Annotated in this window: 47 protein-coding genes (1 of these 47 running past the window's edge); 32 read left to right on the forward strand and 15 right to left on the reverse strand. The window is 48.5% G+C overall.

Annotated features, from left to right (window positions below; translation table 11 throughout):
• The first annotated feature begins 615 nt into the window (after positions 1–615).
• From DXA36_RS15820 to DXA36_RS15865, 9 genes are all read left to right on the forward strand, one after another.
• Positions 616–2,709, forward strand: a complete 2,094-nt coding sequence (locus DXA36_RS15820) for a beta-galactosidase (protein WP_118680496.1) — start codon at positions 616–618, stop codon at positions 2,707–2,709.
• A gap of 195 nt (positions 2,710–2,904) precedes the next feature.
• Positions 2,905–4,059 carry a glycoside hydrolase family 88 protein gene (locus DXA36_RS15825; RefSeq protein ID WP_118680497.1) on the forward strand — a complete coding sequence of 385 codons (1,155 nt, stop codon included), beginning with the start codon at positions 2,905–2,907 and terminating at the stop codon, positions 4,057–4,059.
• Positions 4,060–4,663: 604 nt separating this feature from the next.
• Positions 4,664–5,632 carry an ABC transporter permease gene (locus tag DXA36_RS15835; protein WP_182479100.1) on the forward strand — a complete coding sequence of 323 codons (969 nt, stop codon included), beginning with the start codon at positions 4,664–4,666 and terminating at the stop codon, positions 5,630–5,632.
• A gap of 12 nt (positions 5,633–5,644) precedes the next feature.
• The gene (locus tag DXA36_RS15840) at positions 5,645–6,547 is read left to right on the forward strand and encodes a carbohydrate ABC transporter permease (protein ID WP_118680500.1); all 903 of its coding nucleotides are present in this window, start codon (positions 5,645–5,647) and stop codon (positions 6,545–6,547) included.
• A gap of 93 nt (positions 6,548–6,640) precedes the next feature.
• Positions 6,641–8,287: an extracellular solute-binding protein gene (locus tag DXA36_RS15845; protein WP_118680501.1), complete on the forward strand. Its 1,647-nt coding sequence runs from the start codon at positions 6,641–6,643 to the stop codon at positions 8,285–8,287.
• Positions 8,288–8,398: 111 nt separating this feature from the next.
• Entirely contained in the window at positions 8,399–11,644 is a 3,246-nt protein-coding gene (locus tag DXA36_RS15850; protein ID WP_118680502.1) for a family 43 glycosylhydrolase, read from the forward strand.
• A gap of 59 nt (positions 11,645–11,703) precedes the next feature.
• Positions 11,704–13,455 (forward strand): glycoside hydrolase family 35 protein, encoded by a 1,752-nt coding sequence (locus DXA36_RS15855; RefSeq protein ID WP_118680503.1) that lies wholly within the window; start codon positions 11,704–11,706, stop codon positions 13,453–13,455.
• Between the two features lie 320 nt (positions 13,456–13,775).
• Positions 13,776–14,810 (forward strand): LacI family DNA-binding transcriptional regulator, encoded by a 1,035-nt coding sequence (locus DXA36_RS15860; protein ID WP_118680592.1) that lies wholly within the window; start codon positions 13,776–13,778, stop codon positions 14,808–14,810.
• Between the two features lie 14 nt (positions 14,811–14,824).
• Entirely contained in the window at positions 14,825–15,748 is a 924-nt protein-coding gene (locus tag DXA36_RS15865; RefSeq protein ID WP_118680504.1) for a helix-turn-helix domain-containing protein, read from the forward strand.
• Positions 15,749–15,803: 55 nt separating this feature from the next.
• On the opposite strand, the gene DXA36_RS15870 is transcribed toward DXA36_RS15865, so the two are convergent.
• From DXA36_RS15870 to DXA36_RS15895, 5 genes are all read right to left on the reverse strand, one after another.
• Positions 15,804–16,412 (reverse strand): hypothetical protein, encoded by a 609-nt coding sequence (locus tag DXA36_RS15870; RefSeq protein ID WP_118680505.1) that lies wholly within the window; start codon positions 16,410–16,412, stop codon positions 15,804–15,806.
• Between the two features lie 260 nt (positions 16,413–16,672).
• Positions 16,673–18,079 carry an MATE family efflux transporter gene (locus DXA36_RS15875; RefSeq protein ID WP_118680506.1) on the reverse strand — a complete coding sequence of 469 codons (1,407 nt, stop codon included), beginning with the start codon at positions 18,077–18,079 and terminating at the stop codon, positions 16,673–16,675.
• Positions 18,076–20,487, reverse strand: coding sequence for a glycoside hydrolase family 2 TIM barrel-domain containing protein (locus DXA36_RS15880; protein ID WP_118680507.1), 2,412 nt, complete (start codon positions 20,485–20,487; stop codon positions 18,076–18,078). The genes DXA36_RS15875 and DXA36_RS15880 overlap by 4 nt, the downstream gene beginning before the upstream one ends.
• Positions 20,488–20,685: 198 nt before the next feature.
• Positions 20,686–20,952, reverse strand: a complete 267-nt coding sequence (locus DXA36_RS15890; protein WP_118680509.1) for a hypothetical protein — start codon at positions 20,950–20,952, stop codon at positions 20,686–20,688.
• Positions 20,942–21,793 carry a helix-turn-helix domain-containing protein gene (locus DXA36_RS15895; protein WP_118680510.1) on the reverse strand — a complete coding sequence of 284 codons (852 nt, stop codon included), beginning with the start codon at positions 21,791–21,793 and terminating at the stop codon, positions 20,942–20,944. Before DXA36_RS15895 ends, DXA36_RS15890 begins: the two co-directional genes overlap by 11 nt.
• A gap of 137 nt (positions 21,794–21,930) precedes the next feature.
• On the opposite strand from DXA36_RS15895, the gene DXA36_RS15900 reads away from it, so the two are divergent.
• The 4 genes from DXA36_RS15900 to DXA36_RS15915 all read left to right on the forward strand — a co-directional run bounded on the left by DXA36_RS15900 (position 21,931) and on the right by DXA36_RS15915 (position 26,970).
• Positions 21,931–23,271 (forward strand): glycoside hydrolase family 27 protein, encoded by a 1,341-nt coding sequence (locus tag DXA36_RS15900; protein ID WP_118680511.1) that lies wholly within the window; start codon positions 21,931–21,933, stop codon positions 23,269–23,271.
• A gap of 118 nt (positions 23,272–23,389) precedes the next feature.
• Entirely contained in the window at positions 23,390–24,856 is a 1,467-nt protein-coding gene (locus tag DXA36_RS15905) for an alpha-glucosidase/alpha-galactosidase (protein WP_118680512.1), read from the forward strand.
• 262 nt (positions 24,857–25,118) lie between these two features.
• Positions 25,119–25,952 (forward strand): Rpn family recombination-promoting nuclease/putative transposase, encoded by an 834-nt coding sequence (locus DXA36_RS15910; protein WP_118680513.1) that lies wholly within the window; start codon positions 25,119–25,121, stop codon positions 25,950–25,952.
• A gap of 82 nt (positions 25,953–26,034) precedes the next feature.
• The gene (locus tag DXA36_RS15915; RefSeq protein ID WP_118680593.1) at positions 26,035–26,970 is read left to right on the forward strand and encodes a glycoside hydrolase family 43 protein; all 936 of its coding nucleotides are present in this window, start codon (positions 26,035–26,037) and stop codon (positions 26,968–26,970) included.
• Positions 26,971–27,064: 94 nt separating this feature from the next.
• On the opposite strand, the gene trxA is transcribed toward DXA36_RS15915, so the two are convergent.
• Positions 27,065–27,376 (reverse strand): thioredoxin, encoded by a 312-nt coding sequence (gene trxA / locus DXA36_RS15920; protein WP_118680514.1) that lies wholly within the window; start codon positions 27,374–27,376, stop codon positions 27,065–27,067.
• 87 nt (positions 27,377–27,463) lie between these two features.
• Positions 27,464–27,733 (reverse strand): DUF1905 domain-containing protein, encoded by a 270-nt coding sequence (locus DXA36_RS15925; protein WP_118680515.1) that lies wholly within the window; start codon positions 27,731–27,733, stop codon positions 27,464–27,466.
• A gap of 126 nt (positions 27,734–27,859) precedes the next feature.
• Here DXA36_RS15925 and DXA36_RS15930 point away from each other — a divergent pair, with 126 nt between their 5' ends.
• Positions 27,860–29,590 (forward strand): ABC transporter ATP-binding protein, encoded by a 1,731-nt coding sequence (locus DXA36_RS15930; RefSeq protein WP_118680516.1) that lies wholly within the window; start codon positions 27,860–27,862, stop codon positions 29,588–29,590.
• 286 nt (positions 29,591–29,876) lie between these two features.
• Positions 29,877–30,557, forward strand: a complete 681-nt coding sequence (locus DXA36_RS15935) for an HAD family hydrolase (RefSeq protein WP_182479101.1) — start codon at positions 29,877–29,879, stop codon at positions 30,555–30,557.
• Between the two features lie 13 nt (positions 30,558–30,570).
• Here the strand turns inward: DXA36_RS15935 and DXA36_RS15940 are convergent, their stop codons facing one another.
• Positions 30,571–31,434, reverse strand: coding sequence for a helix-turn-helix domain-containing protein (locus DXA36_RS15940; RefSeq protein WP_118680518.1), 864 nt, complete (start codon positions 31,432–31,434; stop codon positions 30,571–30,573).
• Between the two features lie 326 nt (positions 31,435–31,760).
• On the opposite strand from DXA36_RS15940, the gene kduI reads away from it, so the two are divergent.
• The 5 genes from kduI to rhaM all read left to right on the forward strand — a co-directional run bounded on the left by kduI (position 31,761) and on the right by rhaM (position 36,562).
• Positions 31,761–32,624: a 5-dehydro-4-deoxy-D-glucuronate isomerase gene (gene kduI / locus DXA36_RS15945; RefSeq protein ID WP_118680594.1), complete on the forward strand. Its 864-nt coding sequence runs from the start codon at positions 31,761–31,763 to the stop codon at positions 32,622–32,624.
• Between the two features lie 27 nt (positions 32,625–32,651).
• Complete coding sequence (locus tag DXA36_RS15950; protein ID WP_118680519.1) at positions 32,652–33,455, forward strand: gluconate 5-dehydrogenase; 804 nt, start codon at positions 32,652–32,654, stop codon at positions 33,453–33,455.
• Positions 33,456–33,634: 179 nt separating this feature from the next.
• Positions 33,635–34,417, forward strand: coding sequence for a DUF7402 domain-containing protein (locus DXA36_RS15955; protein WP_118680520.1), 783 nt, complete (start codon positions 33,635–33,637; stop codon positions 34,415–34,417).
• Between the two features lie 52 nt (positions 34,418–34,469).
• Positions 34,470–36,254 carry a heparinase II/III domain-containing protein gene (locus DXA36_RS15960; protein WP_182479102.1) on the forward strand — a complete coding sequence of 595 codons (1,785 nt, stop codon included), beginning with the start codon at positions 34,470–34,472 and terminating at the stop codon, positions 36,252–36,254.
• Positions 36,251–36,562: an L-rhamnose mutarotase gene (gene rhaM / locus DXA36_RS15965; protein WP_118680522.1), complete on the forward strand. Its 312-nt coding sequence runs from the start codon at positions 36,251–36,253 to the stop codon at positions 36,560–36,562. The genes DXA36_RS15960 and rhaM overlap by 4 nt, the downstream gene beginning before the upstream one ends.
• A 203-nt stretch (positions 36,563–36,765) precedes the next feature.
• Here the strand turns inward: rhaM and DXA36_RS15970 are convergent, their stop codons facing one another.
• Both DXA36_RS15970 and DXA36_RS15975 read right to left on the reverse strand, forming a co-directional pair.
• Positions 36,766–38,175 (reverse strand): transglutaminase-like domain-containing protein, encoded by a 1,410-nt coding sequence (locus DXA36_RS15970; RefSeq protein WP_118680523.1) that lies wholly within the window; start codon positions 38,173–38,175, stop codon positions 36,766–36,768.
• A 213-nt stretch (positions 38,176–38,388) separates the two neighbouring features.
• Complete coding sequence (locus tag DXA36_RS15975; protein ID WP_118680524.1) at positions 38,389–39,318, reverse strand: hypothetical protein; 930 nt, start codon at positions 39,316–39,318, stop codon at positions 38,389–38,391.
• A 141-nt stretch (positions 39,319–39,459) separates the two neighbouring features.
• On the opposite strand from DXA36_RS15975, the gene DXA36_RS15980 reads away from it, so the two are divergent.
• Positions 39,460–40,446, forward strand: a complete 987-nt coding sequence (locus DXA36_RS15980) for a hypothetical protein (RefSeq protein WP_118680525.1) — start codon at positions 39,460–39,462, stop codon at positions 40,444–40,446.
• A gap of 128 nt (positions 40,447–40,574) precedes the next feature.
• On the opposite strand, the gene DXA36_RS15985 is transcribed toward DXA36_RS15980, so the two are convergent.
• Complete coding sequence (locus DXA36_RS15985) at positions 40,575–41,474, reverse strand: Rpn family recombination-promoting nuclease/putative transposase (protein WP_118680526.1); 900 nt, start codon at positions 41,472–41,474, stop codon at positions 40,575–40,577.
• 401 nt (positions 41,475–41,875) lie between these two features.
• On the opposite strand from DXA36_RS15985, the gene DXA36_RS15990 reads away from it, so the two are divergent.
• The 4 genes from DXA36_RS15990 (at position 41,876) to DXA36_RS16005 (ending at position 45,752) form a co-directional block, all read left to right on the forward strand.
• A complete protein-coding gene (locus DXA36_RS15990; RefSeq protein ID WP_118680527.1) occupies positions 41,876–42,838 on the forward strand; it encodes a bifunctional 4-hydroxy-2-oxoglutarate aldolase/2-dehydro-3-deoxy-phosphogluconate aldolase in 963 nt (320 codons plus the stop codon).
• A 42-nt stretch (positions 42,839–42,880) separates the two neighbouring features.
• Positions 42,881–43,906: a PfkB family carbohydrate kinase gene (locus DXA36_RS15995; protein ID WP_182479114.1), complete on the forward strand. Its 1,026-nt coding sequence runs from the start codon at positions 42,881–42,883 to the stop codon at positions 43,904–43,906.
• Positions 43,907–44,009: 103 nt separating this feature from the next.
• Positions 44,010–44,930 (forward strand): helix-turn-helix transcriptional regulator, encoded by a 921-nt coding sequence (locus DXA36_RS16000; protein ID WP_118680595.1) that lies wholly within the window; start codon positions 44,010–44,012, stop codon positions 44,928–44,930.
• A 78-nt stretch (positions 44,931–45,008) separates the two neighbouring features.
• Positions 45,009–45,752: a 4Fe-4S binding protein gene (locus tag DXA36_RS16005; RefSeq protein ID WP_118680529.1), complete on the forward strand. Its 744-nt coding sequence runs from the start codon at positions 45,009–45,011 to the stop codon at positions 45,750–45,752.
• 58 nt (positions 45,753–45,810) lie between these two features.
• Here the strand turns inward: DXA36_RS16005 and DXA36_RS16010 are convergent, their stop codons facing one another.
• Entirely contained in the window at positions 45,811–46,353 is a 543-nt protein-coding gene (locus DXA36_RS16010; RefSeq protein WP_118680530.1) for a GNAT family N-acetyltransferase, read from the reverse strand.
• A gap of 247 nt (positions 46,354–46,600) precedes the next feature.
• Here DXA36_RS16010 and DXA36_RS16015 point away from each other — a divergent pair, with 247 nt between their 5' ends.
• The 3 genes from DXA36_RS16015 to DXA36_RS16025 are packed head-to-tail and all read left to right on the forward strand — an operon-like array spanning position 46,601 to position 49,772.
• Positions 46,601–47,035 (forward strand): RrF2 family transcriptional regulator, encoded by a 435-nt coding sequence (locus DXA36_RS16015; protein WP_118680531.1) that lies wholly within the window; start codon positions 46,601–46,603, stop codon positions 47,033–47,035.
• Positions 47,032–48,402, forward strand: coding sequence for an FAD-dependent oxidoreductase (locus DXA36_RS16020; protein ID WP_118680532.1), 1,371 nt, complete (start codon positions 47,032–47,034; stop codon positions 48,400–48,402). The genes DXA36_RS16015 and DXA36_RS16020 overlap by 4 nt, the downstream gene beginning before the upstream one ends.
• A gap of 23 nt (positions 48,403–48,425) precedes the next feature.
• Positions 48,426–49,772, forward strand: coding sequence for a cytochrome c biogenesis protein/redoxin (locus DXA36_RS16025; protein ID WP_118680533.1), 1,347 nt, complete (start codon positions 48,426–48,428; stop codon positions 49,770–49,772).
• A 77-nt stretch (positions 49,773–49,849) separates the two neighbouring features.
• Here the strand turns inward: DXA36_RS16025 and DXA36_RS16030 are convergent, their stop codons facing one another.
• The 3 genes from DXA36_RS16030 to DXA36_RS32965 all read right to left on the reverse strand — a co-directional run bounded on the left by DXA36_RS16030 (position 49,850) and on the right by DXA36_RS32965 (position 52,172).
• Positions 49,850–50,335, reverse strand: a complete 486-nt coding sequence (locus DXA36_RS16030) for a GNAT family N-acetyltransferase (protein ID WP_118680534.1) — start codon at positions 50,333–50,335, stop codon at positions 49,850–49,852.
• A 27-nt stretch (positions 50,336–50,362) separates the two neighbouring features.
• On the reverse strand, positions 50,363–50,815 hold the full coding sequence (locus DXA36_RS16035; protein WP_118680535.1) for a GNAT family N-acetyltransferase: 453 nt from the start codon (positions 50,813–50,815) through the stop codon (positions 50,363–50,365).
• Between the two features lie 154 nt (positions 50,816–50,969).
• Entirely contained in the window at positions 50,970–52,172 is a 1,203-nt protein-coding gene (locus tag DXA36_RS32965; protein ID WP_182479103.1) for a helix-turn-helix domain-containing protein, read from the reverse strand.
• A 1,229-nt stretch (positions 52,173–53,401) separates the two neighbouring features.
• Between DXA36_RS32965 and DXA36_RS16045 the strand changes: the two genes are divergently transcribed.
• The 4 genes in view from DXA36_RS16045 to DXA36_RS16060 are tightly spaced (at most 30 nt apart) and all read left to right on the forward strand, a layout consistent with a single transcriptional unit that may run on beyond the window.
• A complete protein-coding gene (locus tag DXA36_RS16045) occupies positions 53,402–54,313 on the forward strand; it encodes an ABC transporter permease (protein ID WP_207666362.1) in 912 nt (303 codons plus the stop codon).
• A gap of 10 nt (positions 54,314–54,323) precedes the next feature.
• Positions 54,324–55,220, forward strand: coding sequence for a carbohydrate ABC transporter permease (locus DXA36_RS16050; RefSeq protein WP_118680538.1), 897 nt, complete (start codon positions 54,324–54,326; stop codon positions 55,218–55,220).
• Positions 55,221–55,240: 20 nt separating this feature from the next.
• Positions 55,241–56,878 carry an extracellular solute-binding protein gene (locus DXA36_RS16055; RefSeq protein ID WP_118680539.1) on the forward strand — a complete coding sequence of 546 codons (1,638 nt, stop codon included), beginning with the start codon at positions 55,241–55,243 and terminating at the stop codon, positions 56,876–56,878.
• A 30-nt stretch (positions 56,879–56,908) separates the two neighbouring features.
• On the forward strand, positions 56,909–57,671 hold the 5' portion of the coding sequence (locus DXA36_RS16060; RefSeq protein WP_118680540.1) for a sulfatase family protein. 722 nt of this gene lie beyond the right edge of the window; the window shows 763 of its 1,485 coding nt (coding positions 1–763); it begins with the start codon at positions 56,909–56,911; its stop codon lies beyond the right edge, outside the window.

Below are 57,671 nucleotides of genomic sequence, written 5' to 3' on the forward strand. Positions count from 1 at the left end.
TCCGTTCAGTGCGTTGTATAGTTCCAACAGTTTTTCCCTGTTTTGATACAGCAGACGGAATACCGTATCCTTGTGGTTCCTCACCACATGCAGTTCCTTTTCTTCCCTGGAATAGTTTTCTTCCATGGAGCGCTTTTCTTCCATAGAGTTCTTTTTTTCCATAGACAACTCCTTTCTGCAATTGCGGCAGGAAGCTGTCTGAAAGAATATGCGTAAACCGCTTCTGTCCAGCAACTCTTGCCTGTTTCGTTTGGGTGGTAAGCATAGAGTTTCTGAATAGAGAATAGAAATAAGACGGCTTACGCCAGGATTCATAGAAAATTATGCTTACGTTTACTTTACCATGTTATTATCAATCCTGCAATATTAAATTTACCTTTGATTGTTTATAAATGCGATTCAAAGTAACAGTTCAGACAGGTCTGATTTGGTTACTGTTCCTATTTAAGTGCGGGCCAGCTCCTTGACTTAACGGAGGGGGTCTTTTATAATCAAAGTGAAACCGATTTCAGTAAGACGGGGAAACAAAAGAATACCTGTTGTGCGGATCTGTGCATTTACAGCACAGACGGTTTTGAAGAATTTTTCCGAAAACAACCATAAGGGGGTAAGAAAATGATTGGGACTCACGAAAAAGAAAATACGGCAGAGGCGGAACATAGAATCCTGCTGGAATGGAAGCAGTCCAGGCTGTACCGGGGAACCATGGAGAGGCAGGAAGACAACAGAATGCGTTTTACCTGCCCGGTGGAGGGCCTGGATTATCAGCTTTATTCCAGAGAGGAGGACAAGGCCGTCCGCCTGGAGGATTTTGCCTATCTGTGCCTGAAACCGGAGGTACTGGAGGCGCATTCCATGTGTTTTCAGCTTTCTTTTTATGAAAAAGCGGCCGTGACGGGAGAAGAAGAGCAGGAACCGGAAATGCGGATAATTTTCGGCCTTCTGCCGGGGATCCCCACCATGGTTCCTTTTGATTTCCATATTCTGGACAGCCAGGTGATATTCCCGGAACGGACGCCGGGCCGTTTAAAAATGAGTATTTTCGGCAAGCCCATACGTCTTTGCGATATCAGGGAAATCCGGCTGCAGACAGCGCCGGGGTTTGCGCCCTTTCAATTTACGCTGCCGGAATGCTTTTTTACCGATACCTTTCCGGACTGTTCCCTGCCGCAGAGGCAATTGATTGACGATTTGGGACAATGGACGCAAAAGAGCTGGAACAAAAAGGTGGAAAACCGGGAATCGTGCAGCCGGATCCTGCATAAGCTGCTGGAGCATGCGGAGAAGAGCAGCGGCGGCTATCCGTTTCCGGACTGGGACGAATACGGCGGTTATAGGAAAAAGCCCTTTACGAAAACGGGTTGGTTCCATCTGGAACGGGAAAACGGCAGATTCTGGCTGGTGGATCCGGCGGGAAATGCCTTCCTTTCCTCCGGTGTGGACTGTATCAATCCCGGAGTGGAGACACGGATTGGGCCGGTGGAAAATTTTGTGGGGGAGACTGTGCGTAACCGCTGTTCCGGAACGGTTATGGACAGGCCCGGTTCCCTTGCCATGTCTCATAACAAAGAAGATTTCTTTAATTTCGGGGTGGAAAATCTGAAGGCCGCTTTCGGGGAAAACTGGAAGGAGAGCTGGATGAAACTTGTCAGGCATTATCTTGTATCCTGGGGTATCAATACGATAGGAAACTGGTCCGACAGGGAATTTATCCGGTTTGCGCGTATGCCCTATGTGATACCGATGGACTCTTTTTCCAGGGAGGGCTTTCCCCATACACAAACCGCGGTTTTCCGGGATTTTCCTGATGTTTTTTCACCTGAATATGAGGCTTCGGCGCAGCGGTATGCCCAGAGCCTTGCCGAATATGCAGGGGATCCCTTCCTGATAGGATATTTCATGCGCAATGAGCCGGCCTGGGCCTTCGTATATGATTTGAATATTGCGGAAGAAATGCTTGCCAATCCGGCAGGAATGGTAAGTAAGGATGTGTTTGCAGAACGTATGAACAAGAAATATGGGGACATCGCCCGTTTTAACCAGGCCTGGGGAACGGATCTGGCGGATTTTGAAGGATTGAAAAAAGGTATCTACAAGGCCGCTTCCCGTTCTGTGCAGGCAGCGGCGGATTTACGGCAGTTTTCGGAAGAAATGATAGCCAGATATGTGGAAATCCCTGCAAAAGCACTGCGTAAAGTGGATCCCAACCACCTCAATCTGGGAATGCGTTATGCTTACATAACGGATAAAAGCCTGTTATGCGGTTCCGGATGCTTTGATGTATTCTCCATTAACAGTTACCAGCTGACCCCTCTGGAGCCTGTGGAGCAGGTTGCCGGATGGCTGGACAAGCCTGTCATGGTGGGGGAATTCCATCAGGGCGCGCTGGATGCGGGGCTGACAGCGCATGGAATCCGCGGCGTGACCACACAGGAGCAGCGCGGATGTGCCTACCGCTATTATGTGGAGCAGGGACTCACCAATCCCTATTTCCTGGGGGCACACTATTTCCAGCTCAATGATCAGAGCTGCCTGGGCCGGTTTGACGGAGAAAATTATCAGATTGGCCTGGTGGATGTATGCATGCAGGAATATGAGGCGATGACGGCGGCAATGAAGGAATGTCACAGCCATATGTATCAGGTGGCGGCGGGGGAAACACCCGCATGGGACACAGAACCGGAAGATATTGAGCCTATTCATTATTAATCCATCCGGCAGAACAGGGCGCCGTGAACATTACCACTTTTTATCCGCACCCTAACAGGATATGTCAGGTAGACACAAGGTGCCGGAAGGTGATATGATAAAAGCAACATAACCATGAAGGCACAGGAAAACTGCAGAGCGGCATATCATTAACAGCCGATCGGCAGAATGGGAAAAGAAAAGAGGGAAACGCCTATGGATTATCAGAAAATCAGCCCGGAGGAGATCAAACAGGCGCTGGATTTTTCCGCCGCGCAGATCAAAAGGTATCTGCCGCAGTTTACGGATAAATTCCAGAATGCCTATAGCGTGAATCATTTTTATGAGCCGATTGAGAATGTGGACTGGACCAATGGATTCTGGACAGGGGAAATATGGCTTGCCTATGAACACACGAAGGAGGAAGTGTTCCGGGAAGCCGCAGAGGTTCAGGTAACGGATTACCTGCACCGGATTGACAATAAGATTATGGTGGATCACCATGATATGGGATTTCTGTATACTCCTTCCTGCGTGGCGGCCTGGAAGCTTACGGGGAACCGGACAGGAAGGGAGGCCGCTATCAAGGCGGCGGATCAGCTTATCAGCAGGTTCCATGAAAAAGGGGAGTTCATTCAGGCCTGGGGAGCCATGAATGCACCGGAAAATTACCGCCTTATTATTGACTGCCTTTTAAATCTGCCTCTTTTATATTGGGCTTCTGAAGAAACCGGGGACAGCAGATACAGAAAAATCGCAGAAAAGCATATCCATACCGCATTAGCCAATGTAATCCGGGAGGACGGTTCTACCTGGCATACTTTTTTCTTTGATATGGAAACGGGAGAACCGGATCACGGCGCTACCTGCCAGGGGTATCGGGACGGATCCGCCTGGGCCAGAGGACAGGCCTGGGGGGTTTACGGAACGGCGCTGGGCTACCGTTATACCAAGGAGGAGAAATATATAGATGCATTCCGCACCGTAACCGGCTATTTCCTGGATCACCTGCCGGAGGATCTGGTGCCTTACTGGGATTTTGAATTCACGGACGGCTCCGATCAGCCGAGGGATTCCTCCGCAGCGGTGATTGCCGCATGCGGCATGCTGGAAATGGCCAAATATCTGCCTGGGGAGGACGCCGCCTATTACAGCGGGATCGCATCTGAAATCATGAAATCCATATATGATAATTATGCCGTAAAGGATCATGAAAGCTCCAACGGCCTGGTGCTTCACAGTACCTATTCCAACCACTCCCCTTACAATACCTGCAATCACTGCGGTGTGGATGAATGCAATTCCTGGGGGGATTATTTTTATATGGAAGCGCTGACCAGACTGTCGGGTGACTGGGAACAGTACTGGTAATAAGAATTTTTGGAGAGAAGTAACAGCCCAGACGGCCCTTTGTGCCCTGCGGTATCCCCCTCCCCTGCTTTTCCCCGGGGCGGCGGCGCTGCAAGGTTCCTTCCAGGGTTCGCTCCGGGAAAAAGCAGAAGACGCCATTCCTGTATATAGGGAATGGCGTTTTTAAAATGGACTTGAAAACGGTTTCTGATAATCTGTTTCAAAAAACGGGTATTGTAAAGAAAAATCGCTTATTTACAAAGGGTTTCCCACTTTTTCCGTTTCGAAAAAGAAGATATACTAAGAGGAATATATGCGACTTGTACAATGAAAAGAAAAAGAGATTAAAAAAATATACATTTTTACATGAAAGGGGTTGACATTGGTAAAAGAGTGATCTAAAATACAATCAAGAAACGGGTTTCAGATGCTAAATAAAACCAACAGGAAGAACTTTACGTATTTCATAAGCCGAATAATTAGACAGCAGGTATATTCTTGTAACTATTCAATTTGCACAATCGAAAAGAATAATTTACTAGTGCCTGCCAATTTTTTGGCTACAATTTGAAACCGATTTCAAATTGTGATGTCAGCAAGTAATTGCGGAAATGGAGGAGATAGTGTGAAAAAGTCATCAAAGACTACTGCACCAGCGACTGTCTATAAGGTTCCCAAAAAGTCCTTTATGAAAAAGGTTATAGACAGTAAAACCTTATTGCTTATGTGTCTGCCGGCTATTGTGTTTTTTATTATATTTAGTTATTGTCCGTTGCCTGGTGTGTACATAGCATTTACAAATTATAATTTCAGGGATGGTATATTCGGAAGCCCCTTTGTGGGATTTAAGAATTTTGAGTTTCTGGCAAAATCCGGCCAGCTTTGGATGCTGACAAGAAATACTATCCTTTATAATCTGGTATTTATTGTTTTGGGAAATGTACTTCAGATAACCATGGCAATCCTGCTTAACGAGGTTCGTTGCAAATGGTTCAAGAAGGTATCCCAGACCATTATGTTCCTTCCTTACTTTATATCGGCCGTATTAATCGGTGTTATCGCATTCAACATTCTGAATTATGATACAGGAGCCCTGAACACCTTCCTGAAAGCCATTGGAAGTGACCCGGTTAAAGTGTATAGTATGCCGAAGGCCTGGCCCATCATTATCGTAATCTGCCAGTTATGGCAGCAGACAGGTTATGGTTCCATTGTTTATTTCGCATCCATCTGCGGTATTGATTCCAGCATCATGGAAGCTGCGGAGGTAGACGGTGCCACGAGCTGGCAGAGAATCCGCTACATTATTCTGCCGAGCCTGAAACCGACTTTTATCATCCTGCTTCTGTTTGCTTTAGGCGGCATTATGAAAGGTAATTTCGGCCTGTTCTACAATCTGGTGGGCGGTTCCAACTCGCAGCTGTTCCCCACTACCGATATTATTGAAACTTTTGTATACCGGATGATGATGAACCAGAACAATTTTTCCACGTCTTCCGCAGTAGGGCTTTATCAGTCGATTTTCGGTTTCGCGCTGATTATGTTCTGTAACTGGCTGGTTCGCAGGATTGACCCTGATTATGCATTATTTTAGGAGGTGAAAGTGATGGGTGACAGAAGAAAGATTAAAATGGACGGCAGTACGATGGTGGTACGCGTTATTTCCTATATAGTTGTTACATTGTTCGCTTTGGTGTGTATCCTTCCCTTTCTCCTGATGATTTCGGCTTCCTTCAGTACGGAAACTATCATTAACAAAGAAGGATTCGGCCTGCTTCCGAAAGGACTTACAGTAGCGGCATATTCCTGGGTATTCCGGTTCCCGAAAATGATACTTGGTTCTTATTTCGTCACTATCGTGATGACCGTAGGCGGAACCATAGTGGGACTGTTCATCATTGCCATGACTGGCTATGCCCTCCAGAGACAGGACTTCCCGTTCAGAAATGCCATTTCGTTCTTCATTTATTTTACAACCCTGTTTTCCGCAGGTATGGCCCCCACGTTTATCTGGGTTTCCAGATATCTGCACCTGAAAGGGAATTATATGGCGGTGTTCCTGCAGCTGCTGATGACTCCCTGGCTGATTATCCTGATGAAAAACTTTGCCAAATCCGTTCCCCATGAAATTACGGAATCCGGTAAGATTGACGGGGCGGGGGATTTTAAGATTTTCCTTTCTCTTGTACTGCCTATGCTGAAGCCTGCACTTGCTACCATTGGCCTGTTCCTGGCGCTGGGTTACTGGAACGAATGGTATAACTCCATGCTGTATTTAGGCTCCGCAGTTACATATAAACCTCTTCAGTATTATCTGTATGGAATTATTAATCAGGCAAGCGCACTGAAAAGTTCCGTGGCAGGCGCGAATGTTTCTGTCACCTCACTGCCCACTAATACCTTGAAAATGGCGACGGCAGTGGTTGCAACAGGCCCCATTATTTTCCTGTATCCATTTGTCCAGAAATACTTTATTTCCGGTATTACCATTGGTGCGGTAAAGGGCTGATCACGGATTCAAGATGTTAATTCCCTGTGTGGGATTTGCATAAACAACACAACCAATTCATTTGTGTAATAATAAGAAAAGGGAGGATTTACCATGAGTAAACTCGGCAAAAAACTTTTGGCGTTACTGTTGGCAGGAACGATGACCTTCAGCCTGGCTGCTTGCGGAAATAAAGACGCAGGCACAACAACAGCAACTACAGACAACAATGCAGCTGCAACCACAGAAGGAAGCAGCGCAGCAGCCGGTACGGACGAAGCGGCTGCATCCAATATTGATACTTCCAAGCATGAAGTTATCAATCTGCTTGTTCTTGGAAACAAGCCCAGCAATGGCAGACTGGAAGCTATGCTGGAAAAACTGAATGTGATTTTAAATGAAAAGGTGAACGCAGAACTGACCATGACCTATGTGGAATGGGCGGACTGGCAGACCCAGTACAATGTACAGCTCCTGAGCGGTGACAGCAGCATGGATCTGATTACCACGGCTACCGACTGGCTGTATGCATGGGAAAATATTCAGAAGGGTGCATTCATGCCTCTTTCCGAGGATATGTTAAAGACCTATGCTCCTAAGACATGGGAAACGATTCCGGAAGAACATTGGGCGGACTGCTCTTATAACGATGAAATCTATATGATTCCGGAAGATAACTATATCCAGTACACCAACCATGGTATGTATTACCGCGGCGATTGGGCTAAAGAAGCCGGCGTAGAGACTATCAATAACTTTGAAGATTTGGGAACCTATTTCCAGTGGGTTAAGGATAACCAGCCCGACTGTATTCCCTGGGATGTAGGCGGAAAGAACAATGTCGGCGGACTGCTTGGCGGTTACATTAATTCCAATACCGGCAATATTGTAATCAACGGTGTTAACGCAGGTAACTTTGAATTCTGGTTTGGTGAATCCAAAGATGATGTTTACACGGTAACCTCTCCTTACATGGACAGCGACGTAATCTATGACGCAGTGGAACTGTTTAAAAAATGGAACGATGCAGGCTTCTGGAGAGAAGACGTTCTGAACTATGACGGTGACTCCCGTGAAGAAATGTATGCCGGGCTTTCCGGTGCTGACCAGCATCACAGCCAGACCTACTATAGCCAGGTAAGACCTAACATGGACAAGAAACAGCCTGGTTCCGAAGTGAAGATGTTCCCCTTCTCCATGCCCAGCAAGAACCTGACAAAGCCCCTGATCACACATCAGGCAGCAGCAATCAGCGCAAATTCCCAGCATCCGGAAAGAGCGCTTATGGTATATGACCTGTTGAGAAATGACGAAGAATGCTACAGACTGATGAATTATGGTATCGAAGGCGAAGATTACCTGGTAACAGATGACGGCAAGCTGGCAAGACCCGATGGTTTTGATGCAAGTACCGATGCTTTGGATTCCAATTTCTGGCTTGGACGTAACGATACGCTGGAACTTCAGGATTCCACATGGTGGGAAGGCACACAGGATATGATCGAAGAGTACAACTCTTATGCAATCGACTATCCTTATGCAAGCTTTATCGTTGACAAAACAAATATTGAAGTAGCGCAGGCTGCTATTGCAAACGTACTTTCCGAGTACATCCCTCAGCTGGCATATGGTAAATATGACGATCCGAAGGCTGCTGTTGATGAAATGAGACAGAAACTTCTGGATGCAGGCTATGAAGAGGTAAAAGCAGATCTGCAGGCACAGATGGATGCTTATAAGGCACAGAAGGAAGCTCAGTAAAATTTACGGATTTCTTCAATCACGGTTTTAACAAATAAGCCGGCTGCATACTCCGGTATGCAGCCGGCAATTTACATAATAAACCCATTCCCCCACAGACAGGAAGAAAAAATGGAAAACAGACTGCTAATCGACACCACCCGTAAACAGAATGACCTGGATGACCTGTACGGCATTTTTTTTGAAGATCTGAACCATGCGGCAGACGGCGGTTTATATGCGGAATTAATTCAGAACCGCTCTTTTGAATTTGACAAAATTGATAATGCGGATTACCATGCCCTCACGGCCTGGGAATGCGTGGAAGATGACGGAACCGCTGATTTCCATATAGAAACGGCGGATCCGGTTTCCGGTAAAAATCCCCATTATCTTGTAATAGATATCAGACAGCCGGGAAAGAATGTGGGCATCTGCAATACCGGCTACAATACCGGGATCCCCCTGAAAAAAGGGGAAACCTATTATTTTACCTGCTTTGCCAAAAGAGGAAACCCGGAGGAAGAACTGGAAGTTTCCTTAAGAAGCCGGGAGGGGAAAACCTATACGCACGCCGGCTTTACCGTAAAGACCGACTGGACAAAGACGGAGCTTTCCCTTGTCAGCCCGGTAACAGATACCTGTGCCCGCCTTGCCGTAACCATAAAAGGAAAGAGCCGCGCCGCCCTGGACTTTATCTCCCTGTTTCCCGCGGATACCTATAAAGGAAGAAGAAACGGACTGCGTAAGGATCTGGCACAGCTGCTGGAGGATATGCAGCCTAAATTCCTGCGGTTTCCAGGAGGCTGTCTTGTCCATGACGGCTCCCTGGATCCGGAGGACAGAAATTCCATGTACCGCTGGAAAAATACAATCGGCCCGTTATGGGAGCGGCCCGCCAGAAGAAATAACTGGGGCTATAACCAGACGCTGGGGCTTGGATTTTATGAATATTTCCAGCTGTGCGAGGATATCGGAGCCAGGCCCATACCCGTCCTGCCGGGAGGTTATGATCCCCATCACCAGAGGATAGTCCCTTTGGAGGAACTGGAACCCTGGGTTGCAGATGCCCTGGATCTGATAGAGTTTGCCAACGGGGACGCCCGGACTACCAAATGGGGATCGGTGCGTGCCGCTCTGGGGCATGAAGCTCCCTTTGGGATGGAATACCTGGCAATCGGAAATGAGGAGGTGGGAGCACCCTTCTTTGAAAGATATCCTTATTTCCATAAAGCGATCCGGGAAAAATACCCCGCTATCAGGATTATAAATACCGCAGGCCCGTTCGCGGCCGGCGGCGAGTATGAAAGAGGATGGAAATCCGCAAGGGAGAACAGGTCGGATCTGGTGGATGAGCACTATTACATGGCTCCGGAATGGTTCCTGAAAAACCACCGCCGTTATGATACCTTTTCCCCGGAGGAACCCGGGGTATTCCTGGGGGAATACGCGTCCCATGGAAACTCCTGGGGGAATGCCCTCTGCGAGGCATCCTATATGACCGGCCTTGAGAGGAACGCAGGGGTGGTAAAGCTCGCCTGCTATGCGCCGCTTTTCTGCAATATCGATTATACCAACTGGAAGCCGGATATGATCTGGTTTGACAACCACAGATCCTGCGCAACCCCTAATTATTACATACAAAAGCTGTTCATGAATTACCAGGGGGATTATACGCTGCCCCTGTTTGCCGACTTTGCGGATGAGAGCGAGGAACTCTGTCCCCGGCAGGATAATATAAGCGGTGAGCTTGTGTTTTCCGCCGGCCAGGAGGATGCCCGAATCCGGTATTCAGGGATAAAAATCCGGAATGACGATACCGGAGAAACCTTGCGTTTCCCGGATGTGGTTATTGATAAATCCCGCACGGAAAGCGTTATCGGCCATCTGGACTGGACGAATGTAACGATTACCTGCAGAGCCAGGGAATGGGAAGGCAGCCGGGGCTTCCGGATAATTTTCGGAAGGAACGCAGAGGGCGGACAGCTGGAATGGGAGCTGGGAGGATGGCAGAACCAGGATACCTGCCTGGTGGAATACACCAAAGGACAGCATTCCTGCCTCAGCCAGTATCTGTTCCGGGTGGAACAGAACCGGGACTATGAGCTCACCCTTCAGTTCCGGGGAAGGAATATCCGCACCTTTGCGGATGGAAAGGCTTATCATGACATAACCCTGCAGCCGGTCGTTATAGAACCGCTCTACCTCTCCGCCTCCATGCGTAAGGAAGACGGCAGTGTGATTCTGAAAATGGTGAATGTAAGCGATAAGGAACGGCTTATCTGCGTGCATCTGAACGGTATGGAAAAGGCATCCCTATATGGAACGGTTATCTCCATGGGCGGCTGTGCCCCCGGGGAGGAAAATTCCCTGGAGCAGCCGGATCGTGTGATACCCAAAGAACAGGAATTCCTGACGGAAGGTTCTCCGTTTACCGCAAAAATCCCTCCCCGGACGGTAATGGTTTTCTGTCTGAAGGAAAAAAAGAACCCGGTTTTAAAAGGGCTGTTTGCGGATCCGGATATGGCCTTCCATAACGGAACCTACTATCTCTATCCCACCACAGACGGCTTTCCCGGCTGGTCGGGCTGGCAGTTCCATGTGTTTTCCTCCCCGGATCTGCACAGCTGGACGGATAAGGGGGTCATTGTGGATCTGAAAACCGGGCAGGTCCCCTGGGCAACAGGCAGTGCCTGGGCGCCCGCCATTGCGGAGAAAAACGGAAACTGGTATTTTTATTTCTGCGGAAAAAGGCCGGATGGAAAATCCTGTATCGGGGTGGCGGCCGCCCCGCATCCGGAAGGGCCTTTTACCGTAAAAGCGATTCCCCTCCTCACGCCGGAAGCTGTGGAGGCGGAAGGGGTAAGCGTGAGCCAGGTGATCGATCCGTCGGTCTTTATCGAAGAGGACGGCACCCCCTATCTGTTATTCGGAAACGGAGCGCCGGCCCTTGTGAGACTGGAAGAAACCATGACGGATATCTGTCCGGGAACCATGCGGCCGCTGGAGGGGCTTACGGATTTCCGGGAGGCGGTAACGGTGTTGAAACGCGGCGGCCTGTACCATTTCACCTGGTCCTGTGACGATACGGGCAGTGAGGACTATCATGTGAACTACGGGACATCGGAAAGCCTGTCCGGGCCTGTAACCTGTCATTATCCGGTGCTGGAGAAGCGCCCTGCAGAGGGGATTCTGGGAACCGGGCATCACTGTATCCTGAAAGAGCCGGGAAAGGATGCTTATGTGGCGGCGTATCACCGCTTCGCCCTGCCTCTTTCCGACTATCCGGAGGGAAAGGGCTTCCATCGGGAAACCTGTATTGACAGCGTGGAATTTGAAGATAACGGAAGAATGAAAAAAATCATACCTACATTATAGATGATAAACCGTAAGCAAATAATTCGGGTTTAAAACAGAGGGAAAAGGAGAAGGAAAGCATGAAAGAAGGAGTTTTTGAAATCAGGGATGATTTCTATCTGAACGGCAGGCCTTTTAAAATAATATCCGGAGCGATTCATTATTTCAGGGTCGTTCCCGAGTACTGGCGTGACCGGCTGGAAAAGCTGAAGGCCATGGGGGCGAACACGGTGGAAACCTACGTACCCTGGAATATGCATGAGCCAAAACGGGGGAAGTTTGTTTTCGAGGGCATGCTGGATATACAAAAATTTATTCAGCTTGCCGGGGAGCTGGGGCTTTATGTCATTGTGCGCCCCTCCCCGTATATCTGCGCGGAATGGGAGTTCGGCGGGCTTCCCGCCTGGCTGTTAAAAGAAGACGGTATGCGTCTGCGCGGCTGCTATGAACCTTTTCTGGAGGCTATCCGGGCATATTATAAGGTGCTGTTTCCCGTGCTCGTCCCCCTGCAGATCACGCACGGCGGCCCCGTTATCATGATGCAGGTGGAGAACGAATACGGCTACTATGGGGATGATACCGCCTATATGGAAACCATGAAGCAGATCATGCTGGATAACGGCGTTCAGGTGCCGCTTGTCACCTCCGACGGCCCCATGGATGAATCTCTTTCCTGCGGCCGGCTTCCCGGCGTTCTGCCCACCGGAAATTTCGGATCCAAAACGGAAGAACGTTTTGACGTGCTCAGAAGATATACGGACGGCGGCCCCCTCATGTGTACGGAATTCTGGGTAGGTTGGTTTGATCACTGGGGAAACGGCGGCCACATGCGCGGCAACCTGGAAGAAAGCACAAAGGATCTGGATAAGATGCTGGAGCTGGGGCATGTGAACATCTATATGTTTGAAGGCGGAACCAACTTCGGCTTTATGAACGGCTCCAACTATTATGACGAACTGACCCCGGATGTCACCAGCTACGACTATGATGCGGTGCTCACGGAAGCAGGGGATTTTACCCCAAAATATGAAAAATACCGGGAGGTTATCGGAAAATATACGCTTCTTCCCCAGGTGAAATTCTCCACGGACATCCGGAAAAAGGACTACGGCACCCTGAAGGTACAGGAGAAGGTCAGCCTGTTCCGGGTGCTTGCGGATCTGTCGGTACCCGTCAGGAACCCCTTCCCCATGCCTATGGAAAAGCTGGATCAAAGCTACGGCTATATCCTGTACCGTACATCACTGCAAAGAGAGCAGAACCTGGAAAAAATCCGTCTGTGGGGAGCCAATGACAGGGCCAATATCTTTGTGGATGAAAAGCCGGTAGTCACTCTTTATGACAGACAGCTGCTGACAGAAGCCCAGGTAAAGGTGGATTTTGAACCCGGCGCGGTCATGGATATTCTCATGGAAAATATGGGCCGCGTCAATTTCGGCCCCCGCATGGAATCCCAGAGGAAAGGCATTGAAGGCTGCGTGCAGCTCAACGGGCATATGCACTATAACTGGGAAATGTATACACTTCCCCTGGATAACCTGGATGCTCTCGATTTCTCCAGGGGATACGTAGAAGGAACGCCCGGCTTTTATAAATTTACCTTTGAAGCGGAGGAAACCGGGGATACCTTCCTGGATTTCGCCGGCTGGGGGAAAGGCTGTGCCTTCCTTAACGGCTTTAACCTGGGGCGGTTCTGGGAAATCGGGCCGCAGAAGCGTTTGTATATTCCTGCGCCGCTTCTGAAGAAAGGGACCAATGAAATCATCCTGTTTGAAACAGACGGAAAAACCGTACCGGAAATCAGCCTCAGGGCCGAGCCGGATGTGGGATAAAGTCAAAACCCCGCCCGGTCAAAAACCCTGCAAAAATACAATTTGTCTGAAAGCGTGATGCAAACAGGCATCCGGCCGCGCGTGGCAGTTAAACTGGCCGGATTATGTAACCGTTCAGACGGCCCCTTGTGCCCTGCGGTGTCCCCTGCGCACAAAGGGCCGTCTAACGGTTGCCGGATTATTTGTATTTTACCGCTTTTTTCTCAAAAAGGCTTGGTTAATTCCCCGGTATGTATTATAATGAAATTATAAATGATACCGGTTTCAAGGGCACGGTTTCGGAAGATTCGAAAGACGGCCGGAAATGGGGGAGGCAGAACATGGAGAAAGAAACGATCAGTATCTATACAATAGCAAAGGAAGCAGGCGTATCCCCGGCCACGGTTTCCCGAGTCCTGACAGGCAATGCCAAGGTGAGCGAAGAAAAGAAAAGCCGGGTGGAAGCGCTGATCAGGAAGTATGATTTCAGACCCAATGCCCTGGCCAGGGGCCTGAGCAGCGTGGAAACGAAAATGATTGGCCTCATGGTCTCCGATATCCGGAACCCGTTTTATGCAACCATGGCGGTGGAATGTGAGAAGGCGGCCAATGAAAACGGCTATCTGCTGCTGCTGTGCAATTCCCTGGGAAGCAATGAGATGGAGGTTTCCTATCTGGAGAAGTTTTCCGGGCAGAGGGTGGATGCCATTATCCAAATCGGGGGAAAGGTGGATGAACTGATATCGGATACCAGCTATGTGGAGAATATCAATAAAGTAGCCAACACCACTCCGGTTTTAATCACCGGAAAGCTGGACGGGGCGGACTGCTACCAGGTGAATATCGATGAAGGCCAGTCCATGGAGCTGCTGATGCAGTTCCTTATCGAAAACGGCCATCAGGATATCGCCCTGATCGGCGGACGTGACAATGTGAAATCCACCCTGGACAAAAGGCTCCGATACCGCCAGATGCTGCGTAAATACGGAATCCCCGTCAGAGAAGAATACATTGTGGACGGCCACAGCTATGATATAGAGAGCGGCAGCGCGGCGATGCACCGGTTTATCAGGGAGGATCACCCCATGCCCAGCGCGATCATTGCCATCAATGACTTCACTGCGGTGGGAATAGTGCGGGCACTCAGAGAGCACGGCCTGCGTATCCCCGAGGACGTGTCCGTGGTGAGCTTTGACAATACGTATATTGCCGAAACCTGCATGCCCCGCCTTACCTGCGTGGGATATGATTACAAGCTTTTCGGCAAGCTCCTGATAGAGACGGCGATGCAGGCCATACATAACGGGGAGCCGCCCCGGGTGCAGATGGTAAAATCCAGGCTGGTCATCAGAGATTCCTGCAAACAACTGAAGTAAAGGAAATTGCTTATATGTTTTACCGGATAAACCTGCAGTGTCTTCCCGCGGTCAGGCTGGCGGATTCTGTGGTGATAGAGCCGCCGTATGTGCACAGGCGCAGGAAAGCGGACGAATATATCGTGTATCTGATTAAAAAAGGGGTCATGTATCTGGAGGAAAACGGAAGCGCCGTGACACTCCAGCCGGGGGATATGTATGTGCTGGATCCCCGGTATACCCATGTGGGGATGAAGGCCTCCTGGTGTGAATATTTTTATGTACATTTCCGGCATCCGGATATCATTCCTGTTGAGGAAGAAAAGGAAAAAGGGATCCGGAAGCTTTTGCTGGAAAACCGGCAATCCTCCATCCAGAGTGATATTTTCAGCTATGATAAATGTGAGGAGCCAAGCCTTTACCTTCCCAAAAGCTATCATATCCATGACTACAGCAGTCTGGTAAAGGTGACGGAGCTTCTGAACGAAGCGGTGGAACGCAATACAACCCAGCTGGAAAATTATAAAGTACTGCTGGCCTGCAAGGTGCTGGAAGCTTTTGTGGAAATCAGCAGGAGCTATGTGACGGCAGAAACGGTGGCGTATGTGGAAAAACAGCCCCGCTCCTACCGGAATGTGCAGGAGCTGCTGAATTATCTGAACCGGGAATATGCCGGGGAGATCACCGGGCAGTCTCTGGAAAAAGAGTTCGGCGGCAATTTTGATTATATGAACCGTACCTTTAAGAAAATGACAGGACAGACGATTTTCAAGTACCTGAACCGGGTCAGGATAAATCATGCAAAAGCCCTCATTTTGAATTCTCCCTGGAAGATGTCCAGAATCGGGGAAAGCGTCGGTTTCCCCGATGAATATTATTTCAGCCGGGTATTCAAGAAATATACGGGAAAATCCCCCACCGAATATGCCAGGGAGGGGTTGAACGGAAGAAAAATATAGCGGTTCAGGCTTGTCCGGACTGTGGCAGAAAAACGGGAAATGACCGGCAGAAAGGTCACTTCCCGTTTTTTTTCCCGTTGGCACAGCTCATGGCCAGCAGATGAAAATCCAGACAGCGGTTATCGCGGTAATACCGTTTCATAAGCTGGGAAAGCGGATGATTTTCCAGTCCCCCGCCGGGATCATGGTGTCGAAGATATCTTTGGAAAGATAAGGGATTATTCCGGGGCATGCGTAGGAAAAGATTCTCCGTATCCTGGAAAACAGCATCGATCAGAAAGCAGATCAGAAGCTGCTGCTCCCGTTTGCTGACAATGCGTTCGGATTGGTACATAACCTTTCCGGAGGACGAAAGAAAACGCATGGTATAGAATCCAAGTCCGCGCAGGGAGGGGCCTTCCTTCAGGGAAGGAAACCCTCCCGAGGAGGGAAAGCCTATGGATTCGTAGGCTTCCAGCCAAATTGATCGTCCCTTTTTCAGGTGACAGCGGAAAGAAATGTTCTGTGCAAAGTTTTCCGTTTCCGAACCATCGAATTCAATGCCCATTTCCGTCATAAAGCAAATGGGGTCATATTCCATCAATTCCCAATGAAGAGCGCCCTTCCGGGTCCGATCCGTAAGGGCTGCCAGAAGCCTGCGGATTTCCTCTGATTCAATTCCCATTCCCTGTCCTTTCGCCGGAAAAGTGTATCCGGAATATATTTTATGTAACCGGCGGAGGAGCTTTGCTTCCTGCCGCAGAGACGTACCTATATAAGCATTCCCGGAATGCGGCCATTTATTACTTTAAATCTTCGGAACTGTCCGGCATTTTATTGTTTTAGCCGTAAAAAAGGATCCGGAAGGATCACGGATGCCCTCCGGCCGGTCCTTGTCGGACAGACGGAGGGCATTGGGGTATCCGGAAAAAGGATCCCGGTATTTTATACCTTGCGAAGCGTCCATTTACGGGAGCGCCATCGGAAAAAGAAGGTGATTCCGCGGAAAAGTTCATCCATCATAAAAGCAATCCAGCATCCGGTAAGCCCAAGGCCCAGCCGGATCCCCAGAATATAAGCGAAAAGGATGCTCATCGTCCAGCAGGACAGAATGGATACCACCATGGAAAAAATCACATCTCCCGCGCCCCGGAGGGAATTATCCTCAATATGGTTAAACGCGCGGCCGATTTCCACAAAAATATCGATCACCAGGATAGGGCGTGCCAAAGTGAGGATTTCCGGATTATCTGTAAACAGCCTCAGCAAAGGGCTGCCAAACAAACAGATCAGTAGAGAGCCTGCCGCATTTAACAACACCGCGATCCGCAGGTTCTGCAGATTCAGCCGGTAGGCTTTCTCATACTCGCCGGCCCCCGTCATCCAGCCGATTATGAGGGAAGTAGCCATTCCCAGGGACATACCGATGACGTACACATAAAAAAATAGGGTGGACAAATATATTTTAGTGGAGATGGCTGTGGTTCCCAGAACCGCCAGGATGGAGGTGGATACCACCTGGGAGGTGGAATAGGAAAGGGAACTGATACCGCCGGGAATACCGATATGCAGGATATTACGGATACATTTCAGCGTTTTCAGGTTCTTTTTCCGGAAGTTAAGCTCCAGGGAGCTTTTCAGCAGGCAGATAACGATCAGGACAAACGCCGCGACATGGCTGATCACGTTAGTGACCGCGATTCCCCGGACTCCGTGCAGCGGCGTTTCAAAAGGCCGGAAAATAACAATAACATTCAGGACAGCATTCATAAAATTCATAAACAAAGAAATCCACACTGCTATTTTGGGCATTCCATAGCTTCTGAAAATTGCTGAAATTGCGGATATCAGAGCCTGGAAAAAGGAAAAAGAAATACAGATCCGGAAATAAGCAGCCGCATCCTCCAGCACTTGTCCGCTAAGCTGCATCATCTCCATCAGCCGGTGGGCGGACAGGGATAGAACGGTGCCCACCACCAGACTGAGGGCCAGGCTGCAGAAAATAGAAGTAAAAGCCGCGTCCGAAGCCGCATCCTTCTGCCAAGCTCCGCGTGATGACGAGCTTGCGCCCAGCCGGTGGCTGATAAAAATACTGGCTCCCGTGCTGATTACCGTATAAAAGGTAAAAATCATTCCCATCAGCTGGTTGGCGGCCCCCACAGAGGCCACCGCGTCATCCGAATAATGACTCAAAACCAGCGTATTAACCGTACCCATGGAATTGGTAAGCAGCATTTCCACCAGAAAAGGGAGAAAAACAGATACCAGAGTCAGCGTTCCCCGGGGCGTGTCAATATGGCTCAGGGATTTGTCATAAAGCTTCCATTTTTTCTGTGGCTTGGGATTACTCACCTGTTCTCCTCCAGTGTCAGCGGGGAGGCGGGAAGCCCTTCCGCTTTTGCAGTCACCGTGAGAACCCCCGGCCCTGTGCGGCGTATGTAGGCCAGCAGCCTTCCTTCCTTTGTCTTTCTGGAAGGGCTGCTGTAAGGCGTATTATCGGCCAGATCCCCGTTTTCCAGCCCCAGGAGGACACCGGGGCCTGTAACCTCTATAGTTACCGGTAAAGAGGCATCTGCCACATGCCGTCCTTCTGCATCCGCTGCAAGTATTTCTACCTGATGATAAGGCGGCACGTCCTTTTTATCCTCTCCGGCATTACCGCCGCAGGCTTTCCAGTCGGAAAGCAGCAGCATACAGGCTTCTCCGGTGGTTTCCAGAGAACAGGAAACACATCCCTTGCCCTGTCCGGAAGAAAGTTCCCCCGCCGAGGCGCTGAGGATTCCCGGTTCAAAGGTGGTGATCCAATCCATACAGCCCTCATCGGATAAGCCCTTTTTCCTGCCCAGTGACCTTCCGTTCAGGAAAAGCTCCGCCTCCGGCTGGTTGGTAAACAGCCGCACAAGGACGCGGTCCCCTTCCTTATAATTCCAGCTTTCCGTAACCGGAAGCCATTCCTCCCGGCTGCCTTCATACAGCACCGCGGCCAGATGAAGCACCGGCCGGTCCGCCCAATAGGACTGACGCTGGTAGTAACGTGCTTTCGGGAATCCGGCCAGCGTCAGAAGCCCTGCGGAAGAACCGTGGACAGGCCACCCGTGGGCCTCCCCCAGATAATCAATACCGGTCCATAAAAACTGTCCGCTGATATAATCGTGATCCGTTACCGCCTTCCAGGCCGCATAGCTGTGCCCGTTTTCGCTTCCCAGAAATGGAAGATCCGGAAAACGACGGTGATCCTCTTCATACAAATGCTCTTTATAATTATAACCCACCACGTCCAGCGCATCAAAATAATGCAGCCGGGAGGAAAGCTCCGGAAATGCCGCCGCAAGAGTAACCGGCCGTGTGGAGTCATAACGCTTTACAATGGCCGAAAGCTCCTGTGCTATGGGCGCCAGCCGTTCCATATTCGGCTTATCCGGATGATACATCCGCTCTGCGGACGGCTTATTGGCATCGTTATTTCCCGTCATCTCTCCAAACAGGGGATGACAGTACGGATCGTTGGGATAATCGATTTCATTACCGATGCTCCACATGATTACCGACGGATGATTCCGATCCCGCAGCACCATGGCGGCCAGATCCTTTTCATGCCATTCCGGGAAATCCTCAAAATATCCCTGATGCCGGGGCGGATACACATTATGTCCGGTGGACCACTTGTTTTTCGGGTTTTCCCATTCATCAAAGGCTTCGTCCATCATCAGGAAGCCCATTTCATCACAAAGCCCGTAAAGCTCCGGCATGTGGGGGTTATGACTGGTGCGGATGGCGTTGCATCCCATTTCCTTCAATGCCTCCAGACGCCGTTCCCAGACCTCACGCGTTACCGCGGCGCCCAAGCACCCTGCATCATGATGTACGCAAACCCCCTTTATTTTCCGGTTTTCCCCGTTCAGGAAAAAGCCCTTATCTGCGTCAAACCGGAAGGTACGGATTCCCACTTTTTCTGAAAATACCTCATACGCCGTTCCGCCGTTAACTGAAAGACATGTGGTCAGACTATAAAGCGCGGGATTTTCCGGGGACCACAGCCTGGGCCGGTTCACACATCCGTTCAGGGATATCGTTTTTCTTTCCCCCGGTGTGAACTGCGCGCCGGCCGTAACCTCCAGCACCTGTTTTCCCTTTTCGTCACACAGACGGCTCACAAGAGAAACCTCGGCCTTATCCGTCCCTTCATTCACCAGATCATGAGAGATCTCCACCTGGGCTGTTTTCCCGTCATCCCCGTAAAGCGTGGAAAAAAAGATACCGCAGGGGGCAGGATGTACAGCCTCCTCCACCAGAACCGTCACCTTCCTGGTCATTCCGGAACCGGTAAACCAACGGGAATCCGCGATATCCGTATGCGTCACTTTTACGCTTACCTCATTATCCATCTCCCCGAAACACACCTTTTCACTGATATCATAATCAAAAGGCACATACCCATTCGGACGCTTCCCCAGATAATAGCTGTTGCACCATACCTGGCTGTTCTTATAAACCCCGTCAAACAGCAGCCGGATCTTCTTACCCCGATATTCCTCCGGCAGGGAAAAACGCACCCGGTACCACCCGATCCCTCCGGCCAGATACCCCGTCCCGCTGGAATACGTTTCTGAAAAAGGCAGGCTTACCGACCAGTCATGCGGCAGGATTACCTCCTCCCATCCGCTGTCATCAAACCCTTTAAACCAGGCTTCCTCAATATCCCCTAAATGAAAACGCCAGTTATCCCTTAAATCAATCCCTACAGAATCCATATACTTCATAAATAAAATCCTCCTTTTTTAAAAAGCGGAAAATTCCCATACGCCCGGTTTGCCGGGCAGCCCCATGCATGAAAGCGGCCGGGCCGATCCGCCAACTCTTCCCCAGTATAATAAAATCCCAAAAGAAAACAATGGAAAAGAGAGTCCTGTATTTATCTCTTAGCGCCCCCCCGGCCCACGAGGCAGTTCCCCCCGCCATTACCGTCCTCTGCCCGCTGCACCTGCCCGGACTGCTGAATCCCCGCCTCCCCAGGGGCACGATGCTTTTCCGATCCTGCTATGCCGGGCATTCCGATGTGCCCAAGGCATCTGAAACGTCAGATGAGGCTGCCGCTTCAGATTGGTCACATCTCCATGGCATAGAAAGGATCGGAAAAGCATCGTGCCCCTGGGGAGGCGGGGATTCAGCAGTCCGGGCAGGTGCAGCGGGCAGAGGACGGTAATGGCGGGCGCTTTATCCCCCATACCTGCGCCGATACTCCGCCGGAGAGCATCCCGACGCTCTCCGGAAAACCTTGCAAAAATAATTTCCGCAGGAAAATCCGCATTCCCGCGCAATTGCCTCCACAGAAAGAGAAGTATTCAGAAGCAGGGAAAGAGCGTGGGAAAGCCGGAGATCCGTCAGGTAGCTCAAGGGTGCCTGCCCGGTTTCCCGGGTGAAAAGCCGGGTAAAATAGGCGGAAGAAAGCCCTTTCAGGCCGGCCAGCTCTTCAATGGAGAAATGCTCCGGAAAATGTTCCTTCATATATAGAATGCTGTCTTCCACACAGGAGGACAGCCCCGGCATGGCAGGAGACTCCAGGGTCCGCAGCAGGGAAGAGAGAAAACGATATACCAGCTCCCCTCCCTCATACCGCCGCAGCTGCCGGCCTTTTCCCATATCCTCATGCAGGTTGAGCCAAATCTGTACCGGAAAGCTGTCCGCGGGAAGAGACAGGACAGAACCGAAGCTGTCCCGGATTTTCCGGAAAAAAGGAAGTGCCGCTGTCCCCTGGAAATGAATATAAAAGTATTCCCAGCAATTTTCAGGCTCCCCTGCAGGCAGATAATATCTGCTGTTTTCCGGGATTAACGAAAAAAAAGCCATACCCGGCAGCAACGGACAGACTTCCCCCTCCGCTTCAAAGAGCCCTTTTCCCTGCAGGGTATATTGGAATAGATAGCCGTCATAATCACGATCAATATTCGTAAAATCATAGTGCTCCGCCTGCCTTTTTTCAATGCCGAAATCCAGCAGGAGAAGCGGTTCATCCGGCAGCTGTCCGGAATTCAGAAATCCATAGGTGCCATAACTTTGTATAGTCAAAAATTTACCCTCCCGTATCGTTTTTTTATTCTTGTAACCCTAATATGGGAATATTATAATCAAGTTAAATGGGAAATGCAAATATATCCCAGGAATATGTGCAAGTGTCAAAAAAATACTATTATGGAGGAACATGAATGGATAAAAACAAGTTTGCCCAAACCCCGCCCATGGGCTGGAACAGCTATGATTACTATGATACGATGGTAAATGAAGAGCAGGTGAAGGCCAATGCGGACTACATGGCTGCCCATCTGAAGCCGTTCGGCTGGGAATATGTGGTGGTGGATATCCAGTGGTATGCATACGGTGCGGGAAGCATGCGGGATAAGCACCAATACATCCCCTTCAGCAGACTGGAAATGGATGAATACGGGAGGCTGCTTCCCTGCCCGGAACGCTTTCCTTCGGCGGCGGACGGAGCCGGATTCCGGCCTCTTGCGGATTACATACACAGCCTTGGGCTGAAATTCGGAATCCATATTATGCGGGGAATTCCCCGGGCAGCGGCACAGGAACACCTGCCGGTGCGGGGGAGCAGCCAGACGGCGGATGAAATCGCCAATCCTTTTTCCATCTGCGGATGGAATCCGGATATGTACGGCCTCCGCAGGGAAACGGAGGGCAGCCAGGCCTATTATGACTCCCTCTTCGAACTCTACGCCGGCTGGGGTGTGGATTATGTGAAATGTGATGACATCTGTAATACCAATCTGTACAAGGACAATCCGTACTCCGCGGCCCATGAGATCGAAATGCTTCATAAGGCTATCGAAAAATGCGGACGGCCTGTCGTGCTGAGCCTGTCACCGGGACCGGCGCTCATCGAAAAGGCGTGGCATTATGAAAAGTATGCCAACATGTGGCGTATCACCGATGATTTCTGGGATAAATGGGAATTGCTCCTGAACATGTTTGAACGCTGTGAACTGTGGCAGAACCATGTAAAAGAGGGCTGTTTCCCGGATTGTGACATGCTTCCTCTGGGTTACCTTGGAAAAGGCTTCGGAGAGGAAAGGCAGACGAACTTTACCAGGGACGAGCAGGTAACCATGATGACGCTTTGGTGTATCTTCCGCTCCCCTCTGATGCTGGGAGCCGAGATGACAAAACTGGATGACTGGACGCTCTCCCTCCTTACCAACAAAAAGGTACTGGCCCTTTTGGGAGAAGGGCACCGCGGCGTGCAGGTGGAGCGGGATGACAGGCATGCGGTCTGGGCCGGCCTGGAGGAAAAGGAAGGTACGGTGTATGCCGCCCTGTTTAACTTCCGGGAGGAAGCGTGCGAGATTTCCCTGTCACTGGAGGACTTATTTGCGGCAGTATCCGTTCCGGCGGAAGCGGGAGTACGTGTAACTGCCGAGGAGCTTTGGACCGGTGAAAAAGGGGAATGTACGGACGGCAGGATTGCCGGCAAGGTAAATCCTCACGGGGCGAGGCTGTACCGGTTGAGTCAGATACCCCGCAGCAGGCAATAGGGGATCGGGTTTACGCTCCGCTTCGGCCTGGTTACTTTCATGCATGGTTCTGCCCGGCGGACCGGGCATGGGAATTTACTGAAATTACAGAAAAAGAGAATGGGAAAGGGAAAAAATTATGAGTTTTAAAATTGCAATTATAGGAGCAGGAAGTCTGGTTTTTGCCAGGACTTTATTTACGGATATCATGTCCGTGCCGGAATTTCATGACATGGAGGTGGCTTTTACGGATATCAATCCGGACAATCTGGAGAAGGTGACCCATCTGTGCCAGCGTGACCTGGACAGCAACGGCATCCCCATTACCATCCAGGCCACAACGGACAGAAGGGAGGCCTTCCGGAATGCCAGATATATTATAAACTGCGTACGGATCGGCGGTCTTCCCGCCTTTGAAATGGATGTGGATATTCCGTTAAAATACGGCGTGGATCAGTGCGTGGGGGATACCCTGTGTACAGGCGGTATTATGTATGGGCAGCGTGTGATCGCGGAAATGCTGAATTTCTGCAAGGATATCCGCGAGGTGGCGGAGCCGGGAGCGATTATGCTGAATTATTCCAATCCCAACGCCATGGCGACCTGGGCCTGCAATAAGTATGGCAAGGTAAAAACCATCGGCCTGTGCCACGGGGAAATCCATGGCGAGATGCAGATTGCCGAGGTGCTGGGAATCCCCCGGGATGAACTGGACATAACCTGTGCGGGAATCAACCACCAGACCTGGTATGTGAGTGTGAAGCATAACGGTGTGGAACTAAAGGATAAGCTTCTCGCCGGCTTTGAAGCCCATGAGAAATTCAGGGAAGAAGAAAAAGTCAGAATCGATATCCTGAAGCGTTTCGGCTATTATTCCACCGAATCCAACGGCCATCTGTCCGAATATGTGGCATGGTACCGGAAACGCCCGGATGAAATAAAGGACTGGATTAACACCGATTCCTGGATTAACGGGGAAACAGGCGGATATCTGCGTGTGACCAGAGAGGAACGCAACTGGTTTGAAACCGAATATCCCAAAATCGAAGCGGAGCCTCCCAAGAAATACGACGGCAGCCAGCGCGGAAAGGAGCATTGCTCCTATATCATGGAATCCCTGGAAACCGGCAGGAAATACAGAGGCCATTTCAACGTGATGAACGAAGGCTGTATTACCAATCTTCCCAGTGAATCCGTGGTGGAGGTGCCCTGTTATGTGGATGGAAACGGGATTTCCGTTCCCAAGCTGGGAGAGCTTCCTCTTGGCTGTGCCGCTGTCTGCTCCCAGTCCATCTGGGTACAGCGTCTGGCTGTGGAAGCAGCCGTTGCCGGTGATGTCAGCCTGCTTAAGCAGGCGGCCCTGATGGATCCGCTTACCGGCGCTGTGTGCAACCCTCCGGAAATCTGGCAGATGATAGACGAGATGCTCATCGCACAGGAGGAATGGCTTCCCCAGTACAGCGAAGCTATTGCCAAGGCAAAGAAACGCTTTGCCGAAGGAGCGCTCCTTCCTACCAGGGACGGCTACCAGGGCGCTGTGAGAATCCGGGAAAAAACGGTGGAAGAAATCGCAGCGGAGCGGGAAAACAGAACGATTACCGCATAAGAATCAAATATTGCTATTGCTGTAAATGGATGACAGGAGAAGGGGCAACCCGGCTCCTGTCACTATACTTGTAACAGTAACTTTACTTCTCTTTTTATTTTTATGAAACTCTTGTTTACCTGCAGGATTTCTGTTATAGTGATATCGTAAATGATATTTCTTCGTTTCATAAGAATTCTTTGAGGAATCCCTCATAAAAATCAAACAGGAATGATTTGCAGAACTAAATAATGATTGATTTTCTACGCAAGAGAGTATTATAATGATCAGGAGAGAAGGATGGGGAAAAAAGATCCGGGACACCAAAAAGCTGCTGTACCGCGGGGAACCGGCTGCGGTGCTGGCTGTGGAAAACCAGGAATATACGGATTACCGTATGGCAGTCAGGTGTATGCGCTATGATGCGGATGAATATGAGCGGCAGATAAAAGAAATCATGTCCAGACATAAAGCACAGGAGGGTATCTCTTATTTCGGGGAAGAGGACAGGATCCTGCCTGTGCTGACGATTGTGCTTTATTATGGAAAAGAGGAATGGAAGCGTCCGCGCACGATCCATGATATGCTGGACTTTAGCAGGGGTCGGGTGTTCCGCGTTAAAATACCGGATTATCCTCTGCAGGTGCTGTCTGTCAGGAATGATATTAATATAGAGCTATTCCGCACGGAACTGAGAGAAGTTATGGGAATTTTACAGCGTGTGGATGATAAAGCAGCCATGAGGCGGTTTTTTGCAGAAAACAGGGAGGCTTTTTCCAAGATGACGGAAAGAGGCTTCGAGGTGATTGTCTGCAGCACCAATTCCCGGAAGCTGCGGAGATATATTATGAAAAATACGGAAGGAGGGCATGTGAATATGTGTAAAGCCTTTGATGAATGGATGGAGGACTGCAGAATGGAAGGAAAAGCGCTTGGAATCCGGATTGGAGAAGAGCGGGGACAAAAACGTGGAGAAAAACGTGGAGTAAAAAAGGGAGAAGCCCGTCTTTCACAGCTTATTTTAAAGCTTGGAGCGGAGGGAAGGGCGGCGGATATCCTGCGTGTGGCGGAGGATGCCTCCCTCAGAAACCGTCTTTACAGAAAATATGGCCTGTAAGACGGTTTCTGAGGGAAGAATAGAGGAAGAGAAGCAACAGCCAGACAGGTATAAACTGTTATGTAAAGAAAGGAAAAGCAGGATGGGAGAATACACCGGATATTTATTTGTGCATTTTATCGGAGAAGAAAAGCTGGGAGAACAGATTTATTTTGCATTGAGCCGGGACGGGCTGCACTGGACCGATTTGAATCATGGGAAGCCGGTTCTGTGTTCGGAGATCGGAGAACAAGGCGTAAGGGATCCCTTTATCCTGCGAAACCCGCTGAATGGGAAATATGTGATAATTGCCACTGATTTGCGGATTGAAGCAGGAAAAGGCTGGACCGTGGCCCAGGAGGCCGGGAGCAGAAATCTCATGATATGGGAATCGGAGGATCTGCAAAGATGGGAAGGCCCTTTCGGCTGCGAGGTGGGAATTCCGGAAGCCGGCTGTGTATGGGCCCCCGAAGCCATCTTTGATGAAAACAGGCAGGATTTTCTTGTGTTCTGGGCATCCAAGGTTAAGGAAGAAGGCGATCCGGAATCCAAACAGCGTATATATGCCTCACACACAAAGGATTTCCATACCTTTACCAAGGCTGAAAAATACCAGGAAGGGGTGAACCATATCATTGACACCACGATTCTGAAGGCGGGAGAGTACTATTACCGTTTTTCCAAAGATGAAACGGAGAAAAATATCAGATTGGAAAAAAGCAAAAGCCTTGGCAAAGGAAGCTTTACCGAGGTGAAGGCTCCTGTACTGAATGCGCTGACAGGGGTGGAAGGCCCTGCTTCCTTCAAGTTTAATGACCGGGAGGAATGGTGTCTTATGGTGGATCGTTTTGCGGAGGGAAAAGGGTACTTGCCTCTGCTGAGCAGTGATTTTGGAAGCGGCTGTTTCTGTATACCCGGGGAAAGCGAATATGATCTGGGCATGACGAAAAAAAGACATGGCAGCATACTGAATCTGACCGAAGAAGAATTTCGTGCGCTTGAGGAAATGTGGGGAAAGAAGCAGAGGGGAGCAGAATAAATACAGGAAGCTGACGGGATAATTCTGTTTCGGCGGCGCACAAAACAGGTAACAGTTTCCCACTGTTTTGTGTGCCGCCGCTCTTTAAGACGTTTCAGGCATCCAGCATTTTGAGAACATCCTTTTTAGAGCGCAGACCGATGCTGGACGCTTTTTTTCTGCCGTCCTGTACCAGGACGAGTGTGGGGATGCTCGCTACTCCGAACTGATTGGCGAGATCGATATTTTCGTCGATATTTATTTTCCCCACCTTGATATCGTTTCTTTCCTCAGCCACGGAATCGACCGTAGGAGAAAACATACGGCAGGGGCCGCACCAAGGAGCCCAGAAATCAAGGAGAACGGGTTTTTCCGATTCCAATACCTCTTTATTAAAATTTTCCGATGTAATTGTTGTAACTGACATATGAATCACTCCTTCTTTGCATATTTTGTTTTTCTGTTCTTATTGTAACTGTTATATGCAAAGGCTTCCGTGACAATGTCACAAAACCTATTCTCTTTCTGTAATCACTACATGAACCGTGTCTCCGGGCTGCCTGCCTATACGGCTGCGGATATCCTTGCGAAGGCCGATGATGTGGCCGGGTGTCTGCATCCGTACCAGGCTTCCGTCATAGGGCACGCCGTCGAAAAGAGCGTGTACCTTGACACGGCCTTTTCCGAATTCTTCCCGGACATCATAGGGGAATTCCACATAGGCACCGTCGATATCGGGGACCTTTTTTATGACTGCATCAAATTCGTATTTCCTGGGATTCATGATTCTCTCCTTTTTAGCGACACCTTTCTTCAATTTCCGGCTTTTCCATAAACAGGAAAGGCTGTATACTGAATAGTATACTACAATTTTACAAAAGTATCATAAAACAAAGGAGTGCACAGGGCAATGAAAATGTTATGGAAGCTTACCAAGGAAGCGTCCCGGTATAAGGGGCTGTATGTATGGGCTATTGTAGCAACGCTCTGCCTGACGGCAGTAAATCTGGCAGCCCCCAAGGTGCTGTCAACCATGACTGGTATTGTGGAAAAAGGGATGGGCGAAACCTCTTTGGCAATTATTGTCAGACTTACGCTGCTTTTGCTGGCGCTGTATCTGTTCCGTGTGGTATTCCGGTTCCTGAGTAATTATCTGGCCCATAAGGCGGCCTGGTATCTGGTGGGTGATCTCAGAAGCCGGATGTATGACAAGCTGCAGAGTCTGGATCTGGGTTTCTTCCATGATAAACAGACCGGGGATTTAATGAGCCGGGTGGTGAACGATACCAGGGATTTTGAGTTGCTTTATGCCCACATGATTCCTGAAATGGTAACGAATCTGGTAACCTTTGCAGGGGTGCTCCTTATTTTGCTGGTCATTAACTGGCGGCTGGCATTGATTACCTGCTGTCCCATTCCGCTGATCCTGTTTTCCGGCGTAATATTCGCAAAAAAGGTGAGGCCGTTCTTTAAGGCATCCCAGCGATGTATGGGCGAACTGAATGCCAAACTGCAGGATAATCTGTCGGGGCTTCATGAAATCCAGTCCTTCGGACAGGAAGAATTCGAAAGCGGACTGGTAAAAAAGAAAAACTATGAGCAGGTAAGGGCTATGCTCCGTGCGCTGCGGGCCAGTGCCGTATTTCATCCCTGTGTGGAATTCCTGTCTTCCGTGGGAACGGTTCTGGTGGTGTTTTTCGGCGGACTGCTTGCGTATAAAGGGCAGCTGTCCGTTGAGGATATTGTGGCCTTTGTCCTGTATCTGTCCCTGTTCTACGCCCCGGTTTCCGGGCTGGCTAACCTGCTGGAAAACCTGCAGCAGTCTTTGGCGGGGGCAGAGCGTGTTACCCTGATTCTGGATACGCCCTCGGCAATCCGGGAGGAAGAGGATGCTGTGGAACTGGAGAATGTAAAAGGGAGCATTTCGTTCGATCAGGTCAGCTTCCACTATGGCAATAAAATACCGGTACTGAAAAAGATATCGTTTTCCTGTGAACCGGGAATGATGGTGGCTCTTGTGGGGCCTACCGGGGTGGGGAAAACGACGATGACCCAGCTGCTGTCCCGGTTTTATGATCCGGTGGAAGGGGAAATCCGGATTGACGGAACGGATATCCGGAAGGCGACCTTGCAAAGCCTTCGGCGGAATATATCGCCGGTGCTTCAGGACACCTTTCTGTTTAACGGGACAATTGCTGAGAACATCGGTTACGCAAAGCCGGATGCGTCCCGGGACGAAATAGAAGCGGCGGCGAAGGCGGCCAATATCCACGAGGATATTATGCATATGCCGGAACAGTATGAAACAAAGGTGGGCGAGAGGGGACTCCGGCTGTCCGGCGGGCAGAAGCAGCGAGTGGCTATCGCAAGAGCTATTTTGAGGCAGTCCCCCATTATCATTCTGGATGAAGCCACCGCGTCGGTAGATGTGGAAACGGAAAGGCAGATTCAGAAGGCTATCAACAGACTTACGGGCAAGCGGACTATTATTGCTATTGCCCACCGTCTTTCCACTATCCGGAATGCGGATTTGATACTGGTCATCCATGAAGGGGAAATCGTGGAGCAGGGGACTCATGATGAACTGATGAGGGGGAAAGGGTTTTATTACAGGCTTCAGAAGGCGCAGGTGTCGGAATAAGGGCGGCGCCCCCGGGAGAGAAAAATGTCCCTGCCGGCTCTGCCGGAAGCCCCCGGGAACGGACTTCTTCTTTCCGGCTCCCATTAGACCGGGCATTGCGATGAGCCAAGGGCAAAAATTATGTCAGGAAAGCCTTCCATAATTTTTTGTCTCATCTTCATGGTCTAAGAGGGAGCCGGAAAGAAGGAGTCCGTTCCCGGGGGCTTCCGGCAGGGCGGCAGGGACATTTTTCTCTCCCGGGGGCTGAGGTAGTGTTGGATGGGAAGGAATGGAAGGAGAGGGGATTTTGAAGAGAGTTTTGTTCTGGGATTTTGATGGTACCATTATTTATCCGAATGAGTCTTTTCTGGATGCTTTGGATAGGACGGTGAGAAGATTTGGCTTCGAAATAGAGAGAGGGGATATGAGGCGGTTTTTGCATAGGGCATGTAGTTGGTATTCGCCCGAGGTTTCTTATGAGAACGAAATTGGTGGTTGTTGGTGGCGGAGGTTATTTGGGAGGTTCGAGATTTTTTTTGAGGGATATGGTATACCTCGGGTATTTTATCCGGAGATGGAGGAGTTTTTCAGGGGGCTGATTCTGGATTTTCGGAATTACAGGTTGTATGAGGATGCGGAGGGAGTTTTGAGGGAGTGCCTGGAAAGGGGGTATCTAAATTATATTGTGTCCAATAATTTCCCGGAACTTCCCCGGGTTGTGGAGCGTTTGGGGCTGGGGAATTATTTTGCAGGGTATGTTGTTTCGTCAGCTGTGGGATATGAAAAGCCACGTGCGGAGATATTCCAACGGGCTTTGCGGGCCGCGGGTGATCCTGAGATTTGTTATATGATCGGAGATAATCCCATTGCGGATATCCGGGGAGGACATGAGGTGGGTATGAAAACGGTTTTAGTACATACGGCAGGCAGTTGTGAAGCTGACTGGAGCTGCGCAAGGCTCGCAGAAATACCTGCCATATTGGTATGACAGGTTTGAGGAATCAGCTGACGGAACACTGGGCGTATTTTTTGGGAGATATGCCCACGGCCTTGGTGAAGGCTTTGAGGAAGTTGCTGTAATCGTTGAAGCCGCATAATTCGCAGGTTTCGGTTACGGAGTAGCCGGTGGTCAGCAGGGACTTGGCTACGGTAATCCGTTTGGCGGTGATATATTTGTTGATGGTAGTGCCCGTGGCGGCTTTGAAGATACGGCACAGGTAGGAGCTGCTGAGGTAAAAATGGGCGGAAAGGTCGTCAATGCTCAGCTGGGAGTCGATATTCTGGTTGATGAAGGTGAGGATATCATCCACCTGGGTGTGGTATGCGGCCGTATCTGTCAGCAGGTTATCCGCTGTGCTTTTGTTGTAAAAGATACGGTTCAGGAAAACCATGAGTTCGGTGAAAACCGCCCTTTCTTCCAGATCTGCGCCGAAGCCCGTAAATCCCGTCAGTTTGTGGACAAAATAGCGGAAGCGGTTCTGATCCTCTTCGGTCAGGTGGAGCTTATGGGAGATTTCACTTCCTCTGTAGTGAAAGCAGGTATTGAGATCCGTGGCGGAGGAGGACAGGCTTTTTAAAAAATCGGGATAGATGGACAGGACGATCCGTTCATGTACGGCCTGGTCAATCTGGGAGAGATAATGGCTTTCGTATTGGTTGATAAAAAAAATATCCCCGGGCTGGATATCATAAAAACGGTTGTCGATGAGAAACTGTTTGCCGCCGGAAATGGAATAGTAAATTTCATAGCAGTCGTGGATATGCATATCCATGGGCTTCTCGTCATTATATAGATGAGCTACCGCAAAGCTTTTGTTTTCTATGCATGACTGGATTGCTGATTTGCAGGAGCTGTATTCTTTCATAATTTATATGCGTTGTCCTTTCTATGGATTAGTAATAGATTGTAACGGTTCCGATCTGTGTGAACTGTTACAAAAGATTCCCCTGTTATGCGGGCTTTTTGCAGGGAATTTGGCAGTTGTGCGGTTGGGGGAGACTGCAAAACCTCCCTTTTTGTACAGTATACGACATAAGTTCAGAATAAGCAAGATTTTAGAGAAAATAACACAAGAACCGGAATATAAAGAATGTTATGATTGTTACAACAGTGTAGAACACCCGGAAGGGTTATGTGTTTCCGGGTTATGTGTGGTAACAAGGATTACCAAAGTCAGGAGGTATGGAAGAAATGGAATTGAGGACGGCGTCATCACCGAAGGATGTGAAGTATTATACGACGGAAAGGCTGCGTGAGGAGTTCCTGATCCAGGGGCTTTTTGCAGCCGATGAGATCAAGCTGGTATACAGCCATATTGATCGCATTATTACAGGGACGGCAACTCCGGTTGGGAAAAAGCTGGTGCTTACGGCAGGAGACGAGCTTCGCGCGGAATATTTCCTGCTGAGAAGAGAGCTGGGGGTTATCAATATCGGCGGTGCGGGAAGCATAACCATTGACGGCAAGGTGTATGAGGTAGCGCCCAGGGAAGGCATGTATATCGGCATGGGGGCCAGGGATATCAGTTTTGAAAGTGCGGATGGGAGCAATCCCGCGAAGTTCTATCTGAACAGTGCGCCGGCACATACCGCGTATCCCACGGTACTGATTAAGAGGGAAGGAACGCCGGAGGATGGTGTGGTTATTATTAAGGAGGAAAACAAGGTGGAATTGGGAAGCCTGGAGGAATCCAACCACAGGGTGATCTGCAAATATATCCTTCCCGGTCAGGTGGAAAGCTGTCAGCTGGTTATGGGAATGACATCCCTGAAGCCGGGAAGCGTATGGAATACCATGCCCTGTCATACGCATGACAGAAGGATGGAGGTTTATCTGTATTTTGATCTTCCCGAGGATGCGTTCGTTATGCATTACATGGGAGAGCCGACGGAAACAAGACATATCGTTGTAAGAAATGAGGAAGCGGTGATATCTCCCAGCTGGTCCATCCATTCAGGCAGCGGTTCCAGAGCCTACACCTTTATATGGGGGATGGTCGGGGAAAACCAGGCTTTTGATGATATGGACGGCGTTAAAATGACGGAACTGATGTAACCATGCCAAAACAAGGAGGAATTGGAAATGGGAATTTTAAATGATTTTTCACTGGAAGGGAAAGTGGCTCTGGTAACAGGAGCATCCTATGGTATCGGCTTTGCTATCGCAACCGCCTATGCGCAGGCCGGAGCGACTATTGTGTTTAACGACATCAAGCAGGAACTGGTTGATAAGGGGATTGCCGCTTATAAGGAAGAAGGAATTGAGGCGCACGGCTATGTGTGCGACGTTACCGATGAAGATGCGGTAGCCGGCATGGTTAAGAAAATCGAAGAAGAGGTAGGTGTTATTGATATTCTGGTAAACAATGCCGGTATTATCAAGCGTATCCCTATGCTGGAGATGAGCGCGGATCAGTTCCGTCAGGTGATCGATGTGGATCTGAATGCACCGTTTATCGTATCCAAGGCTGTTATTCCCGGCATGATTAAGAAGGGACACGGCAAGATTATTAACATCTGTTCCATGATGAGCGAGCTGGGGCGTGAAACGGTATCCGCTTATGCGGCAGCCAAAGGCGGACTGAAGATGCTTACCAGGAATATTGCTTCGGAATACGGTGAGTTCAATATTCAGTGTAACGGTATCGGGCCAGGGTATATCGCAACACCTCAGACGGCGCCTCTGCGTGAAATCCAGCCTGACGGCAGCAGGCACCCGTTCGACCAGTTTATTATTGCCAAAACGCCTGCGGCGCGCTGGGGAGATACCGCAGACCTTCAGGGACCCGCTGTGTTCCTGGCATCCGATGCTTCTAATTTTGTCAACGGACATGTCCTTTATGTGGATGGCGGTATTCTGGCTTATATCGGAAAGCAGCCGCAGTAAGTTATGTCCGGCGGGGAATTTGACTGACAGCAAAGCAGGGTAAGATAAATGCCCTGTATATGGAATAAGCAGCTTAAAGGGCCTTCCTGTGCGCGCAGCGGGGAAGGCCCTTACTGCTATCGTAAAAAGTGCAATGGTGAAGGCAGGGAAGCGTAATAAAGATGACGGGAGGAATAAACATGCTTACTTTAAAAATAAAGGATAAAGATAATCAGGTTAAGGGTATGAGCAGCGGGGAAGCGGAAGTAAACCTGGCAGTGCCCTTTGCCTATGAGGAAGGGGATAAAATTGTGGTGGAAACCACGGAAACGCCTTGCCGGCTGTGGCTTCAGCTGGACGATGCGCTGGGGAAATCTCTGGTATACCTTACCGGTACTTATGAATATACCATTCCTTTCGGGGAAAAAAGAGTCTGCTATTCTCCGAAGGTTTTTTCCGGGGAGAAGCATCTTCTGTGCGCAAAAAAGGCAAAGGATTTTGAAATCCATCAATACCGCAATCAGGCGGTGAATGTAAATGATCAGCATGGGAACCAGGTGTGCTATCCAAAAGCATCCGCCAATGTGGAAACGAGAGGGGAATCCGTGTTTGCGGCGATGAATGCCATTGACGGAGTGACGGAAAACCGTTCCCACGGGGAATGGCCTTATGCTTCCTGGGGAATCAACCGGCAGGAGGATGCCAAAATCAGGCTGGATTTCGGCCGGCCTGTTGAGGTGGATACGATAGTGCTGTATACCCGGGCGGATTTCCCGCATGACAACTGGTGGGTGGACGGGAAAATCACGTTTTCCGACGGCAGCCATATGCAGCTTCCCATGGAGAAGTCGGTCCTTCCTCATACCTTTTCCTTTGAAAAGAAAACCATTACCTGGCTGGAAATGGGGGAACTGATCAAGGCGGACGATCCGTCGCCGTTCCCGGCGCTGACCCAGATAGAGGTATACGGAAAAGAAGTATAGGCAGGGTTATGGTTCGGAAATGTCCGCACTGCCACTGAGGAGGAAGAATAGAATGGGGGATCATACGATGAGGAATAACGGGATCAGCATCCGGGAACTGGAAATTTATCTGCAGGAATATACCGCCTGTCTGCAGGCCCATGGGGAAGCGCTTCTGGATAAGCCGATGCCCGAGGCGGATGAAGCCATGTTTTCACTGTATGAAACAACAGGCAACCGGCTTACCTACGAAGCGGTATATTTCGCACGGCGCAAAATGCTCGCCGTTTTCGGATGCCTTTCCCTGCTGGAGGGGAAGGAGGTATATCTGAAAAAGCTGGAGGAAGTCCTGGATGGTATCTGTGAAGAGGAATGCTGGGCGCTTCCCGCCCATATCAACCGGAAGGAGGATGCGGACTGGCGTAATTGTGTGGATCTGTTCGCTTCGGAGACAGCCCAGGCACTTTCGGAAATCATCAGCGGGCTTGGGGACCGTCTGCCGCCGGCTTTGTGTGTAAAGGTGCGGGAGAATGTATACCGAAGGGTGCTTAAGCCGTTTATGGAAGCTCCGGCGCCTTATGCATGGTGGGAAGGCGGGGACAATAACTGGAATGCGGTATGCTGCGGCAGTATCGGCTGTGCGGCGATCTATCTGCTGCAGGATAAGCCGGAGGTTCTGAGGCCTCTCCTGGATCGTATAGTCTGTTCCCTGGAATCCTATATTGCGGGATTTTCCGGGGACGGGGCATGTATGGAGGGACTGGGTTACTTTACTTATGGGATGACCTACTATACCGGCTTTGCCGATAAGCTTTACCGGTATACGGACGGCGGAACCGATTTGATGGAGGGAGCCGTATGCCGGCAGATTGCCTGCTTCCAGCAGAAGTGTTATTTCCCTTCGGGAAGGACGCTCAGTTTTTCAGATGGAGACAGCAGAGATACCTATAAAATGGGATTGACATGTTTTCTGGCAATGAGGTATGCTGAAGTGGAAATACCTCCCCTGTCCTGCGCGGGCGGTTTTGACAATGACAGCTGTTACCGGTTTATGGCGAATTACCGGGATGTGCTTTGGACCAGGGAATATCTGGACCGGGCTGAAAAAGGGATGCTTCCGGCAAAGAACGGGGATGCCGGGGATGCGGACTGTCTGGTCCTGCCCGGAGCGCAGTGGAGCATCTGCCGGGGATTATCCGGCGGGGGTATGGCTGTGAAGGGCGGAAATAACGGGGAGCCTCATAACCATAATGATGTGGGGAGTTTCCTGTATCTGGCCGGAGAGGAAATGCTTCTGACGGATCTGGGAGCGGGAGAATACACCCGGGATTATTTTGGTGATAAAAGGTATGAAATCCTGTGTAACCAGTCTCTTGGACACAGCGTTCCGATTCTTGACGGAGAGGGGCAGAAGGCCGGCCGGCAATATGCGTGCCGCTGGTTTGAGGCAGACGGCCGGGGCGGGACCGTACTTTCCTTCGGGGAAGCCTATGGAAAGGAACAGGTGAAGGAGCTTGTGCGAAGCCTGCGCTATGATCCGGTGAAGGAAACCCTTCTTGTGGAAGATGTGCTGGAAGGCAGGGAAAAGGGGGAAAGCCCGGTTTCCATGAAGGAAAACCTGGTCACGCAATATTATCCCGAAATTACCGGGAACATTATACATATTGCGGGCAGAAAATATGGCTGCCGGATAACGGTTGAGGATCTGGAAGGAAGCATTGGCCTTGAAGCCAAAAAACACGCAAACCATAAGGGTGTGGAGGAAGAGGTATATTGTATAACCTGGGAGGTGCCGGCGGACAACGGTAAGCCGTGGATGAGAAAATGCCGGTTCCGGGTGGAAATGGAGGAAATATGATTAAGGGATTTAAAATGAAGCTCTATGAAGGACAGGAAGCGGAATATGAAAAACGCCATAACCTGCTCTGGCCGGAGATGAAGGACATGATCCATGAGCACGGCGGTAAGAACTATACCATTTTTCTGGACAGAGAGACCCTGACTCTTTTCGGCTGTATAGAGATTGCGGACGAAGAACTCTGGGCCAGAGGGGCGGATACCGCAATCAACCGGAAATGGTGGGATTATATGGCGGATATTATGGAAACAAACCCGGATAACAGTCCGGTAAGTATCGATTTGCAGACCGTTTTCCATCTGGACTGAGAAGCGGCGGGAAGAATACGGAATGGAGAGACTGATATTCCGCCTGAATGCCGCCGTTCCTGCGGTAGCCGGACATGCATGTATATTTTATTCCGTTTTTTACTGATAAAAACAAGAGAAAACGCCTGTATCCCACCGAAAGAACCAGGACTTCACGGAGGAGGCAGGCGTTTGTTATGGAATAGCCGCGGACCGGGAACATATCAGGGAACCGGATGGATGTCGATCATTTTGTGGTAATAGTGAAACTGGGTGCCGTATAAGCCTGTGCCGTCAATTTCGCATTCCCCCACCTGATTGTCGTAAGGGTCTGCACGAAGGCCCTGTTTGACTGGTCTGAGAGGTGCCTGGAATGCGGTGTTCGCCACCATACGGAAGGGATCCAGATTGCAGAAATAAAAGGCACGGCGTTCCTCATCCCCGGCACGGAAGGCACTTCCTCCGAAGGAAAGGTCTGCATGAAGCCAGCCGAAAGGCTCCACATAGAACTGTGCCCAGTCATGAGGGCCGATGGATTCCGGCGTGGCAGACAGACCGGACTGCCAGCGTGCCGGAATGCCTGCAATGCGGCAGAGCGTAATAAAGAGAAGCGCCTGCACGCCGCAGTCCCCTTTCCGGTTCACCGCACAATATTCCGGAATACAGGGGAGCATAAAGTATTCCTTCATAAAGGAATATTTGATGTGAGTGGTTATGTAATCATATATGTTCCTGGCTTTTTCCAGCGGATTGGTTTCACCGCCGATGATATCTGCGGCAAGGGATCGCAGGAAAGGGGTAAAACAGATGTGCGGCGGCACCTCGCCCGTATCGGAATCCGACGGGACGGGGGAAACAACGGCTGCCGCGCTCTGCGGGCCGTCCTTATGTCCGGCAAGAGCGGGATCGGGCTGTTGGTAGCGTATGGTGCTGTCATATTCATATTCCACCCAGAACGCTTCATTTTTTATAAGCGTTTCCCGAAAAGCAACGGTCCTTGCAGGCGAATGGGCCGTATCCAGAGAAAACGGATTATGGCTTGTACGCAGGATCCGCACATTGGAAGAGGGATAATCTTCTTTGGGCACCGGGAGGTGTACCAGGATTTCTTTTCCCGGCACGAAGAAAGCATCTTGGATCTCAAGACCTGCCCGGATATGGATGTGATACCGGAGTGCCCCTTTTTCTTTGATCTGACGGATGGTTTTCAACCGGAACGCGGCCTTGCGGGCGGATTCTTCCGCCAGGGCCGGATTGGAACGGAGAGCGATATCCGGATGTGTTGCCGTTAGCGTTTCAAAGAAACGATGGAAATATCGTTTTTCCCCGTTAAGAAAAAGAAAATCGATCCGGCCCGCCGTTTCCAGTGCCTGGAATTCCTCCTCCGTGAAGGTGGGAATGGTATTCCGGATAAGGGCCAGTGCCTGGGGATAAGTGTAGGGAAAATCAGCAGGAAGGTGGATAAGTCTGACTTTTTCCAGTTCAAGCCTGCCCTGCAGCGCCTCCGGGCAGCCGGAGGATAGGCGGCTGTCGATGAGGGAAATTGCCCGGTCATAATAACCGCTGCTGATGTAGCTTTGGATATCTTCCGGAAGAGGGGCGGAAAGATATTTTATTTTATCATTTATCGTCATAGCATGTCCTTTCTTTTGCCGTGCGGCAGCATGCCGCAGGAAAAATCGGTATTTGTCAATCTTATTTTATCACATTTCCGGAAGCAGGGCGATATGAGCTGAAAATTTTGAAGTAACGTTTGGTGTTTCTCCAAAAAGGGAAGAGGGAACAACAGCATAAAAGGTGCTGCGGCAGGATTACCGGCCTGGCAGCACCTTTTTGGCTGCCGTAACTTAATCGTTTTCCGTGGGCTGTGCGGGCGGCGGGCTGCATTGGGAACCTGAGGAGGCGCAGCAGCAGGGGTCACAGGGAACGTCACAGGAATCCTTAAGAGTCTCTTCGTATTTCGGGGGCCCGAGTTCCAACGGCTTGATTGCCAGATCGAGCAGGTCTCCGCAGACAAAATCCAGACAGATAGTGTCGTCGGTAGGGCGGGTACATGCTTTGGGCACCACTGCTTTTCCGCTGTGGGGAATTTTGTACTGGGAGAAATAAACGGATTTGAGAATAACACTCAAACCTATGGTAGCCATACATTCCTCCGGATCAAAATTCAGGACTTTGGGAATAGCAATCAGGTTCAGACCCTGGGACAGGGCTGTATTATCACAGCCGAAACCGATAACATGAACGATAGCCGGAAGGCAGGGTTCATTGGCATGTGCAACCCCGTAGGGGGCGTAAATTTCCAGCTCCACGGAAGTGGGGTTGGTATCTTCATCCATATATTCGTATTCCGGGGAGGTCTCATTGGCAGGGAGGTAATTGGCAGTTACGACCTGTGTTGCGAGAACCCTTTTTGCGCAGTCGTAAAAGGTAACAAAAAAGACAACCTGAAGGTTAGTCAGTGTTACAAGATAACAGTTGGGGCGTCCGCTGATGGGTTCAGCAGTGACCGCTGTTTCCCCATAGGTTTCAAAACAAATATCCATAACCTGTACGGAAATGCTGTCCACATTGGTTACGGGTGCTTCCATGGGAATGTTCCGGCAGAGATTGATGCCAAGCTCATCATAAACAACAGGGGTGAGGACTGTCAGACAGTCGGGATCACCGCATATGGGGTCCGTGCAGACGTCCAGACATTTTCCTTTTTTGTCAATGCCGCAGCTCACATATCTTTTTGAGCAGCATTTACAGCTTTTGGATTTGCAGTTAGGCATATGGAATGCTCCTTATAAAAATACTTACTATATCCTATGCACTCTGCTTCTTTTTGTTCGGGAATGGAAATATATTTATGAGAGGGGATAAGGAACAGTCTGAATGGTTCCTATGAAAAGGAAAAAGGAGGAGGATGCAGAATGGCTTACCAGATATTGGAGATGTCGGACGGACAAAGAGTGGCGCTGTATGCACAGGGAAATTCCGTATTATATTGTTTTCTGCCTTTTGCAAGAGGCATGATACCTACAGAAGTGAGGAGAGATTATCTGGCCCATTTCGAAGCGGGGGTTTTCCGGGATACGGTATGCTATGTATATGAGGATTTGGATCATAATGTTATTCTGGATACCCTGGGAGCCGGTCCCGCGAGGATTATCCTTACAGCCGGCCCGCTGGGGTATGGCTTCTGTAACCTGCGTCTGGTGGTACGGGACGGGGAGCTGTATCTCTTCTATCAGGCGTATTCCGGAAGAGATAAGGGATACGGCCTTTATGTCTGTATGCCTTATCAGGAGAACCGGCGCGGTGTGATATTTGAGATGGAAAGCAGTGACAGCGAGGACGGAAAAAAGACAGGCCAGCCCGACAGCGCAGGAAATGGCGTAAACCTAAAAACCCCGCCTTCAGGGAAAGCGGCTTTTGTACCTGTGGATTACCGGATAATCACGACGGATCCAGGCACCATACTGACCTGCGCGGATAGGACCAGCGGTGAACTGCGGATATTTGAATGGAAGCAGGAGCTTATTTTCGAGGAACGAAAGGTACTGGGAGAAGAAGAGCACGGACGCAGGCTGAACCGCCTTCAGGCGGCCTGGCAGGAGGACCGGGAGGGCTGGGAACTGCAGAAGGAAGAGATACAGGCAGAAGCGCTGGCCAGACTGGGAGAGCTGCAGCAGGAGAGGGAGGAACGCCTAATCCAGTGCAGGAAAGAGTATGAAGGGAAGGTTACCCGTCTGCGGGGGGAATACGAAGAAAAGCTTTCCAAATGTAAGGAAGGATATGAAAAGCAGCTTCTTGCGGCTAAACGACAGTATGATGAACTGGCGCAGACTGCAATACGTCTTCAGCAGATCGGGAGAAAGTGGCGGGATAAATATTTTGAGAAGGATGACGGGGAGTAGGAATGAGAGCAGATCCTTTGGGAATATAGGCGGCAGGCGCCATTCCGAAATATTTTTAGGATACGCAGATAAAATGTCTGGATGCGGCGCCGCCTGGTATCTGACCCGGAAAGAACCTGGAAAACAGGTTACAGTCCATATTTTTTGTACAGCCTTTTTCGCAGGGCAGCATCTTCTGCTGCCCGCAGAATATCAGGGATCCTGTCCTCTTCGGCCAGTTTCTGGATTAGAAGGGCAAGCCTGGATTCCCCTTTTTTGGCACCCTCATCCCGACAGTCCTCCATCCATTCATCAAATGCTTTACACATATCAACCACACCTCCTTCCGATTGTTCCATCTTGTATTTCTTAAGTTTCCGGGAATTCGTACAGGTGACAATCACTTCAAAACCCCGTTCTGTCATTTTTGAAAAAGCATCTTTGTTTTCGGATATAAATGTTTTCATAGCTTTTGTATCATCAACCCGCTGCAGGATGCCCATAACCTCTCTTAACTCCGTATGGAATAAATCGACATCCATATCCTTTTTAACCGAATATACCCGAAGCGGATAGTCCGGGATTTCCTGGCGCAGAAGTGTGGGAACTCCGGAAAAATCCAGAATATCGTGAATGCATGCCGGATGCTGCCACTCTTCGCTTCCATAATAAACAACGATAGTGAAAACGGGAAGGAGCAAGTCTGCTTCATCAAAATAAGCAACGCCTTTTCTTTCCTTATGGTCGGCTATTATTGCTTTAATCTGCCGTCCGTATTCGTCCGCATCATACCGCATACACCGTACCGGCATCCGGAAATCCCTGTGCTCCTGGTTCTCTACGGCTAATACGGCAGCAGGGGCGTTGCGGTACAGCAGCTTCTTAATATCCCGAAACTGTTTGCTTTTGGTGGCTTGTGCACAATCCAGCGGATGAAGTTCTTCCGGCTGTATTACCCTGCTTCCATGAAAACAGCACCCGTTTATAAGATCTGCAAATATATGCGGATCCGCAATAAAATCATTCAGGATAATATCTTTTTTACCCATAGGTTTCTCCTGTTTATTATAATACTGCTGTACGTAAAAAATCAATCATAATTTGGTTCTTTTTAAAGGATTATTTGAGAGATCTCTCAATGATTCAACAAGAATTTTATAGGATTTCTATAATAATAAGAGAATAACAGATACCGTAAAAAAATACAAGCTGTATTTTCAGTTTCCCCATTCCCTGTGTAACAATTCGTTACCATTCAGGGCCCCTTGTGCCGCCGCCCCGGCAGCGGTTCATAAAAAACAATATTTTCGAAAAAAACCAACATGACCGGGAGAAAATAACATGATATAGTAAAGAATATAGTATGGTAAAGGTATTGAAAAATTACTATATATGTTATAATAGGGCAGGAGAAAATAGTTAATAACCTGAATAAAGGGGAGGAATCAGAATGAACGAAGTATTGGAGCAAATCAGAAAAATAGGTATTGTCCCTGTGGTAAAGCTTGACAGGGTGGAGGATGCGGTGCCGCTGGCAGAAAGCCTGATAAACGGCGGGCTTCCCTGTGCGGAGGTTACGTTCCGAACACCGGCGGCGGCGGGGGCTATTGCAGCTATCCGCAAGGCGTTTCCGGACATGCTCCTGGGAGCGGGTACGGTTCTTACCACCGGGCAGGTTGATGAAGCCATGGAAGCGGGAGCAACCTTTATCGTCAGCCCGGGGCTGAACCCGGAGGTGGTTAAATATTGTGTGGATAATAAAATCCCCGTAACCCCCGGCTGCTCGAATCCCAGCGATATTGAGACAGCCATTTCCCTGGGGCTGGATGTGGTAAAGTTTTTCCCGGCGGAAGCGGCAGGAGGACTTGCCATGATCAAGGCGATGTCCGCTCCTTATGTAAATATGAAATTTATGCCCACCGGCGGTATCAGTGCCAAGAACCTGAATGAATATCTCAGCTTCAATAAGATCATCGCCTGCGGCGGAAGCTGGATGGTAAAGGATGATTTGATTAAAGCCGGTGAGTTTGACAAGATAGAAGCGCTGACAAGGGAAGCGGTTGAACTGATGCTGGGCTTTGAGCTGGCCCATGTGGGAATCAACGAAACCGACGGGGAAGCGGCGGATCATACCGCCGGACGTTTTGAGTCCATATTCGGGTTTGGGAAGAAAACCGGATCCGCATCCGTATTTGCAGGAACGGCCGTGGAGGTAATGAAAGCTCCCGGACTTGGCGCAAAGGGACATATCGGCATCCGCACCAACTATATTGAAAGAGCCGTAAATTATCTGGAAAACCAGGGCGTGGAATTTAATCCCTCCAGCGCCAAGTATGATGAAAAGGGGAACCTGAAGGCTATTTATCTGAAGGAAGAAGTGGGCGGCTTTGCCGTACATCTGGTACAGAAATAACAATACTTACAGGAGCGAAGGCTGAAAAAGAAAGGTGAGGAAATCATGAGCAAAGTAGTAACATTTGGAGAGATTATGCTGAGGCTGGCACCGGAGGGCTACTACCGTTTTGTGCAGGCGGAAAATTATGTGGCGACTTATGGGGGCGGGGAAGCAAACGTGTCTGTATCCCTGGCCAATTACGGTCTGGAGTCCAAATTCGTAAGCAAGCTTCCCAAGCATGAAATCGGACAGGCAGGGGTGAATTCTTTACGGAAATTCGGTGTGGATACTTCCGATATCGTGAGGGGCGGAAACCGTGTCGGTATTTATTATCTGGAAAAAGGCGCCAGCCAGCGTCCTTCCAAAGTTATTTATGACCGTGCAGGCTCTTCTATTGCAGAGGCGGTTAAGGAGGATTTTGACTGGGATAAGATTTTTGAAGGGGTGGATTGGTTCCATTTTACCGGAATTACGCCTGCACTTGGGGAAAACGTTGCGGAGATCTGTATGGAAGCGGTAAAAAAGGCAAAAGAAAAGGGCATCACCGTAAGCTGTGATTTGAATTACAGAAATAAGCTCTGGAGCAAAGAAAAAGCGGGCCGGGTAATGGGTGAGCTTTGCAAGTACGTGGACGTCTGCATTGCCAATGAAGAAGATGCCGGCGACGTATTCGGCATCAAGGCCGCCGATACGGATATAACCAGCGGCCAGGTGAACCATGAGGGCTATAAGGATGTGGCGAAGCAGCTGGCCGACCGTTTTGGTTTCAGCAAGGTTGCCATTACCCTGAGAAGCTCTATCTCCGCCAACGATAATAAATGGGCGGCAATGCTGTATGACGGAACGGAATATTATTTCAGCAAAAATTACCTGATGCATATAGTGGACCGTGTCGGCGGCGGAGATTCCTTTGGGGCAGGCCTGATCTACAGCTGCCTGCAGAATATGGAACCCCAGCAGATTATCGAATTCGCGGTGGCGGCAAGCTGTCTGAAGCACAGCATTGAAGGCGACTTCAATATGGTTTCCGTGGATGAAGTATGCAAGCTTGCAGGCGGGGATGCGTCAGGAAGGGTACAGCGCTGATGCTGTCATAAGAATACAATACTATACCTATAAAAAGCCGCAGGATTATTTTTTCCCTGCGGCTTTTGCCGCGGGCTTTATAGGGGAAAGACAGGAGACGGCGATGAAAATCGACAGAATGCTGGAAATTATTATTTACATAGTCAATCATGATAATGTTTCGGCCAGTTATCTGGCGGAACGGTTCGGCGTATCCGTACGGACCATTCAAAGGGATATGGTCAGCATTTCCTCTATTGGGATACCGGTATATGCCGTGGGAGGAAAATATGGGGGATACTCCATTTTGCCGACTTATAAGATGAAAAACCTGAATATCCGGGAGGAGGAACAGCAGATGATACGCAAGGCCCTGGAGAGCCTTGCCACATCTTATACAAATACTACGCTGGACGGGCTTCTTGAAAAATACAACGCGATTGTGGAAAAAGAAGGAGGACAGAAGGTTTTCTGGGATTTCAGTGTTTCCAGGGAAAATAAAAAGGTTCAGGATACGAACCGGCTTCTCGAGAAAGCGATAGAGGACAGGAGACTTGTTACCTTTTCCTATCAGAAGGCGGACGGGGAATCATCGGATCAAAAGGTGGAGCCGCTGGCCATCCATTATAAATGGTATGCATGGTATCTGTTTGCCTATTCGGAGTACCGGCAGGCATACCGGACCTATAAGATTGCCAGAATGCGGGATATCCGAACAGAAGAGAGGAGAGGGACTAAAGAGCATGGAGATATCCGGGAACGGATGAAGGAGTCGGAAACCGCCTATTATCAGACCTGTATTGCCATTGAGGTACATTTTTCTGAAAAGGAAACCGGGCTTATGGAGGAATTTTTTCCGGACTGCCCAATAGAAAGGCTGGGGGATGAGCAGTGCAGGATTTTCATTCATGTCCCGCCCGGAGAACGGCTTTGGAAAGCACTGCTGCTCAGTTTTGGAGACAGGGTGCGGGTAGTGGGGCCGGAGGTATATAAAAAAGAATTGATCCAAACCTCGCAACAATTTTTATCCAATTACGACATATAGCTGTCGCAGATACCTGTTATGATAAGGGAAAGGCTTCCGGAGCGGAGCAGCCATAGGCATGACAGGGAGGATTAGCTGATGGGAAAAACGGAAAAGGAAATCAAAGAAAGATTATATGCATTGGGAGCGGATTTGTGCGGGATAGCAGGGATAGACCGGTTTGACGGCGCGCCGGAGGGATATCATCCGCGGGATGTCCTACCCTCCTGCCAATCGGTCATCGTATTCGCCTGCCGTTTCCCCGCGGGAACATTGGCCTGCGGATCCGGGGTGCCTTATACGGTAGTCAGGAATATTTTATCCGACAAAATGGATAAAATGGCGGTCCAATTCTGTGCGGATATGGAAAAGCTTCATATCCTTGCGGTACCCATAAGGACGAACGGTGCGGAGCGAGACAAAAAAACGGGGAGATGGAGAAGTATTGTTTCCGTAAAACATGCGGCCCAGGCGGCGGGGCTTGGTACAATCGGCAGAAATACCCTGCTGCTTACCCCGGAATATGGGAGTATGGTCTGGCTCAGTTTGCTATTGACGGAGCTTGTGCTGGAAGCGGATGATCAAAAGGAGAATATCTGCTCCAACTGCGGCAGGTGCGTGGATATCTGTCCGGTGAACGCATTGGAAAGCCCGGAAATGGATCAAAATGCCTGCTGGGCTTATGCTTTTGGTGAAGTAAAGGAAGACTGGCGCATCAGCTGTCATCGGTGCAGGGATATCTGCCCGTTCCTTTTAGGTTCTGAGAACAAAGCGATGGCCCGGGAAAACAGGAGCAACGGTGAAACCGCCGGAGAACGGATAGCCGGGCAGCCGGAAGGATGAGGAAGGGGATATTCGGGCCGGTATTCCGGCCCGGGGAGATTCCCTGTTCGTCCGTTGGTTACAGAAGCGCTTCAAAAATCTGTTTTTGTTTTCCCGGGCAGTTATTTTTTATGGAATAGTACAGACAATGCTGAAGGCTTCCGTGATATACGATATCTTCTGTCCTGTCAATGCGGGCCATGCCGCATTTTTCCATTACCCGGAAGCTTGCCGTATTCTTTTCAAAAGCGGCAGCAATAATTTCTGTAAATCCTTTTTGAAACAAATAGGTGATAACCCCCTTCATCGCTTCTGTTGCATATCCGCAATTACGGTATCCGGGATTTATTACATAACCCATTTCTATTCTGTCCCCATCAATATCCACGTCATTGACAAAGCCTATCAGCTGGTTTTTTAAATAGATTCCGGCTTCCTCATGTTCTCCGGATAAGGAGAGGGCTTTCAGTTTTTGGAACATACCTGCGGCTTCCTCTGCGGAGTGAAAATCGGGGATCATAAAGGTTTCCTTTATATTTTCATCCATGAGAAGGCGGATCATAGCATCCTTATCCGCATCGGTATAGGGTCTTATTTCCAGTCGTTTGGTTATGATATTCATATGTTTAGATTCTCCTGTTCGAGTATGGGTGGCCGGGAAATAGCGTTGTCTGATGTGATTTTAAAATACACAGGCAGTGCTGTCAAGTCAGATACCCTGCAGCAAGCTGCAGGCAGCGGTACCTGTAAATGAGGCTGCACAGAAAAAAAAGAAATAATAGTTGACAGCTCTATCTGTAAATGATATAGTTACAGTAACAAATGTAAAAAAAATAATTACAGTTAAAAGCCAGAAAGGAGATGCAGCATTGAACAGTGATTTTTGTGTGGCTGTGCATGGACTGGTATATTTGAAGCATAAAGGCTCTGTCATTCCCAGCGAAGAGCTGGCATCGAATATCTGCACCAATCCGGCCCGTGTGAGGAAAGTGATGGCCAGGCTGAAAAAGGCCGGTCTGGTAGAGACAAAGGAAGGGAAGGTAGGCGGTTATTCCCGTGTGGAAAAAGCCGGGGATATAACATTGTACACGATTGCGGAGGCGCTTTCCATCCGGTTCGTGGACGCTTCGTGGCGCAGCGGCGACAGTGACATGAGCTGTCTGATCGCCTCCGGTATGGCGGAGGTAATGAACGGAATTTACCTGGAGCTGGACGGATTATGTCTGGATAAGCTAAAACAGATTACCGTAGGAGAGATAGAAACCCAATTGTTTTCCGGAAAAAGAAAAGGAGAAGCACAATGAAGGAATTTGATAACATTATTATAGGATTTGGAAAGGGCGGAAAAACGCTGGCCGGCGCACTGGCCGGGAAAGGGGAGAGAACAGCTCTTATCGAGCGTTCCGATAAAATGTATGGCGGAACCTGTATCAATGTGGCCTGTATTCCCAGTAAATTCCTGGAAAACAGTGCAAGGCTGTCAGCTGCAATGGGCGGCAGCTTTCAGGAAAAAGCGGAGCGCTATCAAAAGACGATACTGGAAAAAAGAGAAGTGATAGGGGATCTGCGGCAGAAAAACCTGGCTAAGGCTGTGGGAGCCGGCGTGGAAGTGATAACAGGGACGGCTTCTTTTGTGGATGATCACAAAATCCGGGTGTCTTATCCGGATGGTTCCGGGGAAGAATTGTATGGAAAGAAAATTTTTATCAATACCGGCGCAAAACCTTTTATTCCCCCTATTGCAGGATTGAAGGAAAGCCGTTATGCTTATACAAGCGAAGGAATGATGGAACTGGAAGAACTGCCGGAGAAGCTTCTTATTATAGGAGGCGGCTATATCGGCCTGGAATTTGCCTCTTACTATTCCAATTTCGGATCGGATGTGACAGTAATTCAGGACGGGGAAGCTTTTATACCCCGGGAGGATGCGGAAGTGGCGGAATCCGTGCTTGCGCATATGACGGAGGTGGGGATCCATATTCTCCGCAGTTCGGCGGTTACGGAAGTGAAGGATGGCCCGGACGGAGCAAACGTGACGGTCAAATCCGGAGACAGGGAAGAAACGCTTCTGGTTCAGGCGATTCTGGTAGCTACCGGCAGAAGGCCGAATGTGGAAGAACTGCATCCCGAGCGTGCGGGCATCCAGCTGACAAAGCGGGGGGCGGTTTGGACCGATGAGGGCCTGCGTACATCCGTTCCTCACATCTGGGCAATGGGAGATGTGGCGGGAGGTCTTCAGTTTACTTATATTTCCCTGGATGACAGCCGTATCGTAAAATCACAGATACTTGGAGACGGAAGCAGGAGTACAAAAAACCGAGGGGCAGTGCCCTACACCGTATTTCTGGATCCCCCGTTGTCAAGAGTCGGCATGACAGAAGCACAAGCGCGTGAGGCAGGCTATGAGGTTAAGGTTGCACGGCTGCAGACCGCAGCGGCACCGAGAGCACGTGTACTGAAAGCTACCACAGGCATGCTGAAGGCAGTGATCGATGCGGGTACAGGGCAGATTCTGGGAGCACATTTTTACTGTGCCGAATCCCATGAGCTGATTAACCTGATTAAGCTCGCCATGGATGCAGGGATTCCTTATACGGTTTTGCGGGATAATATTTACAATCATCCCACTATGAGCGAAACCTTCAATGATTTCTTTGCTGCAGTTAACTAACACTTACGTAAAAGGAGATGATTATGGGTCTGTCAGTTGAAACCGGAATTCCGGTAATTACCGTATTTTTACAGGGGCTTCTCAGCTTTTTCTCCCCCTGTGTGCTGCCTCTTGTACCCTTGTATGTCAGCTATCTGGCAGGGGGCACCAAGACGGTGGATGAAAATGGGAATGTACATTACCCTCGTAAAAAGGTGATGGTGAATACACTGTTTTTTGTGCTGGGTGTCAGCTTCACCTTTTTCCTGTTGGGATTCGGCTTTACCGCTATGGGCCGTTTCTTTACCACGAACCGTGCCTGGTTTGCGCGGATCAGCGGTATTATCATGATATTGTTCGGCTTATATCAGCTGGGTGTGTTCGGCCGTTCGGAAACCATAGAAAGAGAACACCGACTGCCCTTCCGGCTGGATCGGTTTTCAATGAACCCGCTGGTGGCGCTGATTCTTGGATTCACCTTCAGTTTTGCCTGGACGCCCTGCGTAGGCCCTACACTAGGCAGCGTGCTGCTGATGGCATCTTCTTCGGCTTCCTCAGCAAAGGGTTTCCTTCTCGTCGGCGTTTATACGCTGGGATTTGTGATTCCTTTCCTTGCCGTAGGCATCTTTACCGGTTCTGTCCTCGATTTCTTCAAGAGAAAGAGGAATGTGGTGAAATATACCGTGAAAATCGGTGCCGCCCTGCTGATCCTTATGGGTGTTATGACCCTGACCGGATTTATGAACGGAATCACCAGCTACCTGTCCAAGGTACAGCTGGGAGGAGGAACCCAGGAGCAGGTGCAGGAGACCCAGTCCGTTAATGGGACGGAAGGGGCAGGAGAAAGCGGAACCGCAGCAGGAACGGACGGAGAGGCGGCGAATGCCCCTTCTTCGGAGACGGCGGAAGAGGAAAGTACCGAAGAGGAGAAAATACAGGCGCCTGATTTTACGTTGGTGGACCAATACGGGGAGACACATACGCTCTCTGACTATAAAGGAAAAACGGTATTTTTGAATTTCTGGGCGACCTGGTGTCCGCCCTGCAAGGGAGAAATGCCGGATATCCAGAAGCTGTATGAAAAATATGGAAGCAACGGCGAGGATCTGGTGGTGTTAGGAGTGGCGAATCCCAAAACGGATGAGAATCCGTATAACCAGGACGGCACCCAGGAAGAGGTGGAAAAATTCCTCACCGACAACGGCTATACTTTCCCGGTTGTCATGGATACCACCGGAGAAATATTCAGCCAGTACGGCATCCGTTCCTTCCCTACAACCTTTATGATTGATAAGGACGGAAATGTATTCGGCTACGTATCCGGCGCTCTCAGCGCGGATATGATGGAAAGCGTGGTTTCCCAGACCATGTCGGGGAAAAGAACGCAATAGGACGTAAGAAGTACGTAAAAAACGCCCGGAGCAGCCTGCTCCGGGCGTTTTTACGATGATTGGGATAACAAGAAAGGTCACAGCTGCCGGGTAAAGATACACAGACCGGAAGGAAGATCCGGGAAATGAAGAATTTCCTGTACCAGAAAGCCGTTTTTTTCTAAAACACGGCAGGAGCCTGTATTATCCTGCACTACGTAGGCTTTCAGGCAGCTGAAGTGTTCCTGCCGGGCGATATCTGTCAGATGCCGGACTACCTCCGTGCTGTAGCCCTGGTTCCAGAAACGGGGATAGAGAAAGACGGACATGGAACGGGACGCGCCGTCGTTTTCTTCTTTTTTTAATGCGGCCACCCCTACCGGGGCGAGTGTATCCTTCCGGCAGATCAGGTATCCGTAATTGCCGAAAGTTGTGTATTCCCGGTATAAGTCTTCCGCCTCCTGCCTGCTTGTATGGGTGGAAAACCGCATGTATCTGGCGACCTCGGGATCGGAAGTGAGAGAAAAAATGGTAGGGATATCCTCCTGGGACAGCGGGCGGAGAAACAGTTGATCGGTATTCATTGGTTACCTCCTGTGATGATGGTGTTATTACTGCAGTAATTTATAATAGATCCGGCTGTCTTCGCCTCCCACATCCGGGCGGTTTTCTTGATAGAGAAAACCGTACTTTTCATAAAGTCCGATATGATCCGTAGCCAGATATACCTTCTGACAGCCGGCTTTTACAGCCTCCGCGCAGGCATGGCTGATTAATTGCCCGGCATACCGGTGTCCGCGGTATGCCGGTGCCGTAAAAACAAAACCAAGCCACGGGTAAAGCGTTTCATCAGCGATACAGTCTTTATGGGTAAGGGTTGCAAAAGACACTATTTTTCCCCCATCCGTCATAAGATAAAGTTTTCCGCCCTGCCCCAGGGTGTCTTCAAAACGGTTTTCCTTTAATAAATCCGCCAGATACCCGGCAGCGCGCCAGGGGAAACCTTCTATTTCTTTTATCCAGTGTTCCTTCTGTCCGTCTTCAAAATATTCAATGATTTGCATAAATGTTTGCCTCCCTGTGTTCTATCGGAATCCTGTTTATAAGGTTTTGAATGAACCGTACTGCAGGAATGTATTTATCTTATCACGTTTATGTATGATTTACCATGCATGTGTAAAAAGGATTAGTAAATTATCATTTTTCTGCATGAAACTTTTACATCTCCTGCTGGTCTTTATAGATCTGACGGTATTGACCGGGTGTCATTCCAACGATGGATTTGAATTTGCGTATAAAAGAGGAGGTGTTGGAGTATCCCATTTCTTCGACAATATATTCTATGCTGTGGTTTGAACGGACCAATAGTTCCTTTGTCCTTTCTATTTTTAGGTCATTGATGAATGTAGAAATATTCTGACCTGTTTTTTGTTTATAAAAACGGCTTAGAGTTGTCAAGGATATGTGAAAATACGCAGATATAGAGTTAACACTAAAATCCGAATTACATAAGTGTTCATATATATATTGCTGAATCAGCTCGATTTTATCCTTATCGGAAACGGTATACAGATTCCTGCCAATTTCCAACATGATGGCATAAAGGAGATTGAACAACTCCTCTATTGTTTCGGAATTCATAAAAATAGCTGTCAGTTCGTTGTCAATAATCTGATAATCTGAAATATTCAATTGAAATAACATTCTCCGGATATGGCTGAACATACTGAACAAGTGAATTTTAATGCTGTTGAGTGTATGGCCGCTTGTCTGAATTTTCTCAAATAAATCATAAAAAAGCTGTAACAAAAGAGTATCATCGCAGTCTAGGATGCTTTTTTCCAGACGTATACAATCTATTTCAGGCAAAGGAGCCGGAACCGTGTTTGACGAAGTGGAATCCGAATAAAATGTAATGGTGTCTTTTCCGGTGACAAAGCTATAATTCAATGCCTGAACAGCCTGTTCATATAGAACCGGGATTCGGCTGAAGGATTGATATTCTTCTGACACACCGAGAGTAATATGTTCGCCGAGAGTAATATGTTTGCCCAGGGTATGGCAGATATCCTGATACAGGTTTTCAGCAGTTATCCGGAAGGGAGCCGTGTTATCTTTTGAGTTAAATATCAGAATCATTTGTTTGGTTTCTAAGCTATCCAGAGAAAAATACCGGCAATTTGCGGAATTTTTTTTGCTGAAATATTCGTAGAGAATCGGAATATTTTGTCGTGATTCATTTTTTATAATACATATTGTAAAAAAAGGATATAAATATTGGATATTAATCACACGTGCATCTTCCAGAAATTCCTGTTCTGAAGAGTATTGCTGGTAAAGAAGCTTTACAAGAATGGATCTCCTGATGTTTTCACGGTGCATATTCAGTTTGGTATTTAAGTCACCGATTTTTTCATTCATATGTATAATGGCATGATTAATCTGTACGAGTTCATTTCCTTCCTTCGCCAGATGATCCTGAGGGATAAGGCCACGGATTTCCCGTATAGGAGTATAGTTGGTATTGGCCATATAGCGAACGAGAAAAAGACCGGTGCAGAAGGAGAACAGAAGGATCCCGGCAGAGATTGCAAGGATGGTTATCAGGGGATAATACATAGAGGAAAAAGGGATAAAAATATAAAAATTCAGATCATACGCCGGAAAAGAATAACGGCCGATCAATGTGGTTCCCTGAATGGAAAAAGAAGAGAACTCCGGAAAATCAGACACACTTTGTTTGTACCATTTTAATGTGTTTTCATCTGAAGGATTGCCGAGAGGGAATAATTCACCCGTTATATGATTTTCAAGGATAACGGATCCATTGCTGTTTTTTAGAAGATCAGAGATGGTATGGTATAGATGATAAGAATCAAACGTAAAAAACAGAAAGGTATCAGGGTAATTTTTCTGACCTGTCATATAAAGGAAATTTGTGGAATTAGTTGCCTGATATGGGTAGAGAAGACTGGAAGTATCCATAGATTCCCAAGCCTTGTGAACAAATTGTGAATCTGCAGTATCAAAAAATAGAGAGAGTGTGATCTCTCCGTCGGAGGAAATTACTTTTTCGCTTTGCATATCAATGATACCGATATTTCTGCAATACCCCAGGATATTTTTAAAATTATCTAACTTTCGTATTAACTGGAATTTGGAATAGGAGTCCATGCCTGAACTGATAGTTAAAGGAATGGATTCACTGATTAACGTATTTCGACAGCCGCTTAGCTGTTTTGTATAGTATGTGAGTTCTTTTTCAAGAACGGAGCCGGTATTAGAGGAGAGATTCGCCATATTTTGTATAAGGACATATCCGTTAAAAAAAAGAAGCGTAATGGTGAGGACAGAAGTTGGCAAGAGCATAACAAGCAGAAAATTTTTATAAAAGTTCCGGTAAAGTGAATTGTTCATACGAATTTCCCCTTTAATGAATACTCCAGATTTGTTGAACAGTATAACATGATGCACCGGTGTGTTTCAAGTTTCTGATTGTGAAATGTGCAAAAAAAAACATCTATATGCAGAATTTTTACGGCAATATGCAATATTTTCTTTGAGTTTTCTTTGTGAAAAAAGGGATTATATACATATACAGATGTGTATGTAACAATATGGGTACAAATACAAGAGGGGAGAACATAAAAATGAGAATAAAGAAAAAGTACAAAAGAGTTATGAAGTATTATCAGCTATATTTGCTTTTACTGCCTGCATTGATTTACTTTATTATATTTCGGTATGGCCCAATGTACGGCCTTCAAATAGCCTTCAAAGATTATGTTGCTACAAAAGGCTTTGCAGGAAGTCCTTTTGTAGGGCTGAAACATTTTCAAAGATTCTTTTCTTCGCCGGATTTTTGGATAATATTGAAGAATACAGTTTCGATCAGTGTCGGCAGTATCCTGGTGAATTTTCCGATGGCGATTATTGTAGCGTTACTGTTACATCAGGTGACACATACAAGATATAAAAAGGTGATACAAACCGTTATCTATGCTCCGCATTTTATATCAGTAGTAGTATTGGTCGGTATGCTTACTCTGTTTTTATCACCTACCAGCGGTATTATAAATAAAATTATTGAAACATTTGGAGGTGAGGCGGTTTTTTTCATGGCAGAACCAAGCTGGTTCAAACCGGTTTATATTCTGTCAGCAACCTGGCAAAGTACCGGATGGGGAACCGTAATTTATCTGGCTGCATTGTCAGGAGTATCACCGGAACTGTATGAGGCGGCAGAAATGGATGGGGCAAATAAGTGGCAGAAAATGTGGCACATTGATTTCCCGGGGATTTTACCAACAGCTGTCATTCAACTCATTCTTACGACAGGAAATATTCTTTCCATCGGATATGAGAAAATCTTTTTGATGCAGAATCCGCTGAATCGTATGGCATCTGAAGTAATATCCACATATGAATATAAACAAGGCCTTCAGAATGCACAATATAGCTACTCTGCGGCGATAGGGCTATTTAATGCGGTAATTAATCTGGTGATACTTCTTGCAGTTAATAAATTTGCAAGAAAGGTATCCGATACCTCTTTGTGGTGAGGAGGAGCGTATGAAAAGAAAAAAATTACATATTTCAAGCAATAGGGTTTTCGATTTAGTGAATTATACCCTTTTATTTTTCATGGCTGCAGCAGTACTCTACCCCCTTTATTTTGTTGTAATAGCTTCTTTTAGTGATCCGAATGCTATATATGCGGGTGAGGTGATCTTTCTGCCGAAGAAAGTAAGCTTTGAGGGATATCAGATGCTGTTTGATGAGCAGTTGCTTTGGAGTGGGTATTGGAACACCATACGCTATACGGTTATAGGTACGCTGATTAACGTAGTTCTTACTGTTTGTGCAGCCTATGCATTGTCGAGAAGAAAACTCCCGGGAAGAAAAGGGCTTACCCTGTTTGTTACCTTTACTATGTTCTTCAATGGAGGATTGATCTCTACTTATTTGCTGGTCCAGAAAATGGGAATGATTAACAGTATGTGGGCGGTCATTTTTCCAGTGGCGGTTGGCCCCTGGAATCTGATTGTGGCAAGATCCTTTTTTGAAACAACAGTACCTGAGGAACTGCATGAGGTTGCATGTATTGATGGATGCTCAGAAATCAGGGCATTTATCAGTGTTATTCTTCCGGTATCCAAGGCAATTGTAGCAATAATGGTGTTGTTTTATGCAGTTTCCCACTGGAATTCTTACTTTAATGCAATGCTTTATCTGACAGATGAAGAGTTATATCCTTTGCAGCTGGTGCTTCGGAATCTCCTGATACAGACAGATATGACGGCTATGAGTACATCCGGTGACATGACAAGCCTGGCTCAGCAACAGAGAATCGCAGATCAGATTAAGTATGGCGTAATTATTATTTCAAGTGTACCGGTGTTGGCAATGTATCCATTTGTCCAAAAGTACTTCGCACAGGGTGTGACAATTGGAGCAATCAAAGGATAAAACATGAAGGAGGAAAAGGTATGTTGAAAAGGATTTTAGGTATCACATTGGCAGTGAGCATGGCGGCTTGTTTAGCTGGCTGCGGAAAGACGGAGGGGACAGTTGAAGCAGTACCGGAGCAGTCGGCACAAAGTGCGGACGGCAGGGAAATGATTGGGAATATGTACACCGCCGGTCTGCCTGTAGTGGAAGAGAAGGAAACCTTTCATATTGTGGCTTCTTTTGATTCCAGACAGCAGAAGTTCAATGATATGGATTTTTTTAAAAAGCTGGAAGAGGAAAGCAATATTTATATTGAATGGGAATTTATTGAATCCCAGGATTATGGACAGAAGAAAAATCTGATTTTGGCCAGCGGAGATTATCCGGATGCATTTTTTAATGGCGTTACTGATACAGATCTGAATACCCATGTATCTCAGGGGGTGTTTCTTCCTATTAATGAATACTTGCAGTATGCTCCGAACTTAAGTGCAGTATTTGAAGAACATCCTGATTTTAAGAAGTTATGTACTTATTTTGATGGAAATATCTATTCTATTGGGTATGCAGCAGAAGATCCCTGCCAGTACCAACCGGATGAAATGTATGTGTATAAACCATGGTTGGATAAATTGGGATTAGAGATTCCTGAAACAACGGAAGAGTTTTATCAAATGCTGAAGGCATTCAAAGAACAGGATCCGAATGGGAATGGACTAAAAGATGAGATCCCTTTCTCAGCCACTCCGGGAGGAGCCAGAGGTTTTCACTCCTTGTCGGGTGCTTTTGGGCCTGCCGTATATTTCGGAGATGCCAATAATAAAAACTACGAAAACTTTGTGTATGAAGACGGGGGAAAAATACATTTTGGTGCCAATACCGAGGAATGGAAGAATTTTATCAAGTATTGTAATCAAATGTTTTCGGAAGGATTGTTTGATCAAGAAATTTTTACTCAGGATGCAAAGCAGTATTTTGCGAAAGGAAAGACGGATGAAGTGACATTGGGATGTTTTACACTCTGGAATGCCCCTAATATGGTGGGAGCAGAACGTGCTGCTGATTATGTGGTAATTCCTACGATGGAGGGACCGAATGGGGATAGAAACTGGTGCAATTATCTGACATCAAACGGCACAGTGAGAGGATCTAATTTTGCAATTACCACGGCTTGTGAAAAACCGGAAATTCTGGTGAGATGGCTGGATTTATTTTATGATAAAAAGGTTAGCGCTGAGGCACTTTGGGGTCCTGTAGAAGAGAAAGATGGGATGTATATGTTTGTTCCTTACCCGGAGGGAAGTTCCTTTGATGAATACCGTTACCAGAACAGCCCTGTATTTGGTCCGGGAGCAGTATTTACGGAAGACTTTGAAAATACAGTGGAAATGCCGGAGATGATGGTTGACAAGATGAATGAGATAGAAACGTATTATAATATTTATCCTAAGACAAATATGATGCCGATTTTGAAATTGACAGAAGAAGAAACCGACTGGATGGAGACTACCGGAGCAGATATTATTACGTATGTATATGATAATATGGCAAAATGGATGATGAAGGGCGGTATAGATGAAGAATGGGATGATTATTTGAAACAGTTGGAAAAGCTGGGTGTAGAGAGACACTTAGAGGTTTTGCAGGGAGCTTATGACAGAGACTATGGGGCATAAGCCCCTGGTCCCTGTAAGAAAGGAGAGCATATGAACCTGTTACTAATTACGAGTGATCAGCAGCAGTTATCTACATTGGGTATCTTGAATCCTGAAATTAAGACTCCGAATTTAGATCGTCTGGCCGGGGAAGGAGCTTGTTATACCAGAACCTATTGCCCTAATCCAACATGTACGCCAACCAGGGCGAGCCTTATTACAGGCCAGTATCCCAGTCAGCATGGAGCATGGACACTGGGAACAAAGCTTCCTGAGTCTGTACTTACTATCGGGGATGTACTGCGGGAAAACGGGTATGTATCTGCTCTGGTAGGAAAGGCACATTTTCAACCGCTTGCGTCCACAGATGAATTTCCATCTCTGGAGGCTTACCCAATCTTGCAGGACTTGGAATTCTGGAAGAATTATAAAGATAGGTTCTATGGTTTTGATTCAGTAGAACTGGCGAGAAACCATACGGATGAAGCGCATGTGGGGCAGCATTATGCAATATGGATGGAGGAAAAGGGGCTGAAAGACTGGCGGAGGTATTTCAGGGAGCCTACCGGAACGAAAAAGGGAGAGGACTGCGCCGCCTGGGAGATACCGGAAGAATACCATTATGATGCATGGATTGCAGAGAGAACGAATGCAAGATTAGAAGAATATGCTGCTAAGAATCAACCGTTCTTTCTGTGGGCAAGCTTCTTTGATCCCCATCCGGATTATATTGTACCGGAACCCTGGTTTTCTATGTATCCACCCGAAGAACTTACTATGCCGGATAGTTCCGGTATGGAGTGGGATAGTCTCC

Origin of the sequence: Eisenbergiella sp. OF01-20, from assembly GCF_003478085.1 — a bacterium.
Classification (GTDB): Bacteria; Bacillota; Clostridia; order Lachnospirales; family Lachnospiraceae; genus Eisenbergiella.

Excerpts from the sequence above, each read along its gene's own strand:
- DXA36_RS15925 (WP_118680515.1), bottom strand. The coding sequence starts at position 27,733 with ATGAATCCCAGGAAATACGAATTTGATGCAGTCATAAAAAAGGTCCCC.
- DXA36_RS15865 (WP_118680504.1), top strand. The coding sequence starts at position 14,825 with ATGTTTTACCGGATAAACCTGCAGTGTCTTCCCGCGGTCAGGCTGGCG.
- DXA36_RS16050 (WP_118680538.1), top strand. The coding sequence starts at position 54,324 with ATGAAAAGAAAAAAATTACATATTTCAAGCAATAGGGTTTTCGATTTA.
- DXA36_RS15940 (WP_118680518.1), bottom strand. The coding sequence starts at position 31,434 with ATGAAAGAATACAGCTCCTGCAAATCAGCAATCCAGTCATGCATAGAA.
- trxA (WP_118680514.1), bottom strand. The coding sequence starts at position 27,376 with ATGTCAGTTACAACAATTACATCGGAAAATTTTAATAAAGAGGTATTG.
- DXA36_RS15820 (WP_118680496.1), top strand. The coding sequence starts at position 616 with ATGATTGGGACTCACGAAAAAGAAAATACGGCAGAGGCGGAACATAGA.
- DXA36_RS15970 (WP_118680523.1), bottom strand. The coding sequence starts at position 38,175 with ATGACGATAAATGATAAAATAAAATATCTTTCCGCCCCTCTTCCGGAA.
- DXA36_RS15890 (WP_118680509.1), bottom strand. The coding sequence starts at position 20,952 with ATGGGGGATAAAGCGCCCGCCATTACCGTCCTCTGCCCGCTGCACCTG.
- DXA36_RS15990 (WP_118680527.1), top strand. The coding sequence starts at position 41,876 with ATGAACGAAGTATTGGAGCAAATCAGAAAAATAGGTATTGTCCCTGTG.
- DXA36_RS32965 (WP_182479103.1), bottom strand. The coding sequence starts at position 52,172 with ATGAATGAAAAAATCGGTGACTTAAATACCAAACTGAATATGCACCGT.
- DXA36_RS15930 (WP_118680516.1), top strand. The coding sequence starts at position 27,860 with ATGAAAATGTTATGGAAGCTTACCAAGGAAGCGTCCCGGTATAAGGGG.
- DXA36_RS15960 (WP_182479102.1), top strand. The coding sequence starts at position 34,470 with ATGGGGGATCATACGATGAGGAATAACGGGATCAGCATCCGGGAACTG.
- DXA36_RS15955 (WP_118680520.1), top strand. The coding sequence starts at position 33,635 with ATGCTTACTTTAAAAATAAAGGATAAAGATAATCAGGTTAAGGGTATG.
- DXA36_RS15850 (WP_118680502.1), top strand. The coding sequence starts at position 8,399 with ATGGAAAACAGACTGCTAATCGACACCACCCGTAAACAGAATGACCTG.
- DXA36_RS15975 (WP_118680524.1), bottom strand. The coding sequence starts at position 39,318 with ATGCCTAACTGCAAATCCAAAAGCTGTAAATGCTGCTCAAAAAGATAT.
- DXA36_RS15870 (WP_118680505.1), bottom strand. The coding sequence starts at position 16,412 with ATGGGAATTGAATCAGAGGAAATCCGCAGGCTTCTGGCAGCCCTTACG.
- DXA36_RS16000 (WP_118680595.1), top strand. The coding sequence starts at position 44,010 with ATGAAAATCGACAGAATGCTGGAAATTATTATTTACATAGTCAATCAT.
- DXA36_RS16045 (WP_207666362.1), top strand. The coding sequence starts at position 53,402 with ATGAGAATAAAGAAAAAGTACAAAAGAGTTATGAAGTATTATCAGCTA.
- DXA36_RS15880 (WP_118680507.1), bottom strand. The coding sequence starts at position 20,487 with ATGAAGTATATGGATTCTGTAGGGATTGATTTAAGGGATAACTGGCGT.
- DXA36_RS16055 (WP_118680539.1), top strand. The coding sequence starts at position 55,241 with ATGTTGAAAAGGATTTTAGGTATCACATTGGCAGTGAGCATGGCGGCT.
- DXA36_RS15980 (WP_118680525.1), top strand. The coding sequence starts at position 39,460 with ATGGCTTACCAGATATTGGAGATGTCGGACGGACAAAGAGTGGCGCTG.
- DXA36_RS16005 (WP_118680529.1), top strand. The coding sequence starts at position 45,009 with ATGGGAAAAACGGAAAAGGAAATCAAAGAAAGATTATATGCATTGGGA.
- DXA36_RS15905 (WP_118680512.1), top strand. The coding sequence starts at position 23,390 with ATGAGTTTTAAAATTGCAATTATAGGAGCAGGAAGTCTGGTTTTTGCC.
- DXA36_RS15845 (WP_118680501.1), top strand. The coding sequence starts at position 6,641 with ATGAGTAAACTCGGCAAAAAACTTTTGGCGTTACTGTTGGCAGGAACG.
- DXA36_RS15950 (WP_118680519.1), top strand. The coding sequence starts at position 32,652 with ATGGGAATTTTAAATGATTTTTCACTGGAAGGGAAAGTGGCTCTGGTA.
- kduI (WP_118680594.1), top strand. The coding sequence starts at position 31,761 with ATGGAATTGAGGACGGCGTCATCACCGAAGGATGTGAAGTATTATACG.
- DXA36_RS16025 (WP_118680533.1), top strand. The coding sequence starts at position 48,426 with ATGGGTCTGTCAGTTGAAACCGGAATTCCGGTAATTACCGTATTTTTA.
- DXA36_RS16010 (WP_118680530.1), bottom strand. The coding sequence starts at position 46,353 with ATGAATATCATAACCAAACGACTGGAAATAAGACCCTATACCGATGCG.
- DXA36_RS15825 (WP_118680497.1), top strand. The coding sequence starts at position 2,905 with ATGGATTATCAGAAAATCAGCCCGGAGGAGATCAAACAGGCGCTGGAT.
- DXA36_RS15900 (WP_118680511.1), top strand. The coding sequence starts at position 21,931 with ATGGATAAAAACAAGTTTGCCCAAACCCCGCCCATGGGCTGGAACAGC.
- DXA36_RS16035 (WP_118680535.1), bottom strand. The coding sequence starts at position 50,815 with ATGCAAATCATTGAATATTTTGAAGACGGACAGAAGGAACACTGGATA.
- DXA36_RS16030 (WP_118680534.1), bottom strand. The coding sequence starts at position 50,335 with ATGAATACCGATCAACTGTTTCTCCGCCCGCTGTCCCAGGAGGATATC.
- DXA36_RS15985 (WP_118680526.1), bottom strand. The coding sequence starts at position 41,474 with ATGGGTAAAAAAGATATTATCCTGAATGATTTTATTGCGGATCCGCAT.
- DXA36_RS15860 (WP_118680592.1), top strand. The coding sequence starts at position 13,776 with ATGGAGAAAGAAACGATCAGTATCTATACAATAGCAAAGGAAGCAGGC.
- DXA36_RS15915 (WP_118680593.1), top strand. The coding sequence starts at position 26,035 with ATGGGAGAATACACCGGATATTTATTTGTGCATTTTATCGGAGAAGAA.
- rhaM (WP_118680522.1), top strand. The coding sequence starts at position 36,251 with ATGATTAAGGGATTTAAAATGAAGCTCTATGAAGGACAGGAAGCGGAA.
- DXA36_RS15840 (WP_118680500.1), top strand. The coding sequence starts at position 5,645 with ATGGGTGACAGAAGAAAGATTAAAATGGACGGCAGTACGATGGTGGTA.
- DXA36_RS16020 (WP_118680532.1), top strand. The coding sequence starts at position 47,032 with ATGAAGGAATTTGATAACATTATTATAGGATTTGGAAAGGGCGGAAAA.
- DXA36_RS15910 (WP_118680513.1), top strand. The coding sequence starts at position 25,119 with ATGATCAGGAGAGAAGGATGGGGAAAAAAGATCCGGGACACCAAAAAG.
- DXA36_RS15855 (WP_118680503.1), top strand. The coding sequence starts at position 11,704 with ATGAAAGAAGGAGTTTTTGAAATCAGGGATGATTTCTATCTGAACGGC.